The following is a 55884-nucleotide window of genomic DNA, read 5'->3' on the forward strand; positions in this document are numbered from 1 at the left end:
CCGGGTCAAGACCCACGCCCGCTGGACCTACCACCGCCTGCCCGACGACGGCTACCGATGGACGACTCCGTCCGGACGGGTCATCGACACCCCACCACCACGCCGCTGACACCCGGGCGTCCCCTCGACGGCCGAAGCGCGCAAGGAGGGCCGGCGCTGACCGTGTTACCAGGGACTGACGGTGACGCCGCCCCATTCCTCTGGCTCGGTATCGCGCACGGTCTGGGTCAGTTCCCAGCGATGACCGGCTAGGTCCTCAACACTGCATGAGCGCTCGCCGTACGCGTGGCTCGTCGGTTCCTCCATGACTCGCGCCCCTGTCGAGCGGGCTCGGTCGAATGCGGCGTCCACGTCTGGAACCCGAATCTTGATGACGTGCGTGGCGTCCCCCGGAGTCGGAGGGACGTTCTGGCCACGGCTCTCAGCGACGATGACGGCTCCGTCGTGGCCGACGCTCAGCTGAGACCGGTGCCCCTCGCCGATGCGCACTCGCTCCTCGAAGCCGAACGCTGCTTCCAGCCAGGCGACGGCCGCGCGAACATCGGGATAGATGAGCACTGGAGTGACGGTGGTCGGTGGGGCCGAACGGTTGATCCGCACATCCGCCAGGCTAGATGTCGCGGAATAGGCGTTCGCCGCGGGCTGGTTGGACGATGGTGCCGATGTCCAGCGCCCCCGCACCTGCCGCTCTCGATGAGGCGATCCGCCCGCATGCCCGGCACTTCGTGCTGGCATTGCTCGCCCTGGCGGCCGGTGGTTTCACGATCGGCACGACCGAGTTCGTGACGATGGGGCTGCTGCCCCAGATAGCCGAGGGGGTGGGCGTCTCGATCCCGACGGCCGGCCACGTCATCTCGGCCTATGCGGTGGGCGTGGTGATCGGGGCGCCGGTGCTGGCGTTCCTGGGTGCGAGGCTGCCACGCCGTGGGCTGCTCGTCGCCTTGATGTTCGCCTACGCCGTCGGAAACGCAGCCAGCGCGGTGGCGACGTCGTTCGGCCTGCTGACGGTGGCGCGGGTCGCGACCGGCTTCCCGCACGGCGCGTACTTCGGGGTGGCGTCGCTGGTGGCCGCGTCGCTGGCTCCCGAGGGACGCAAGGGCCGCGCGGTGGCGATGGTGATGCTCGGCCTGTCGGTCGCCAACGTCGTGGGCGTGCCGGCCGCGACCTGGCTGGGCCAGAACCTCGGTTGGCGCTCGACGTACTGGGCCGTGACCGGACTCGCGCTGCTGACGGCGGCGCTCGTGCTGACGTTCGTGCCGTCGTGCCCGGGCGACGCCGGTGCGACGGGTCGGCGGGAGCTACGGGCATTCAAGGAGCCGCAGGTCTGGCTGACGCTGATGGCCGGCGCGGTTGGCTTCGGCGGCATGTTCGCGGTCTACTCCTACATCGCGCCCACGGTCACCGAGGTCGGCGGCCTGCCCGACGGCGCCGTGCCCGTGTTCCTGCTCGCGTTCGGCCTCGGGATGGTGGTCGGCACCTGGCTCGCGGGCGAGCTGGCCGACTGGTCGGTGTTCCGCTCGCTGCTGGGCTCCTCGCTCGGCATGGCGGTGGCGCTGCTGGCGTTCTCGGCACTTGCCCCGGCCGGTTGGTGGTTGATCCCGATCGGCTTCCTGATCACCGTGTTGGGCTCGGTTCTCGTCGTCAACCTGCAGCTGCGGTTGATGGACGTCGCCGGAGACGCGCAGACGATCGGCGCCGCCCTCAACCACGCCTCTCTCAACATCGCCAACGCCGCTGGTGCCTGGCTGGGCGGCGTGGTGATCGCGGCCGGCTTCGGCTACCGCTCGACGGGCGTGGTCGGCGCAGCACTGGCGATCGCCGGGTTCGGGGTCCTCGTGGTCTCGGCCTTCCTCGCGCGACGCATGCCTCACATGCCCTCGCTGTCGGCGTGACCGCAGCCACCAACCCGCGAACAGGCCACGACGCCTTAGTCATTTCGGACTAGGCGGGCGGCCCCCTCGACCCTATTTGCCCCAAGATGGTTGAGAATCGAACCGTAACGGCCCGGGCGGAGGTAGTCCCCGGTTACGGTCGTCCTACTCGTTCGCCGCTTCCGAAAGCAGGCACGAGCCCCCCGACTACCCCCCGATGGAGTCTTCGCATGTCTGTACACCAGGTCTCTCGGCGCACCCTTGCCCGTGGGGCTGCATGGTCGGTCCCGATCGTGGCCGTCGGCGTCGCAGCCCCGGCGTTCGCCGTGTCGCCGGGCTCGACGCCGCACCTGGTTCCAGGGGGGAGCTGCAAGTGCCCGGGCTCGGGCGGCAACAACTTCAACTTCAAGGCGGTCATCGCCGTCGCGACCGCCGGCAACGCCGACTGGACGTTCACCATCACCGGGTTCACCTTCGACGGTGTCGCCAGCACGAACCCGGCCCCGATCACCCTGACCGGGGGCGACGGCAACCTGATCTTGGTGAAGAACCTCACCAACAGCGCCGCCAAGCACTTCGTGGCGTTCAACTGGTCGGCGAAGAACGGGACCACCGGCGAGGTCGTCACCGGCTCCTTCCCCTCGACCCAGCTGACCTTCGCGCCGAACTGCGTGTCGCCGATCCTCTGCCCGTGACCTCACTGGCCAGACGAATGGCCAGACGACTGGCTGCGTGACCACTCCCCACGCAGGACGTCGTACAGGACGCAGTCGGCCCGACCGTCGGCCAGCACCGTGCCGAGCCGCTCGAGGCCGTGCTCGGTCATGCCGCTGGCCTCGAGCACGTGGCGCGACGCCGCGTTGTCGACCGCGGCGTAGGCCTTGACGCGCTGCAGACCCAGGACGTCGAACGCGTGCTGCAGGACCAGGCCGACGGCTGTGGTCATCACGCCGCGACCGCGAGCCTCGGGATGGGTCCAGTAGCCGACCTCGCCGTGGGCCAGGTCGTCGGTCAGGTCGAACAGTCCGACCGAGCCGATCACCAGGTCGGTCGCGGGATCCACCACCGCCCAGCTCAGTCCGTCACCGTTGGCTCGCGCCGCGGTCCCCCCGCGGATGAAGGCGAGCGCCTCCTGAACCGTGTACGGCGACGGCAGGCTGCCGAGCCAGCCGCGGGTCCGTTCGTCGAGGCACGCCTCCAGCACCCGCTCGGCGTCTGTGTCGACGAACGCCCGTAGGCGTACGCCCGGCCCGTCCAGCACCACCTCGTCGAGCCAGCGGCGTTGCGGCTCGCGTGGGTCGCCGGAGAGCAGGGTGCCGGTCCAGGCGTCGCGCAGCTCGCCGCGGTGGGGCAGCCACTGGCGCAGCGTCCCCTCGAAGGTGAACCCGAGCTTCCACGCCAGTCGCCGCGAAGCCCAGTTGCCGACGTTGGCCAGCCAGATGACCGTGGCCAGGTCCTTCTCGCGAAAGCCCCAGTCGAGCAGCATGCGCAGCGCGTGCTCCATGTGGCCCGTTCCGCGGACCCACGGGTGCGATCCATAGGCGATCTCGGCGCGGCGGTCACCCTCGTTGCGCAGGCAGATGTGGCCGGCGTACCTGCCCTCGGCCTCGACGACGAACCCCCACTCCTTGTCGGACTCCCACGCCCCGGGTACGAAGCCGAGGATGAAGTCGCGCGCGTCGGCGTGGGAGTAGGGCACCGGCACCGTCGTCCACTGGATCGACAGCGGGTCCTGGCACTGCTCCCACGACCCTTGTACGTCGCTCTCCTGCGGGTGACGCAGGGTCACTGGGCCGTCGGTCAGGGTCGGCGCGGTCACGGGCGGCATAGACCCACTTTGGCAGGCGACTACTCCTCGTTGCCCGGCAATTGCGCCTCGTGCCACGTGCGGCCGTCGTCGTCGGACCAGGACAGGGGGGCGTTCATGAAGCCGTACTGCGTGACGTAGAGACGCTCGCCCGCCAGGAACGCCTGGCCCACCTTGCGGTCCGTCGGCCGGAAGGCGCCATCGGCGCCGAGGAGGTACCAGTCGCCGGTGCTGGCGTCGGTGATCACGGTGGTCCCGGCGGGTGTGATGAGGACCGAGGTCACGCCACCGAGCATCGTGGTCATCCGGGGTTGTACGACCTGGTCGCCGTGCGCGACGACGAGGCCGGTCATCGGGATGCCGCCGTCGGGGTCGTCACCCAGGCCGACCATCGTGACGTCGTCGCCGCGGCCGGCGAGGACGCAGGTCGCGCCGGGCACATTGGGTCCGATCTTGTCGCCGACCGTGAGCGTGACGCCGCCTTGGCCCCTGCCGCACGTGACCAGCTCGCCGTCGGGCGTGACGTAGCCGTCGGCGATGTCCCCGTAGAGGATCGGCATCGTCGACAGCGACCGGTCCGATGGCCGGTAGAGCATGTTGACGCCGTACTCGCCGTGCACGAACACGTCGCCCGGCCGCGCCGGGCGGCTCGGACCCGATCCGCGCACCTGGGCGATGGTCCCGTTGGTGCCGATCGTCGCGACGTATCCACCGTCGACGCCGATCCAGCCGCCGTCCGGTAGCGGGGTCAGGTCGAACGGCTCGTCGAGGCGTCGGCCGTGCACGGTGCCGTCGGCCTCGCGGATCACCAGGGCGAAGGTCGGCCCGGGTTGCTCCAGAGCCCGCCACACGACCGCGATCGCCCCGTCCGTCGACCCCTCGGTCTCGAACGGGTGGGAGTCGGTGCCGTCCACGACCTTGCGCCACAGTCCCTCGTCGGTGTCCGGCAGCGGCGTCTGGCCGGATGTCTGGCCGGATGTCTGGCCAGACGTCTGGCCAGCCGGCTGGCCAGGTGGGCCGGCCGTCGGCGACAGGCTCTGCCAGACGCCGACGCCGCCCACGACGAGCACGGCGGCCGCGATGCCGCCGGTCGCCGTGCGGAGCCGTCGGGCACGCACCCGCCGGGTCACCTCGTCGTACGGCGGGATCACGACGCGCTCGCGGACGTCGCTCGCCAAGTCGTGGAGGTCAGTCAGCTCGGGCATGGTCTTCCTCCTTGGAGGAGTCGGTGAGGACCTCGGCGAGCGCTGCCCGCCCGCGGGCCAGACGCGCCTTGACGGTGCCTTCGGGCACACCGAGGGTGAAGGCGACCTCGGCGACCGGGAGGTCCGCGAGGTGGTGCAGCGCGATGGCCTCGCGCTGGGTGGCCGGTAGCTGGCGGAGTGCGGCCAGCAGGGCCAGGCGCTCCTCGGGGAGATCGGCGTACGACGTGGGCGTCACGAGCTCGGGCAGCACGTGTGCCCAGCGCAGCATCCGTCGCCAGCGGCTGCGCGCGACGTTGACCGCGACCGTGCGCAGCCAGGCCTCGGGGTTGTCGGCATCGTGGAAGGAGCTGCGGCGCGGCACGGCCCGGGCGAACGCCTCCATCACGACGTCCTCGGCCTCCGCGGGGTTTCCGGTCACGCCGACGAGCTGGACGACCAGGCGGGGGTACGCCACGGCATACACCTCCCGCAAGCGGTCGTCGTGCATCACTCCTCCTCCTGGTGCCTCAACTATGCGACCTCTGGGCAGCGGGCGAGGTTGCATCGGACGCCTGACAGAATGCCGCCTGAAATGAGCGCTATCACCGAACCCGAGCTGGCCGTCCCGACCGAGGCCTCCGGAGGGGCCCGTCCCCGGGTGCTGTCAGGAATCCAGCCGACCGCCGACTCCTTCCACTTCGGCAACTACCTCGGCGCCCTGCGCCAGTGGGTCGACCTGCAGCGCGAGCACCAGCCGTTCTTCTTCATCGCCGACCTGCACGCGATCACCGTCGAGCAGGATCCCGCCGTACTCCGCGAGCGGACGCTGCGAGCCGCGGCCCAGCTGCTGGCCATGGGCATCGACCCGGCCCGCTCGGCGATCTTCGTGCAGAGCCAGATCCCGCAGCACGCGCAGCTCTCGTGGGTGCTGCAATGCCTGACGGGGTTCGGCGAGGCGCGACGGATGACGCAGTTCAAGGACAAGTCAGCCAAGGCAGGGGAGGGGGCCGCGAGCGTCGGGCTGTTCACCTACCCGATCCTCCAGGCAGCCGACATCCTGCTCTACCGGCCGCACTACGTGCCGGTGGGCGAGGACCAGCGTCAGCACCTCGAGCTGACCCGCGACCTGGCGCAGCGCTTCAACAGCCGCTACAAGAAGACCTTCCGGCTGCCGGAGCCCTACATCTTGAAGTCGACGGCCAAGATCACCGATCTCCAGGACCCGACGTCCAAGATGTCGAAGTCGGCCTCGTCGCCCAGCGGCATCGTCGAGCTGCTCGACGACCCCAAGGTGAGCGCCAAGAAGATCCGCTCGGCGGTCACCGACTCGGGCTCCGAGGTGCGCTTCGACCCCGAGGAGAAGCCTGGCATCAGCAACCTGCTGACGATCTACTCCTCGCTCACCGACCGCTCCATCGCGGGTCTGGAGGAGGAGTACGCCGGGCGGGGCTACGGCGACTTCAAGAAGGACCTCGCTGAGGTGGTCGTGGAGTTCGTGACGCCGTTCAGGGACCGCACGCTCGAGCTGCTCGAGGACCAGAAGCAGCTCAGCTCCGTGCTCGAGCAGGGCCGTCAGGTGGCCACCGAGGTGGCCGAGGCGACGCTGCGCGACGTATGGCAGCGCGTCGGGTTCGTCGCTCCTGCCCACCCCGGACTCACGGCCGGGTAAAGGCCAGTAAGGTCGTTCGGGTGCCGGTCATCGGAGTCGCCCTCTCGATCCCGGAGCCGTGGGCCAGCCAGCTCCAGGACTACCGCACCAGCATCGACTCGTCGGCGGCGACGATCCCGACGCACATCACGTTGATCCCGCCTACCGAGGTCGGCGACAAGGAGCTCGATGCCGTCGAGGAGCATCTCGCCAAGGTCGCCGACTCGGGCGGGACCTTCGAGGTGCACCTGCGCGGCACCGGCACGTTCCGGCCGGTCTCGCCCGTCGTGTTCGTCAGCCTGGCCAAGGGCATCGGGCAGACCGAGCAGCTGGCCTCGGCCCTACGCTCCGGGCCGCTCGCGGTCGACGTCGAGTTCCCGTTCCACCCGCACGTGACCGTCGCGCATCACCTCCCCGACGACGTCATGGACGAGGTGTTCGAGGAGCTCGCCGGCTTCGAGGCTTCCTTCGAGGTCACCGGCTTCCACCTCTACGTCCACGACGACGTCCACGGGTGGCAGCCGACGCGCGACTTCGCTCTCTCGCGGGTGTGACGGCACGTGTTCAGTGGCCCTTGCGGACCGCCGTACGCAGGTCGCGGTTGAGCTGGGAGATCACGTCGAGCGCACGCCAAGAGGGGAGGGGTGTGTTCGGGGTAGGTGTGAGGAAACCAGTCGCACGTCCCCCGAAATGTGGTGTCAGAACATGTCGGAATCCCCTGTGGAATAAGGGGTTCTGGAGCGATGGATGTCGGTGGTCGATGCTTGGCTTGTCTCATGTCCAGCACCTATGCCGAGCCGTTCGCGCGGATCGCCGAGGCCCTGGATGAGATCGCCGCGATCAACCCGGTGTTCCGCTCGACGACAGAGAAGCAGGATCTGCTGACGGGCCTGGCCGGGCTCATCGCGCGCGCCCAGGCCCAACAGCTACGCGTTCTCGCCGTGGCCGACGATGTCGCCGAGCAGACCGGAGCGAGGTCGACTGCCGCGTGGCTGGCCGACGAGACCCGCGACGCACACGGCCGGATCCGCGCCGATGCCAGGCTGGCTGACCTGCTCGACCAGAGGTGGACCCTGCTGGGCGACGCCTTCGCCAAGGGCCGGGTCAACCTCGCACAGGTGCGCGCCATCTCCGATGCGCTGTCCTCACTTCCCCAGGACCTGGGCGACGACCTACTGGCCAAGGCCGAGGACTTCCTGGTCGACCAGGCCGCACAGCTCGGGCCGCGCGAGCTGGCCAACCTGGGCCGCGGGGTGTTGCAGCACGTCGCGCCAGACATCGCCGACCAGGCCGAGTACCAAGCGCTGCTCGCCGCCGAGGACAGAGCCTCGGCCGCCACCAGGCTCACCATGCGGCGGCGCGGCGATGGCTCCACCGACGGCAGCTTCCGCATCCCTGACGCACTTGCCGGTCGTGTTCGCACCTACCTGCACGCCTACCTGTCCCCGCGCCGTCGCCGTCTCGACACCCCGTTCGGGCCCGTCGAGGACTCCACACCGGACGAGTTCGGCGACCTGCCGATCGCTCGTCGGCAGGGCATCGCCTTCGCAGCCCTGCTCGAGAACATCCCCACCGACACCCTGCCCCGGCACGGCGGCACCGCCACCTCCGTGGTCATAGCCGTCGACTACGACGACCTGGTCGCCGAGGTCCAGGCCGCTGGTGTCGTCGAGACCTCGAGCGGTGATGTCATCACCGGTGGCGAGCTGCGCCGCTTGGCCTGCAATGCCGGCATCCTGCCCGCCGTCATGGGCGGCAAGAGCGAGGTCCTCGACGCCGGTCGGGAGCAACGACTCGTCAAGGGCGCGATGCGCAAGCTCATGAACGTGCGTGACAAGACCTGTACGACGATGGGCTGCACCGTTCCTGCCGCCTTCTGCGATGCCCATCACCCCAAGCCGTGGTCCCAAGGCGGGCGCACCAGCCTGAAGGACTGCAAGCTTCTCTGCCTCTTCCACCACCGACGGGCGCACCACCCCGACTGGCTCACCCATCACCATCCCAACGGCAAGACCAGCTTCACGCGACGCCAATAGGCATTCGGCTGTTGGATCCCTACGTCAGCCGCCGGCGCGATGGCGCAGTCTCAGGTCGGCGAGCGCCTCCGCGAGGTCGGGGTGGCGGAAGTCGAACCCGGCGTCCAGCAGGCGCGCGGGGATGGCGCGCCGCCCCGTGAGCGCCAGCGCCGGGTCCGTGCGCAGGAGCACGGCTCCCAGTCGGACGAGTGCCCGGGGCGTGGGCGGGGCAGCTGGCCGGCCCGCGTCGGCTCGAAGGGCGGCCATCAGGTCCGCGTTGCGCACTGGATGGGGACCGGTCGCGTGGACGACCCCTGACATGGCCGGTCCGGTGGGGAGGAGCATCGCGCGGACGACGGCGAGCCAGTCCTCGATGTGGATCCAGCTGACCCACTGCCGACCCGAGCCGACCCGACCGCCGAGCCCCCAACGCGCCAGGGCGCGCAGCCGGTCGAGGGCGGGTGTGTCGTTGTCCAAGACGATGCCGGTCCGGAGCGTGACCATCCGCTCGGTGTTCGCCTCCCGAGCGGCCAGTTCCCATGCCTTCGCTACCCCCGCCATCTGGGGTGGGCCATCAGCTGGTGGTGCTGACTCGTCGAGCACCTGTTCGCCGGCGTCGCCGTAGATGGCCAGCGTGCTCGACTGCAGCCAGACCGGCACGAGGGATGACAAGGTGGCGCTCGTCTCGACGAGCGCCCGAGTGGGCTCGACCCGCGATCGGGTCAGCAGGTCGAGGTTCGCCGGCGTGGGTCGGCGGTCGACCAGCTCGCCGGCGAGGTTGACGACCGCGCTCCCTTCGAGCTCGGTGCGCCATGACCCGACGGTCCGGCCGTCCCACTCCACCTGCCGGAACGGCCCGGTACGTGAGCGGCGGGTGAGCACGACGACCTCGTGGCCGCGGTTCGCCAAGTCCTCGCAGAGCCGACTTCCGAGCGCCCCCGAACCTCCGGCGACGACGACCTTCACGCGGGGAACCTATCGGAAGGGGATCGTCCGCAATGGGGCGCTCAGTGGCCGATGAGCCGGTGCAGTCGCACGAAGCTGTCGCGGTAGCCCAACCCTCGCCAGGCGCGTGAGGAGAGCAGGTTGGTCTCGCGCCAGTCGGTGACGATGCTGGGGTAGAACTTCTCCCACGCCAGCTGGGAGACCGCCTCACCCAACGCGCGACCGACGCCCATTCCTCGGGCCTCCGGAAGGACGGCCGCGAAGCCCAGGAACGCTGCTCGCTCAGGTGCGGCCGGGCCGGAGTGGCTCGAGGTGACCTCGAGGTCGCAGCCGACCGCGCTGCCGACGAGGCGGCCGCCGTGCTCGACGGCGACGTTCCAGAACTGCGGGTTGTCGAAGTCCTCCTCCCAGTCGGCCACGCGCTCCTCGTAGACGTCGGGCGGCCCGCTGGAGAAGACGGGAGACAGGCCCTGGTGCTCGGGCAGCACCATGTCGAGACGTGCCAGCTGCGGGATCTCGTCGCGGGTCGGCTCGCGCACGACGAGCCCCTCGCGCACCGGACCTGCTTCGGCCGGGACCCGGATCGCGTGCGTGTGCTGCCAGCCGAACGCCAGCCGGAACCAGGCATGCAAGAGGTCGGCATCGTGGCTGGGCAGCAGCGCGAAGTGCGCCGCCCGTCCCTCGTCGACCCATCTGGTGGCGGCCTGGGCATAGAGGCTGCGGGCGAGCTCGGCCTCCTCGACCGCGTGCCCCGCGCTCTCGATCCAGACGTTCGCGCCCCACGCAGCGCCGGGCTTCGGAGCGCCGAGCAGGTAGCCCACCACCCGGCTGCCGTCGACGGCCACCGAACCCGAGGCGTGCTCGGCGGTGTACGCCGACCGGATGGGCTCGATGCACGCCGCCGGGTCGTCGTACGCGGGGGAGAGCAGTGGCTCGGCCTCGCGGTGGCGGCGATGCCTGGCCGCCAACAGCTCCGCTGCCGGCTCGACGTGCTCCTCGGTGAACTCTGCGACCTCTGCTCCTGGCACGGCTGCCATCTTGTCAGCGAGGAAGGCGGATGCGCGCGACAGTTTCGTCGCCCTCGCGAACCAGGTCGATGGTGCCGTTGTGGCGCTCGACGACCACACGGCGGGCGATGTCGAGTCCGAGCCCGGTGCCCTTGCCGACGTCCTTGGTGGTGAAGAAGGCATCGAACGCGCGCGAGGCCACCTCGGGGTCCAGGCCTGGACCCGAGTCGGCGATCTCGATGACGACCGCGTCGTCCTCGGCCCTGGTCGCGACACGCAAGGTGCCGGCCCCGTCCATGGCGTCGACCGCATTGTCGATGAGGTTGGTCCACACCTGGTTGAGCTCGCCGGCGTAGGCGTCGATGCGGGGGAGGTCAGGGGCATACTGCCGGACCACCTCCACGCCCTCCTTGAGCTTGTGCTGCAGCATCACCAGCGTGCTGTCGAGGCCCTCGACGACGTTGACCGGCTGCAGCGAGGCTCGGTCCATCTGGGTGTAGGACCGCACGGCGCCGACCAGCTCGGAGACCCGGCCGGTGGCTTCGCGCAGCTCGGACAGCTGGGCGCCGACCGACAGTGTGCCGGCCACCCACTCGAGCCCGGTGCTGAGCGCGCTCCCGGTCAGCACCTCGGCCGCCCGGTCACACCACTCGACCGAGACGCCCGCCCCGGCCAGCGTGGCTGCCAAGGTCCAGGGGTCCTCGACATCGTGGTCCTCGAGCCACTCGCCGAGCTCGTCCTCGGCGTCGGCGACCTGCATGGCGGTGCGCGCGCCCGTCGGTCCGCCGGCGTCTTGGCGCAACCGGTCGAGCGCCAGGAACTGCTCGGAGGTGATCGCGCCCTCGGCGAGACGCGTGAGCGAGGCGAGCACCTCGTTGAGCGAGTCGGCCAGCGAGGCCACCGTGCGTACGGCGGCCGAGGCGGGGTTGTTGAGCTCGTGCGCGAGCCCGGCCGACAAGGTGCCGAGGGTGATCAGCGCCTCGCGCTGCCGCACGGTCGCCTCGATGGTGCGGGCGGTGCCGAAGACGCCACGGACCAGGTGCACGGCAAGGGGCAGCCACTCGTTCATCAGGTCGCGCAGGTCAGCGGCGGGCACCTTCAGCAGCCGTCCGAACTCCACCCCGCGGCCGGTTGCCAGGTAGACCCCGTCGTCGTCCCAGGCGCGGAAGCCACCGGCCCACCGCCCCGGCACCATCTGGCCGACCCTGGCCTCCTCGCGCCCGACAGTGCGGAACAGGTCGATGGCGCCCTCGACCAGCACCCACCAGTGGTCGGCCGGATCACCCTCGGTGAACAGCTGGAGTCCCGGCTCGATCTCGATGGTGCGTCCGACGGCGAGCAGCTGTTCGAGGCGCTCGTCGCTGACCTTCTCGAAGATCGCCAGCTGCCGCAGCTCGTCGACGCGCATCGATGGCCCCCCGGCTCAGATCGTCGCCAGGTAGCGGTGCACCAGGTGCACGGCCATCGCGCCCTCGCCGACGGCCGACGCGACGCGCTTCATCGAGTCGAACCGCACATCGCCCGCGGCGAACACGCCGGGAACGCTGGTCTCCAGGGCGTATGGCGCCCGGGCCGGCAGTGGCCAGCCCGGCACCCCATCGGCACGGGCCAGGTCCGGTCCCGTGACGACGTAGCCGCGCTCGTCACGGGCCACGTCCTTGCCGAGCCAGTCGGTGCGAGGAGCCGCGCCGATGAAGATGAACAGCCACGTGGCCGCCACGTCGGTGCACGCGCCGGTGTCGCGGTCGAGGATGGTGAGGGCCTCGAGGTGGCCGTCACCGCGGGCGGAGCGGACCTCGCTCATCGTGCGCACCTCGATCGCCGGGTGTGCCTCGATGCGGTCGATGAGGTAGCGCGACATCGAGGCCTCGAGGTCGCCCGCGCGGACCAGCATCACCACGCTCTGTGCGTGCTTGGCCATGTTGAGCGCGGCCTGGCCGGCGGAGTTGGCCGCGCCGACGATGAAGACCTCGTCGCCGGCGACCTGGCGGGCATCGCTGGCGTCAGCGCCGTAGTAGACCCCGCGGCCGGTGAGGTCGTCGAGCCCCTCGGCCCCGAGCCTGCGGTAGGACACGCCGGTCGAGACGATCACGGCCCGGGCCTCGATGACCGATGGGTTGTCGGGATCGCCGTCGAGTACCACGGCCCGCACGGGACCGCGCTGCTCGAGCGAGACCACGTCGCGAGCCAGCACCATCTCGGCGCCGAAGCGCTGCACCTGGGCCATCGCCCGTTGGGTGAGGTCGGCGCCGCTGAGGCCCTTGGGGAAGCCCAGGTAGTTCTCGATGGCCGCACTCGTGCCTGCCTGGCCACCCGGCGCATGGCGCTCGACGACGATGGTCGAGAGCCCCTCGGAGGCGGCGTACACCGCGGAGGCGAGACCCGCAGGACCGCCGCCGACGATGCACACGTCGTAGAGCGGCTGCTCGGCCTGGGTGCGTAGCCCGAGGGCACCGGCGATCTCGACGTTGCTGGGTGCTCGCAGCGGCTCGCCCTCGGCCGGGAGCACGAGCGGGAGGTCGCCCGGCCCGGCGCCCGCCAGCTCGGCGAGCCGTCGACCCTCCTCGTCGGCCTCGACGTCGAACCACCGGTAGGGCACGTGGTTGCGGGCCAGGAACGTCTTGACGTCATGACCGCGGTCGGACCACCGGTGGTCGACGACCCGGACGTCGGAGGTCTGCTCGGGGTTCTCGTTGTGCCAGTCGCCGAGCAGGTCGTCGAGGACGGGGAACAACTGCTCCTCGGGCGGGTCCCACGGCTTCATCAGGTAGTGGTCGAGCCCGATCTCGTTGATGGCCTGGATCGCGACCTCGGTGTCGGCGTAGGCCGTCAGGAGAACCCGCTTGGCGCCGCCTGCGAGGCCGCGCGCATCGGCCTCGGCGAGCACCTCGATGCCGGTCATCCGCGGCATCCGCTGGTCCACGGCGACCAGGGCGACCGGGCGGTCGCGCAGGGCCAGCTCGGCCAGGGCCTCGAGGGCCTCCTCGCCGGAGGACGCGCGCACGATGCGGTAGTCGCGGCCGTAGCGGCGACGCAGGTCGCGGGCGAGTGCGGCCGAGACCTGCTGGTCGTCGTCGACCGTCACGATCGCCGGCCTGGCCACTGACCACCCCCAGAAGACATCGGTCCGAGCTGCCGCCCGGGCTCACGTGAGGATACAAGTGGCGCGGTGGGTAGGCGTGACATAGCCCACATGGGACCCTAGGAGGCGGGTCGTCGCTGGCGCTGCTCATGCGGGCGCGCATAGCCTCGGCAGGCTGGTGCACCCGTTTCGTCGTGTCAGGAGGACCACTGGATGTCCACAGGCGTGACCGGCCCGACCAGGGCCTCGATCCCGGAAAAGACCCTGCGGACCGACCGGTGGTGGCTCTACCCGCTGACCACCTTCGTGGTGTTCACCGCGTTCGTGATCTACGCGACGTGGCGCGCGTTCTCGGGCACTCACTACTTCGTCGAGCCCTACCTCTCGCCGTTCTACTCGCCGTGCCTGGGCGACTGCGTCGAGGGCTCGTCCGACTTCGGGCAGCCGTTCGGCTGGTTCCCGCTCTCTTCGGCCCTGATCATCTTGATCTTCCCGCTGGGCTTCCGGATGTCCTGCTACTACTACCGCAAGGCCTACTACCGGTCGTTCTGGCTGAGCCCGCCGGCATGCGGTGTCGCCGAGCCCCACGGCGGCTACTCCGGTGAGAGCCGGTTCCCCCTGATCCTCAACAACATCCACCGCTACTTCTGGTACGCCGCGGTGGTCGTCGCGCTGATCCTGACCTACGACACCGTCTTGGCCTTCGGGCCGATGCAGGGCGAGTCCGACGGCATCCACATGGGTCTCGGCACGCTGATCTTCCTGGTCAACATCGCCTTCATCTGGCTCTACACCCTGTCGTGCCACTCCTGCCGCCACGTCGTCGGCGGCCGGCTGCGCCACTTCTCCAAGCACCCCGTCCGCTACCGGCTGTGGACCTGGGTGTCCAGGATGAACGGCGACCACTCGAAGTACGCCTGGCTCTCGCTGTTCTCGGTGGCGATCGCCGATCTCTACGTCTACCTGCTCTCCACGGGCGCAATCGAGGATCTGAGGTTCTTCTAGACATGGCACGCCATGAGATGACGGGCAACGAGATGTCCTACTACGCCGAGGGCGGCATCGAGCGCCACCAGTACGACGTCGTGGTCGTCGGCGCCGGCGGTGCGGGCCTGCGCGCGGCGATCGCTGCCCACGAGGCCGGCGCCAACACCGCCATCGTCTGCAAGTCGCTGCTCGGCAAGGCCCACACGGTGATGGCCGAGGGCGGCATCGCCGCAGCCATGGGCAACCGCTGGCCCGAGGACAACTGGGAGGTGCACTTCCGCGACACCATGCGTGGCGGGAAGATGCTCAACAACTGGCGGATGGCCCAGCTGCACGCCCAGGAGGCGCCCGAGCGGGTCCTCGAGCTCGAGGACTGGGGCGCGCTGTTCGACCGCACCGACGACGGGCTGATCAGCCAGCGCGACTTCGGCGGCCACCGCTACGCACGGCTGGCCCACGTCGGCGACCGCACCGGCCTGGAGATGATCCGCACCCTGCAGCAGCGCGCGGTGCAGATCGGCATCGACGTGTTCATGGAGTGCACGGTCACCGACCTGCTGCAAGACAGGTCATCGGGCGAGGGCCGGATGGCCGGCGTCTTCGCCTACTGGCGCGAGACCGGCCGCTTCGTGGTCATCGACGCGCCGGCCGTGATCCTGGCCACCGGCGGCATCGGCAAGTCCTTCAAGGTGACCTCGAACTCCTGGGAGTACACCGGCGACGGCCACGCGCTGGCCCTGCGCGCCGGCGCGAAGCTGATCAACATGGAGTTCGTCCAGTTCCACCCGACCGGCATGGTGTGGCCGCCGTCGGTGAAGGGGCTGCTGGTCACGGAGTCGGTCCGCGGAGACGGCGGCATTCTGAAGAACTCCGAGGGCAAGCGCTTCATGTTCGACTACATCCCCGACTTCTTCAAGGCGGAGACGGCCGACACCGAGGAGGAGGCCGACCGCTGGTACGACGACAAGAAGAACAACCGCCGCCCACCCGAGCTGCTGCCCCGTGACGAGGTCGCCCGGGCCATCAACTCCGAGATCAAGGCGGGCCGCGGCAGCGAGCACGGCGGCATCTACCTCGACATCGCCTCTCGTCGTACTCCCGAGTTCATCCGCAAGCGACTGCCCTCGATGTATCACCAGTTCAAGGAGCTGGCCGATGTCGACATCACCGCGGAGCCGATGGAGATCGGCCCCACCTGCCACTACGTGATGGGCGGCGTCGAGGTCGATGCCGACTCCCAGGAGAGCGCCGTCACCGGCCTCTACGCCGCGGGCGAGGTCTCCGGCGGCATGCACGGCTCCAACCGGCTCGGCGGAAACAGCCTCTCCGACCTCCTGGTGTTCGGCCGCCGCGCGGGCGAGTCCGCAGCGGCGTACGTCGCGGGGCTGGGCGAGGCGCGCCCGGCCGTGTCCGACGAGGACCTGCGCGCCGGGCAGTGGAGTGCGGTAGCCCCGTTCAGCGTCGACGGCGGCGAGAACCCCTACTCGATCCAGCACGACCTCCAGCAGAAGATGAACGACCTGGTCGGCATCATCCGCACGGAGGCCGAGCTGGCACAGGCGCTCGAGGAGATCGAGCAGCTCAAGGTCCGGGCCAAGAGCATGAGCGTCGACGGCCACCGCCAGTACAACCCCGGCTGGCACCTGGCCCTCGACCTGCGCAACATGCTGCTGGTCTCCGAGGCGATCGCGAAGGCGGCGCTCGCGCGACAGGAGTCGCGCGGTGGCCACACGCGAGACGACTTCCCCGGACCCAACCCCGAGTGGGGTGCGAAGAACCTCGTGGTGTCGCTGGCCGATGACGGCGAGTCGGTGATGCTCAACCCACAGCCGTTGCCGCCCATGCCCGACGACCTGAAGAAGTTCTTCGACTAGTCGCTGGTCGAGCCTGTCGAGACCCAGTGAGAAGGAAGTACACGTGGCCTACAACCTCAAGATGCGGCTCTGGCGCGGCGACAAGTCCGGCGGCGAGCTCAAGGACTACGACGTCGAGGTCGAGCGCGGCGAGGTGGTGCTCGACGCGATCCACCGCGTCCAGGCCACCCAGGCCGGCGACCTGGCGGTCCGCTGGAACTGCAAGGCCGGCAAGTGCGGCTCGTGCTCCGCTGAGATCAACGGGCGCCCGCGTCTGATGTGCATGTGCCGGCTCTCGGACTTCGAGGAGTCCGAGACGATCACCGTCACGCCGATGCGCACGTTCCCAGTCATCCGTGACCTGGTCACCGACGTGTCCTTCAACTACAAGAAGGCCCGTCAGCTGCCCAGCGTCGAGCTCCCGGAGCGCAAGCCCGGCGAGAAGCGCACGATGATGCAAGAAGACGTCGAGCGCGGCCAGGAGTTCCGCAAGTGCATCGAGTGCTTCTTGTGCCAGAACGTCTGCCACGTCGTCCGTGACCACGAGGACAACAAGGAGGCGTTCTCGGGGCCGCGGTTCTTCCTCCGGTTCGCCGAGCTCGACATGCACCCGCTCGACACGGCCGACCGCCGCGAGCGCGCCCAGCAGGCCGCTGGCTTGGGGATGTGCAACATCACCAAGTGCTGCACCGAGGTATGTCCGGAGGGCATCCACATCACCGACAACGCGATCATCCCGATGAAGGAGCGCGTGGTCGACAAGAAGTACGACCCGCTGGTGTGGCTCGGCAACAAGATCGGCATCCGCAACAAGGACAACGACGGCCGCACGCCCGTCTGAGGGCCTCAGCCAGCGTCACCTGAGCGCTTGCAGCAGGCGCCGCGGCAGCTGGCTCAGGCGCCGATCTGTTCGCTGGTTGCGGGCCACCCACTCGAGGTCGAGCACGTAGCGGCCCCGCGACAACACGACGCGACCGCCCGCCACCGTGGACGACGACGACAGGTCGTCGAACACGTAGTGGAAGAGCCGTCGCAACACGGTGCCGCGCCACTCGGAGTAGGCGACGTCGTGCAGCTCGCCCTTCCCGCGATCGGCCGGGATGTAGCGCCGGGAGCCGGTCTTGCGGAGGAGGATGTCGTAGTCGCCGTCGTAGCGCCGCAGCTGCTTGGTCAGCCGATCGGCGTACGACGAGGCTCGGGCTGCGGACGGCCATGCCGTCACGATCGTCGTGACGAGCTCGCCCAGGCCGTTGCCTCCCGGCAGCGAGGCTCCGTGGAGCTGGGTGCCGACCAACCACCGGGATCTCTCGGTGCCCTCGCGGCGGCAGGGCGCCGGCCGACGCGTCGGACACACCAGCACCCGCTTGAACCCGGGCACCCGCAGAGAGCGAACGGCGCTGAGCGCATGGAGCCTGTCGATGCGGTAGGGGGCCGCTCGTGGCGAGGGCTCGGTGGCTGGACCACCGGACGGCGCCGCTGGGTCGGCCTGGGCCGAACAGCCAGCGGTGAGCACCACGACGACGAACAGTGCGAGCAAGCGAGACACGGAGATTCCTTTCCCGAGATGACCAGGACGATCCAAAGGCGTGGGCGGCCCTGCTCGCAACGCGCTCTGCGCGACCTGTGGAGAACCAGGCCCAGGGCTCAGTCGGCCACGGGCTCGCGCCCCGGCCGTGGGTGTCGGCGGCGTTCGGTAGAAACGGGGGATGCCGTTTCGCGACGACTTCGACGGGCCCGGTCTCGACACCGACGTCTGGCTGCCGCACTACCTGCCGGCCTGGAGCTCGCGTGCGCAGACCCGGGCCTCCTACCGCCTGGAGGACTCCTGCCTGGTGCTCGAGGTCCCCGGCCACCATCCGGTCTGGCCGCTCCACGAGCCGCCCCTGCGCGTCTCGGCCGTGCAGTCCGGAAGCTGGTCGGGGCCGGTGGGCAGTCCTCGTGGCCAGCAGCGCTTCGGTGAGGGGCTGTTGGTCAACGAGGAGCAGCCGCGCTTCGAGGGTTGGCTACCGGCTTCCGGGCACGTCGAGATCCGCTGCCGGATGACCCTGTCGCCCCGCTCGATGGGCGCGCTGTGGCTCGCCGGGTTCGAGGACGATCCCGAGCAGTTGCGGTGCGGAGAGCTGTGCGTGGTGGAGATCTTCGGCAGGTCGGTCGAGCGATCGGCCCAGGGTGCCTCGTGCGAGGTCGGAGTCGGCATCAAGGCGTTTCGCGACCCGTCGCTGACCCAGGACTTCGCCGCGGCGCGGCTGCCCATCGACGTCGCCGAGTTCCACACCTACGCCGTCGACTGGGATGCCACGGAGGCGTCCTTCTCGGTCGACGGCGGCGAGCTACGTCGCTGCCCGCGTCCGCCGACCTACCCGCTGCAGCTGATGGTCGCGGTCTACGACTTCCCCGAGTGGTCGGTCGGAGGAGACGACCACCTGGTGCCCGAGCTGGTGGTGGACCACATCGCGGGGTGATCCACTAGTGAGGCTGACCGGCCGGCAACGGGGGGTCAGCGCGACCGGTCAGCCCTGGGGGACCCCTGTTTCTGGCGCGGCGCGGGGCACTCCGCCTGGTCACGACGCGACGGGGGTCAGGCGCGCGACCAGCAGCTCTACGGGCCGCGGGCACGCCACGACCGAGTGGGTGACGTGTAGAGGGCCGAGCCTCCACCCTGAGATCACCAGCACTTCTGGGTCTTCGGGCTCACACTTCCGAAGACGTCGCCAAGGGTAAGCAGCCCACGGATCCAGCACCAAATCGGCGGCATACCACACTGTTCGCGTGGTGACGACGACGGGGTCAGTCGTCAGGCGTTCAGGCGACCTGCGACGCACTCGATCCGGGCAGGACCGAGTAGTGCTCGCTCACGAGCTCGTCGACGGCCACCGCCCAGGTGCGCCGGCTGATGCGCGCACGTGCGTGCTGACCCAGCAGGTGCCGATGGGGGTCGGCGACGACAGCCGCGACGGCGTCTGCGAGAGCCAGTGGCGTCTCGGGGTCGTAGAGCACGCCGGTACCGAGGTGCTCGACCACGTCGAGTGCGCCACCGGCTCGTGGTGCCACGACGGGCACTGCGCACGCCGCTGCCTCGCGGAGCGCGTGAGCACACGTCGTCCGCGTCCCGGGCTGCACCAGCACGTCGAGCGAGGCGATGGCCGCGGCGGCCTGCCGGGGCTTGAGCGCGCCGGTGAACCTCACGCTCGCGGGCAGGCGCTCGCGCAGCCACGCCTGCTGGGGGCCGTCGCCGACGACCACGAGCCGGGTGCCGGGCACCGAGGCGACCTCGGCGAGACGGCGGACGCCGTGCCTCTTGCGGAGACTGCCGACGTAGCCGACGGCGACCTGCGTGAGATCGCCGTCGGTCCAGATGGCGCGCAGCGCCGGGTTGCGACGGTCCGGGTGGAAGACGTCGGTGTCCACCCCGGGCGACCAGATCCCGGAGTCCAGTCCGGCGTCCGCGAGGCGGTCGCGCAACCAGGCCGCGGTGACCGTGAGCCGGTCGGTCGCATCGGCGACCTTGTGCTGCCACTGAGGTGGCGCGAACTCAGCGCGCGCCGATGTCTCGGTGACCAACGTCGGGATGCCGAGCCTCGCTGCCTGGCGCAGTGCCTTGGCGCCGACAGGGCCAGGCGTGAACACGTGCACCAGGTCCGGGGCGTAGGCCTCCAGTGCGCGGTGGATCTGGTGGCTGCGTCGCGGCGGACCGAACCTGAGCACCTCCGCCGCGTGGTAGGCCGCGGGTCCCGCGCCAGAGGTCAGCACGCGAACGTCGTACCCGGTCTCGGCCAGCCGGTTCGCGACCTGGCGTACGGTGCCCGCCGTGCCCGACAGGCGCGGGTCGAAGGACTCGGTCACCAGTGCGACTCGCGGGCCTCGAACACCGTCCACGTCGACGAGCGTCGCCGCCAGGCCTGACCTGCCAGTGATCCTGCGTTGAACCTCGGGTGAACGGCTTCCCAATTCTCCCCGGTGCGCAGTTCCTGCCCGCGAGTCTGGCGGGCCTCGTGCGCCAGCGCCAGAAAAGTCACACCGTGTGGCCGGTGGTCTGCATCGCTCCTAGAGTGCGATTCATGAGCCCGGGCAGTGGTCGGTCGGACCCCGTCGAAGGTGGTCTTCCCGAGCCCGCCGAGCTGGAGCCGGTGGCGGGCAGCCTGGCGCTCGACCTGGATGGTCCCGATGGTGCTGCCGCGACGCGGGCGGACTGGGAGAAGGCGGCTGCCGCCGTGCTGCGCAAGAGCAGGCGGATCGGCGAGGGCGATCCCGACGACGTCGTCTGGGCCCGGCTCAGCCGGACCACGCTGGACGGTGTGCAGATCGGGCCGCTCGGCATCCCCGGTGAGGTCGATGACCTGGCCGGCCCTGCACGCCCGACGTCCCCGGGCGGACACGACATCCGCATCGAGCTGCTGGGCGCCGACGAGCGGCGGCTCAACACCGAGGCGCTTGCCGACCTTGAGGGTGGGGCGACCTCGCTGTGGCTGCACGCCGACCGGGCGACCGGCCTGCACGCCGTACTCGATGGGGTGCTGCTGGACCTCGCACCCGTGGTCCTGGACCCCGTTGGTGAGCCCGTGGTGGTTGCCCAGCGGTTCCTCGACAGGCTCGGCGACACCACGCCGGCCGAGGGCACCAACCTCGGCGCGCCCGCCACGGCAGCAGACGAGGAGCTGGTGGCCGTTGCCCACCTGGCCCTCGACGCCGGCGTCCGCGCGGTCGTCGTCGATGGGTCGGCCATCCACGACGGGGGTGCGAGCGACGGCCAGGAGCTCGGTTGGTCGATGGCGGCGGCTGTGCGCGTCCTGCGAGTCCTGGAGTCCGCCGGGGTGGAGCCCGAGCGGGCGGCCGGTCTGATCGAGTTCCGCTACGCCGCCACCGACGAGCAGTTCCCGACCATCGCCAAGATGAGGGCGGCACGTGTGCTGTGGAGCAGGGTGCTGCAGGCCTGCGGGACCGCGCCGGTCGAGCAGCGGCAGCACGCGGTGACGAGCCGCCCGATGATGAGCAGGTACGACCCGTGGGTCAACATGCTGCGCTCCACGGTGGCCGCGTTCTCGGCGACCGTCGGCGGGGCAGATGCGGTGACGGTGCAGCCGTTCGACCGTCCGCTCGGCCGTCCCGACGCCTTCGGCCGCCGCATCGCCCGCAACCAGATGCACCTGCTGCTCTCGGAGTCCCACGTCGGCGCCGTCGCCGACCCCGCGGGTGGCGCATGGGCCGTCGAGCGGCTCACCCACGACCTGGCGGCGGCCGGTTGGCGGCAGCTGCAGGCCTTGGAGGGCGGTGCCTGCATCGATGACGCGATCGCGACCACCGTCTCCGCACGCGATCGCCAGGTGGCACTGCGCACGCGGCCGATCACGGGGCTCACCGAGTTCCCCAACCTCGCGGAGACCTTGCCCGAGCGGGAGGGCGGGCCCGACGCCGTACGACGCCATGGCGCGCCCTTCGAAGCGCTGCGCGACGACCCCGCGAAGGCGTCCGTCTTCCTGGCCACGCTGGGGCCGGTGGCGGCGCACACGGCACGAGCGACGTTCGCCACCAACCTGCTCGCGGCCGGTGGCATCGGCGTCGAGAGCGGGACCTACGACGGGCAGCGCGTCGTCTGCCTCGCCGGGGCGGAGGCGGCCTACGACGGGTCGGGGGAGCAGACCGCTGCCGCGCTCCGCGAGGCCGGAGCGCAGCGAGTCATCGTCGCGGGCAAGCCGCGCGACTGGGCCGACGACTCGTGCGCGATGGGCGTCGACGCGCTGGCGTTCCTGACCCGCACGAGGGAGGCGCTGGCATGAGCATCCCGGAGTCCTTCGCCGACGTGCCGCTCGTCTCACCGGGTTTCGAGACAGGCGCTAGCGCGCCTTCCTCAACCAACGGTGAGAGCTGGCTGAGCCCGGAGGGCATCGAGATCAGGCCGATCTACGACCAGCGCGACCTCGCGGGCCTCGACGCACTCGACACGTGGCCGGGGTTCAGCCCGTTCCTGCGTGGCCCCTACCCCACGATGTACACCACCCAGCCGTGGACGATCCGGCAGTACGCCGGGTTCTCGACCGCCGAGGAGAGCAACGCGTTCTACCGGCGCAACCTGGCGGCCGGACAGAAGGGGCTCAGCGTCGCCTTCGACCTGGCCACCCACCGCGGCTACGACTCCGACCACCCGCGGGTGAGGGGCGATGTCGGCATGGCCGGTGTCGCGATCGACTCGATCTACGACGCGCGCACGCTGTTCGACGGCATCCCGCTCGACCAGATGAGTGTGAGCATGACCATGAACGGCGCGGTGCTGCCGATCATGGCGCTCTACATCGCCGCGGCCGAGGAGCAGGGCGTCAAGCCGGAGCAGCTGAGCGGGACCATCCAAAACGACATCCTCAAGGAGTTCATGGTCCGCAACACCTACATCTACCCGCCGGCGCCGAGCATGCGGATCATCTCCGACATCTTCGCGTTCACCGCCGAGCACATGCCGCGGTTCAACTCCATCTCCATCTCCGGCTACCACATGCAGGAGGCCGGGGCGACGGCCGACCTCGAGCTCGCCTACACGCTGGCCGACGGCATCGAGTACCTCCGCGCCGGCATCGAGGCAGGGCTCGACGTCGACCGGTTCGCCCCGCGGCTGAGCTTCTTCTGGGCGATCGGCATGAACTTCTTCATGGAGGTCGCCAAGATGCGGGCGGCCCGTGCCCTCTGGGCGCGCCTGGTCAGCCAGTTCGACCCGCAGAACCCCAAGTCGCTGAGCCTGCGCACGCACTGCCAGACCAGCGGCTGGTCGCTGACCGCGCAAGACGTGTTCAACAACGTCGGGCGCACATGCATCGAGGCGATGGCCGCGACGCAGGGACACACCCAGTCGTTGCACACCAACGCCCTCGACGAGGCGATCGCCTTGCCGACGGACTTCTCCGCGCGCATCGCGCGCAACACCCAGCTGCTGCTGCAGCAGGAGTCTGGCACGACCGCGACCATCGACCCGTGGGGCGGCAGCTACTACGTCGAGCGCCTGACCCATGACCTCGCCGAGCGCGCGTGGGGCCACATCCAGGAGGCCGAGCGGGTCGGCGGCATGGCCGCCGCCATCGAGCAGGGCATCCCCAAGCTGCGCATCGAGGAGGCTGCCGCGCGCACCCAGGCGCGCATCGACTCCGGCACCCAGGCCGTCATCGGCGTCAACACCTACCGGCTCGAGCAGGAGGAGCCGCTCGACGTGCTCAAGGTCGACAACGACGACGTCTACCGCCAGCAGGTGGCCAAGCTCGAACGACTGCGTGCCGAGCGCGACGACGACGCCGTACGCCGGGCCCTCGATGCCCTGACCGCCTCCGCCGACGACGCCACGGGAGGTGCCGGGAACCTGCTCGCCCTCGCCGTCGACGCGGCCCGGGCCAAGGCGACGGTCGGGGAGATCTCCTCGGCGCTGGAGAAGGTGTGGGGGCGCCACCGCGCCGAGATCCGTACGATCTCGGGGGTGTTCAGGGACGAGGCCGGCAGAGCGGCCGACGGGGCGGGTGACGCACTCGTGCGGCAGGTGCTGGAGGCGACCGAGGAGTTCGAGCACGCCGCCGGCCGGCGTCCGCGCATCCTGGTCGCCAAGATGGGCCAAGACGGCCACGACCGCGGCCAGAAGGTGGTGGTCAGCGCCTTCGCCGACATGGGCTTCGACGTCGACGTCGGTCCGTTGTTCAGCACGCCGGAGGAGGTCGCCCAACAGGCCGTCGACGCCGACGTCCACCTGGTCGGCGTCAGCTCGCTGGCAGCCGGACACCTGACGCTGCTGCCGGCGCTCAAGCGGGCCCTGGCCGACCACGGCCGCCCCGACATCATGGTGGTGATCGGCGGGGTGATCCCGCCCGACGACGTGCCCGTCCTGCAGGAGATGGGCGCTGCGGCGGTGTTCTTGCCGGGCACGGTCATCGCGGAGTCCGCGCTCGACCTGCTCGACAAGCTGCGACAGCAACTACCGGCATGACCAGGCCCGATGTCAGCGCCCTCGTCGAGGGGGTGCGCGCGAGACACCGGGCGTCGGTCTCACAGGCCATCACGCTCGTGGAGTCAAGCAAGCCCGAGCACCGACGCGAGGCGCGCATCCTCCTCGCCGGGCTGGAGGCCGGCCCGGACCAGCCGGACGCCGTACGCGTCGGCATCTCGGGTGTCCCCGGCGTCGGCAAGTCGACCTTCATCGAGGCTCTCGGCAGCCAGCTGACCGCCGCCGGCCATCGCGTCGGCGTGCTCGCCGTCGACCCGAGCAGCACCCGCACGGGCGGGTCGGTGCTGGGTGACAAGACGCGCATGTCGCGCCTGGCGGCCGACCCGTCGGCCTACATCCGGCCCAGCCCGACCGCAGGGACGCTCGGGGGAGTCGCCCGCGCCACCAGCCAGGCCATGCTGGTGCTGGAGGCCGCGGCCTACGACGTCGTACTCGTCGAGACCGTCGGCGTCGGGCAGTCCGAGGTCACCGTCGCCGGCATGGTCGACACGTTCGTGTTCCTGGCGCTCGCGCGGACGGGGGACCAGCTCCAGGGGATCAAGAAGGGCATCCTCGAGATCGCCGACGTGATCGCGGTCAACAAGGCCGACGGGGACCGTCTGGCGGAGGCTCGGTCGGCAGCCCGTGAGCTGGCCGGCGCGCTACGGCTGGTGCACGGACGCGGACCGCTGTCGGGCGACGCGGTGTGGACCCCGCCCGTCGTCACCTGCTCGGGTCTGACCGGCGACGGCGTCGAGGGCGTCTGGCACCAGGTGCTCGCGCATCGTGCGGCGCTCGGTGCCGAGGGCCTGGCCGCCAAACGCGCCGACCAGCGACTGGAGTTCACGTGGGCCCTGGTGCGTGACGAGCTCGAGCAGCGGCTGCGCCGCTCACCCGGGGTCGCCGCCATCCGGGCCGAGGTGCGCGAGGCGGTGCGCTCCGGAGAGCTGGCCCCGACGGCTGCCGCCGATCGCATCCTGGAGGCCTTCGACCGGTAGCCTGGCCCGGATATGTCTGCCGCTGCCCACGACCTGGTCGACGCCGCGGTCGAGGGGCACCGGACCGAGCTCCTCGAGCTGCGCCGCGACCTCCACGCCACCCCGGAGCTCTCCTGGCAGGAGCAGCGCACGACCGAGCTCGTCGCCGAGCGCCTCCAGCGCGCAGGGCTGTCGGTCACCCGGCTGCCCCACACCGGACTGATCGCCGATGTGGGTGATGGCCCGCCGGTCGTCGCCCTGCGCGCCGATCTCGACGCCCTGCCCGTCGAGGACCTGACCACCGACGCCTGGGTCAGCACCCGTCCCGGCGTCGCCCACGCCTGCGGGCACGACGTGCACACCGCGGGGCTCGTCGGCGCGGGGCTCGCGCTGGCTCGGCTGCACGAGCGCGGCCAGCTGCCCGGACGCGTCCGCCTGCTCTTCCAGCCGGCAGAGGAGGTCATGCCGGGCGGTGCCACTGCCCTGATCGACCTCGGTGCGCTCGACCAGGTCGAGCAGATCTTCTGCCTCCACTGCGACCCGACGCTCGACCTCGGCCAGGTCGGCGTGCGCGAGGGGCCGATCACCGGCGCGGCCGACCAGCTCGAAGTACGCCTGACCGGCAGCGGCGGGCACACCTCGCGGCCCCACCTCACCGAGGACCTCACCTTCGCGCTGGCCAAGCTGATCACCGAGCTGCCCGCCGTACTGTCTCGTCGGCTCGACCCGCGCGCCGGCGTCAGCGTCGTCTGGGGGATGGTCCGAGCCGGCGTCGCCCCCAACGTCATCCCGGCGGCCGGCGTGGTCGGCGGCACCGTGCGGATGCTCGACGCGGTCGCCTGGTCGCAGGCCGAACGGATGGTCCGCGAGTTCATCGACGACATCGTGGCCCCCTACGGCGTGAAGGCCGAGGTCGACTACCGCCGCGGCGTGCCACCGGTGGTCAACGACCCGGCGGCCACCCACTTGCTGGCCGGAGCCGTCGAACGCGTCGTCGGTCTCGAGGGCCGGGTCAGCACCACCCAGAGCCTGGGTGGCGAGGACTTCGCCTGGTTCCTCGACGCGGTGCCGGGCGCCATGGGACGGCTCGGCACGCGCACTCGTGGTGGCCCCACCTACGACCTCCACCAGGGCAACCTGCGCGTCGACGAGGGTGCGGCGCTGCTCGCCGCGCGGGTGCTCGCGACCGTCGCGGTCGACGCGCTCTGCGCGCGCTGACCCGATTCGTCAGAGACCGGCTCGCTGCCGCAACCCGCAGGACCGCTGACGAATCGTCAATGGTTGTCGGTGCGGTAGGGGATGCCGTCGGCGGCGGGTGCGCGGGAGCGGCCCACGAGTCCGGCGACGGCGAAGATCGTCACGACGTAGGGCAGCATCAGCATGAACTGGCTGGGCACCGGTGAGCCGATGACCGACAGCACGCCTTGCAGGTTGGAGGCGAAGCCGAACAGCAGCGCGGCGAGGGTCGCGCGGATCGGGTCCCACTTGCCGAAGATGACCGCGGCCAGCGCGATGTAGCCCGCGCCGCCGGTCATCTCCCGGTTGAACTGCGGCACCGAGACCAGGGTGTAGAACGCGCCGCCCATGCCGGCGATCGCACCGCCCAGCAGGATCGTGCGGAACCGGGTGCGGTTGACCTTGATGCCGACGGTGTCGGCGGCCTTGGGGTGCTCGCCGACCGCGCGGACCCGCAGGCCCCACTTCGTGCGGTAGAGCGCCCAGGTGACCAGCGCGACGGCGATGTAGAGCAGGTAGACGATCGGGGTCTGGCGGAAGAAGATCGGGCCGACCAGCGGGATGTCACCCAGCACCGGGATCGCCCACCGCTCGAACCGTGGCGGGTGGTTGAGCGTGGCGGCGTTGGGGGCGAGCACCTGGCTGAACATGAAGCTGGTGATGCCGATGATCAGCACGTTGAGCACCACGCCGACGATCACCTGGTCGACCATGTAGCTGATCGCGAAGACCCCCAGCACGGCGGCGACCAGCAGGCCCGCCACCATCGCGGCGCCCAGGCCCGCCCACGTGGAGCCCGTCAGGGAGCCGATCATCGCGGCCGCGAACGCACCGAAGAGCAGCTGCCCGTCGATGGCGATGTTGACCACGCCCGAGCGCTCGCCGAGGACCCCGCCCATAGCGCCGAACACGAGGGGTACGGCGACGGCGAGCGAGCCGGCGAGGAGTCCGACGACCGGCAAGGTGGCGTCCGCGCCGGCCCATGCCAAGAAGCCGGTCATCCACGCCAGCGCGAAGAGCACGACCAGCCACAGGCGGGTGTTCTGCTTGCGGGTGAGCAGGAAGAACGAGTAGGCCGCGAGAGCGGCGCAGACCAGGACCAGGAGCCACGTGGTCGCCGTCGAGGGGACCGTCACCGTGGGCAGCTCGAAGAAGTCGGTGGGGACCGCCAGCCGGAACGAGGTGTCGCCCTCCTGGGACCCGAACCCGACGATCAGCGCGAGGCCGATGGTGAGGATCGCGAACATCGTGGGCGCCTTGCGGTCGACCACGGTGACGGCGCGCAGCTGGATCTCATGGGCGGGGGAGACGCCGGGTGCCGTCGTCGGGGTGCTCGTCTGCTCGCTCATCAGGCCTCCCTCGCAGGCAGTCGGAAGATGGCTCTGACGAGTGGTGGTGCAGCGATGAACAGCACGATCAGCGACTGGATGACCAGCACGATGTCGACGGGGATGTTCTGGGAGGCCTGCATCGCGAAGCCGCCGGCCTTGAAGGCGCCGAACAGCAGCCCGGCGAACAGGATCCCGACCGGCCGCGAGCGGCCGAGCAGGGCGACCGTGATCGCGTCGAAGCCGATGCCCGCATCGAGGTCGGTGGTGATGCCGCTGGTCACGGTGCCGAGCACCTGGTTGGCGCCTGCCAGACCCACCAGGGCCCCGGCGATCAGCATCACGATCGTGTAGGTGCGGCCCACGTCGATGCCGGCGGTGCGCGCGGCAGCGGGGTTCTCGCCGACGGCTCGGATGCGGAAGCCCAGGGACGAGCGGTTCAGGATCCACCAGACGACCGCGACCGCCACCAGCGCCAGCAGGAACCCCAGGTGCAGGTTGTAGCGGTCGCCGAGCAGCTTGGGCAGCGTGGCCGACTCCTTCATCGGCAGCGACTTGGGGTTGGCGGAGTTGGGCGCCTGCAGCAGGCTCTGCGTCGCGAGGGCGAAGAAGACCAGGTAGAAGCCGACGTAGTTGAGCATGATCGTCACGATCACCTCGTGGGCGCCGGTGCGCGCCTTGAGGAAGCCGGCCAGGCCACCCCAGAGCGCCCCCGCGACCATGCCGGCGATGATCGCGACGGCGAGGTGGATGGGCCACGGCCACTCGAACTGGTAGCCGACCCAGCCGGAGGCCGCTCCCGCCAGCAGCATCTGGCCGCGGCCACCGATGTTGAACATGGAGGCTCGGAAGGCCAGACCGACGCCGAGTCCGGCCGCGATCAGCGGGCCGGCGAACTTCAGCGTCTCGGTCAAGGGGCGGATGGCCGTGGCGAAGTCGTCGGCCTGGTTGTTGTAGACCGAACCGCGAAACAGCGCGCCGTAGGCGCCGGAGATGGCGTCCCACGAGGCGGTGAGGAAGTCCGAGGGCCGCGCGGTGATGTAGCCGAACGTGTCGCGCACCTGCTCGTCGGTGAACATGATCAGCAGGGACCCGACGATCACGGCGAGCAGCACCGAGAAGAACGCGACCGCCGCGTTGCCGGCGACGATGTCGCGCAGGATCCGGTTCCATCGGTCGCCGTCGCGCTCGCCCGGCTTGACCGGCGGCTTCTTGTCCACTGTCGGGGTGCTCATGCCACCGCACCTTCCGGCCGCTCGCCGGTCATCATCAAGCCGAGCACCTCGCGGGGCGTGTCGGGCGGGACGATCCCGACGATGTGACCGCGGTAGAGCACCATGATCCGGTCGGCCAACGCCACCACCTCGTCGAGCTCGGTCGAGACAACCAGCACGGGCACGCCGCTGTCGCGCGTGGCCACGATCTGGGTGTGGATGAACTCGATGGAGCCGACGTCGACTCCGCGAGTCGGCTGCGCCGCGACCAGCAGGCGCAGGTCGCGCGAGAGCTCGCGGGCCACCACGACCTTCTGCTGGTTGCCTCCGGAGAGCTGGCCCGCCGGCGTGGTGATGCCCGGCGCCCGCACGTCGTACTGCTTGAGCAGCTTGGTGGCGAACTTCTCCAGGGTGTCCAGCTGCAGGGTGCCACGTCGGACGAACGGCTCGGTGTGGCTGCGGTCGAGCATGAAGTTCTCGGCGATGGTCATCGGTCCGACCAGGCCGTCGGTCTGGCGGTCCTCGGGGATGAAGCCCACCCCCGCGTCGAGGATCTGCCGCACGCTGCGTCCGACGAGCTGGTGGCCGTCGAGCTCGATCGAGCCGGTCACGTGGTCCTGGAGACCCAGCAGGGCCTCGGTGAGTTCGGTCTGTCCGTTGCCCTGCACCCCGGCCACGGCCAGCACCTCGCCGCGCTTGATGGTGAAGCTGATGTCGTCGACGTGGACGTGTCCGAGGTGGTCGATGACCCGCAGGTCGGTGACGATCAGCGCCTCGTCGCCCAGCTTGGGCGGACCCTTGCGAACCGTCAGCTCCACCGGGCGGCCGACCATCATCGCCGCGAGCTCCTTGTTGCTGGCGGTGGGCTCGGCCTCGCCGACCACCTTGCCCAGCCGGATGACCGTGATCTTGTCGGCGACCTCGCGGACCTCGCGCAGCTTGTGGGTGATGAAGACGATGGCCTTCCCGGCCTCCTTGAGCTGGCGCATGATGCCCATCAGCTCGTCGGTCTCCTGCGGCGTCAGCACGGCGGTGGGCTCGTCGAAGACCAACACCTCGGCGTCGCGTGAGAGGGCCTTGATGATCTCGACCCGCTGCTGGACGCCGACGGGGAGCTCCTCGACCACCGAGTCGGGGTTGACGTGGAAGCCGAAGCGCTCGGAGATCTCGACGACGCGCTGGCGCGAGGCCTCGAGATCGAGGGAGCCCGCGAAGCCGGTCGCCTCGTTGCCGAGCATGACGTTCTCGGCGACGGTGAAGACGGGGATCAGCATGAAGTGCTGGTGCACCATGCCGATGCCGGCCGCCATGGCGTCACCGGGACCGGTGAAGTGCTGGACCTCGTCGTTGAGGACGATCTCGCCCTCGTCTGCCCGGTAGAGGCCGTAGAGCACGTTCATCAAGGTCGACTTGCCGGCGCCGTTCTCGCCCAGCAGGCAGTGGATCTCACCGGGCTCGACGGTCAAGGAGATCCGGTCGTTGGCGGTCAGCGTTCCGAAGCGCTTGGTGATGCCGCGCAGCTCCAGCTTCATGGCCTCGCATCCTAGTGATCGGGGATCTGGGCGAACCTACTGGAAGAAATGCGAACGGGGGAGGCCGGTGATGACCGACCTCCCCCGAACGGAGTCGCTTAGCTCGAGATCACGAACCCGACAGGTAGGAGCTCACCGGGATCGAGCCGTCGATGATGCCGGCCTTGATGGTCTCCAGCTCGCCCGGCAGGTCGGCGGAGACCTTGTCGGAGAAGTTGTGGAAGTCGGCGATGCCGACGCCGTCGTTCTCCAGCGTGCCGATGTAGGGCGAGAAGTCGAAGTCGCCGCCCTGCGAGGCCGACATGATGGCCTCGTAGGTCGAGACCTTCATGTTCTTCAGGATCGAGGTCAACACGACGTCTTGGGTGTTGGGGTCGGTCTCGAAGAAGTCGGCGTCCACACCGATCAGAGCAACGTCCTTGCCGGAGTCGGCGATCGCGGTCAGTGCGCCCTGGTAGATCGGGCCACCGACCGGAAGGATCACGTCGACGTCCTGGTCGAGGAGCTGGCGAGCCGTGTTGGTCGCGGTCTCGTTGGCCTCGAAGCCACCGGTGAACGAGCCGTCCTTGCCGTCCCAACCGACGACCTTGACGTCCTTGCCCTTCTCCTTGGCGTAGTACTCGACGCCCTGCTTGAAGCCGTCCATGAAGATCGTGACGGTCGGGAACGGCAGGCCGCCGTAGGTGCCGACGACACCGGTCTTGGTGTAGTCAGCAGCCGCGTAGCCGGCCAGGAACGCAGCCTGGGCGGTGTCGTAGAGCAGCGGCTTGATGTTGGGCTCGTCGGCCTTGCCGTCGAAGGTCTGGCCGTCGGCGCCGCCGTCGGCAGCGTCGTCGATCAGGACGTACTCGATGTCGGGGTTGGCCTTCGCCGACTCCTTGGTCGCCGAGGCGAGGGCGAAGCCCACGGTCACGATCGTGTTGCAGCCCTGGGAGACCAGAGCGTCGAGGTTGGGGGCGTAGTCGTTCTCGCTGTTGGACTCGACGCCCTTGAACTCCACGCCGAGCTCGTTGGCAGCCTGCTCGACGCCCTCGTAGGACAGCTGGTTGAACGAGTGGTCGTCGAACCCGCCGGCGTCGGAGACGATGCAGGGCAGGTAGTCGAGAGCCGCGGCCGTGGTCTCGCCACCGCTAGTGCTCTCCCCGCCACCCGGTTCTGCCGTGGAGGAGTCCGGAGCGTCTCCACAGGCGGCCAGGACCGCGGTCGCCAGCAGGGCGGTAAGGCCGCTCGCGACGGCCCTCCTCATTCTCATCATGTTCCTCCAGGTATCGGTGCCGCCCCGAGCCGCAAGCAGTCCGGCGGGACTTGTTGTCGTGGTGGGGCAATGTACGTGCGAATGGTGCCTGCTCGGAGGCTCCCCGGGAAGCCCGCCGCGCGAAGGGTTACCTAGTCGCGATCTTTGCTTGCTTGGCGGGGGAATAGGTTACGGCCTCATGGACTGGGAGTTACTCACAGCGGAGGCTGTCGCGGTCGCCGCGCGCGCCTACGCACCATACAGCGGCTTTCCCGTGGGCGCCGCAGCAAGAGTTGACGACGGCAGGCTCGTGGTTGGGTGCAATGTTGAGAACGCTGCCTACGGCGTCGTGCTGTGTGCTGAGTGCGGCGTGGTGAGCCAGCTGCACGCCACCGGAGGAGGTCGGCTGACCCACTTCGTGTGCGTCAACGGGCTGGGTGAGGTGATCATGCCCTGTGGCCGTTGTCGCCAGCTGCTCTACGAGCACGGCGGGAAGGAGCTGGTGCTGATGACTCCGGAAGGACCGATGACCATGGACCAGGTGCTGCCCCAGGCCTTCGGCCCCGACGACCTCAGGCACGTGACCGACAGCCGACAGGCCGGTCGATGAGTCCGGCAGCACCCCACGACGCGGTCGAGGTGATCATCGCCAAGCGCAACCACGGCGAGCTCACCGACAGCCAGATCGACTGGGTGGTCGACGCCTACACCCGCGGCGAGGTGGCAGACGAGCAGATGTCGGCGCTGGCCATGGCGATCCTGCTCAACGGGATGAACCGCCGCGAGATCGCTCGCTGGACCCACGCGATGATCTCCTCCGGGGAGCGGATGGACTTCTCCTCGCTCTCGCGTCCGACGGCCGACAAGCACTCGACGGGCGGGGTCGGCGACAAGATCACCTTGCCCCTGGCGCCCCTGGTGGCAGCCTGCGGCGTCGCCGTCCCCCAGCTCTCGGGCCGGGGTCTGGGCCACACGGGAGGGACCCTCGACAAGCTCGAGTCGATCCCGGGCTGGCGCGCGCTGCTGTCCAACGAGGAGATGTTCGACCAGCTCGAGGACGTCGGCGCGGTGATCTGCGCCGCCGGCGACGGCCTGGCTCCAGCGGACAAGAAGCTCTACGCGCTGCGCGACGTGACCGGCACGGTCGAGGCGATCCCGCTGATCGCGAGCTCGATCATGTCCAAGAAGATCGCCGAGGGGACCGGCGCGCTGGTGCTCGACGTGAAGGTCGGCACGGGCGCGTTCATGAAGTCTCTCGACACCGCCCGGGAGCTGGCCGAGACGATGGTCGCGCTCGGCACCGACGCGGGCGTGCACACCGTCGCGCTGCTCACCGACATGTCGACGCCGCTGGGGCTGACGGCCGGCAACGCCATCGAGGTGGCCGAGTCGGTCGAGGTCCTGGCCGGGGGAGGGCCTGCCGACGTCGTCGAGCTCACCGTGGCCCTGGCTCGCGAGATGCTGACCGGCGCGGGGGTGACCGACGTCGACCCGGCCGACAAGCTCGCCGACGGCTCGGCGATGGACGCGTGGAAGGCGATGATCCGGGCGCAGGGTGGCGATCCCGACGCCGCGCTCCCGGTGGCCCGGGAGTCCCACGTCGTCGCGGCGCCCGCCACGGGCACGCTGACCCGGCTCGACGCGATGGCGGTCGGCATGGCCGCGTGGCGCCTCGGTGCGGGCCGTGCCCGCAAGGAGGACCCCGTGCAGGCCGGGGCCGGCGTGGTGTGGCATGCGCGGCCGGGCGACGACGTCACCCAGGGCCAGCCGCTGTTCACCCTGCTCACCGACGAGCCGGCCCGCTTCGAGCGGGCCCTGGAGTCGCTCGAGGGCGGGTACGACGTCGGTGACGGCTCGTCGTACGAGCCGACGCCCGTGCTCCTGGACCGCGTGGGCTGAGGCTCAGCGCGGCCGGGTAGGTCAGCCGAGCAGAAGTACGACGGTCTCCGCGACGCACGCGGGCTTCGGGGCGTCCTCGATCTCGATCGTCCAGCCGAAGGTGACCTGCTTGCCGGTCGGCAGGTCGCTGACGTCGACGAGTCGGGCGTGCGCACGGATGCGGGAGCCGACCGGAACGGGAGCGGGGAAGCGCACCTTGTTCAGCCCGTAGTTGAGCTTGGCGCCCGGGGTCTCGAGCCGCAGCACCTCGGCGCCGAAGCGCGGAAGTAGCGAGAGCGTGAGGTAGCCGTGCGCGATCGTGCCCCCGAAGGGCCCGGTGGCCGACCTCTCGGTGTCGACGTGGATCCACTGGTGGTCGTCGGTGGCGTCGGCGAAGGCATCGATGCGGGCCTGGTCGATCAGCAGCCACTCGGTCGTGCCGAGCTCCTCGCCAGCTGCGGCTGCGATCTCCTCGAGGCTGGTGAAGGTGCGCACCGGGCGAACCTATCGGGTCTGCGAAGATCCTCAGCATGTCCGTGATCCTCGACGTCGACGCACCTCGCCCCTCGGCCGAGCAGGTCCTGAAGGCGCCGAAGGCGCTCCTCCACGACCACCTCGACGGAGGGCTGCGGCCGCAGACGATCCTGGAGATCGCGCAGGAGATCGGGCACGAGCTGCCCGCCGACGACGCCGAGTCACTGGGCCGCTGGTTCGCCGAGTCGGCCGACTCCGGCTCGCTGGTGAGGTACCTGGAGACCTTCGACCACACCGTCGCCGTCATGCAGCGCGCCGAGGACATCGCGCGGGTCGCCCGCGAGTGCGTGGAGGACCTGGCGGCGGACGGCGTCGTGTACGCCGAGGTGCGCTACGCCCCCGAACAGCACGTCACCGGCGGGCTGACGCTCGACGAGGTGGTCTCCGCGGTCCAGCTCGGCTTCGAGGAGGGCGTGGCCGCGGCCGACGGGAAGATCGTGGTCCGCCAGCTGCTGACCGCGATGCGGCACCAGGCGCGCTCACGGGAGATCGCCGAGCTGTCGGTCGCCTGGCGCGACCGCGGGGTCGCCGGGTTCGACATCGCCGGCGCCGAGGCGGGGTACCCGCCCACCAGGCACCTGGACGCCTTCGAGTACCTCCAGCGCGAGAACTCGCACTTCACCATCCACGCCGGCGAGGCGTTCGGGCTGCCGTCGATCTGGCAGGCCATCCAGTGGTGCGGCGCGGACCGTCTCGGCCACGGCGTCCGCATCATCGACGACATCACGGTGGGTGACGACGGAGCGGTCCAGCTCGGCCGCCTGGCGGCGTACGTGCGGGACATGCGTATCCCGTTGGAGATGTGCCCGCACTCCAACATCCAGACCGGTGCGGCGGCCTCCATCGCCGAGCACCCGATCGGGCTCCTCACGCGGCTGCGCTTCCGGGTCACGGTGAACACCGACAACCGACTGATGAGCCAGACCTCGATGAGCAAGGAGATGGGCGCGCTGGTCGAGGCGTTCGGCTACACGCTCGAGGACCTGCGGTGGTTCACGATCAACGCGATGAAGTCGGCGTTCCTGCCGTTCGACGAGCGGCTGGCGATCATCGACGACGTGATCAAGCCGGGGTACGCCGAGCTCGGCGCTCTGTGACAGCTGCGCCTGCGCTGCGCTTCGGCGCGTGTCCCCTCGTGATCGCGCTGCTCAGCTACGCCAGACCGGCGCGACGTTCTTGGAGTACTCGCGGCCGAAGATGGCGCCGATGATCGTGCGGACCGGCGCCGGGATGGTGGCGTTGATGCTCTCCAGCTCGGCCGGGCCGGCGCCGTCGGTGAGCCACTTGAAGAACACGCCGCCCTCCTTGGGGCCGACCTTGGCGAACTTCTTGCCCATCTCGACGACAGCCGGGTCGTCCTTCTTGGCCTGGTAGACGGGCTCGAGCTCGCGCTCCTCGTGGTCGAGGTGCTCGGTGGTCACGGTGCGCAGCTCGTCGAGCGCCGTGCGTGCGGTCTGGGCATTGGCGGCGCTGGGTGAGCTGCGCAGAGCGGTCATCGCGGCGCGGGCGGCCGAGAGGCGGTCGGCCATGACGTCGTGCTCGGCGTCCATCTGGTCGATGGTCTGCTGGGTGACGCCCACCCGCGCGAGCGCCGGCCAGGCGATCTCGTGCTCGCCCTGGTGATGCTTGGTGAGCTGGAAGTCGAAGTTGTCCCAGGCCCGGCCCAGCTGGTCGGCCCGCCCACGGTCCCCGTCGGCGAACCTGCCGAGCGCGGCGTTGAATCGGTCCAGGTCGCGCCGGAACGCCGCGTGGATCACCTTGTTCATGCTCATCGGGGCCATCGGGCGAGGGTAGGAGCCCGAGCACCTCTTGGGAAGGGTCGCTCGGGCCTCAGTCGGGCGTGACGACCAGCCAGCCGACGTCCCAGCCGGCGATGCCGATGTGGCTCCCGGTGAAGCTGACCTTGTCGAGGGAGTCGACCTGCCCTCGCGCCGGGTCGTAGACGGAGAGCGTGGCGCCCGTGGCACCGACGACGAGAACGACGTGTCGGGGGATCCAGGTGCTGCCGATGAAGATCGCGGCTACGCGGTCGGCCCGAGTGGCGTCCAGCAGCCGCTCGAAGCCCGCGGACGGGCTGGTGCGCGCGAGATGCCAGGAGTACGCCGTGGTGGTGCCGTCGGCACCTGGCGTGGCCGACAGCTGGCGCGCGACCGCCCACGGTGGCGTGCCGAACTTCCTCGGCCAGGGGATCTGCGCCCGTCCGCTGGTGTCGGCCAGCCCGGTGATGCGTTGGTGCATGGCGAGGGTCTCGGACCTGAACCGCTCGTGCAGTGCGCCGTCACCGGCCACGGTACGCGGGCTGGTCAGGCTGCCGCCCTCGAGCTGGCTGCGGTAGGCCGGGTCGCCCAGGAAGCGAGCCACCACCATGCTCGCGGCCCCGCAGGAGCGGGCGTCGGGCTGCACGAACAGTCCCCAGGGCGGATCAGGCATCGGCCGAGCTCCGGCTCACCAGGGCGTGCACCGCGGCGTAGGCCTTGTCCGGGGAGACCGGCTCGCAGCCCAGTGCGACGGCCCGCGCGACGATGCGGCGTTGGTCGCGCATCAGCGCCAGGCCGCGCACCACCGCCATCATGGGTGGCTTCCTCTGCTCGCGCAGGTCTCGGGTCAGTCGACGCCAGAAGGTGACCATCGGGTGCTGGCGCACGCAGTACGCCGCGGCGAGCTGTCCACGGTCGCGCACGGTCGGCACCACGTCCTGCGCGAAGATCCCCTCGGCGATGAAGAACCGGCTTGCGTCGAGCTCGACCGCATGGCTCCCGCACCGCTCGCTGCGCCCGATGTCGTAGACGGGCACGACCGCGCGACCTTCGGTGCACAGCCGCTCGATCGCGGCCAGCGCGTCGTCAGGGAGCCAGGAGTCGGGATGGTCCCAGTCGACCAGCCCACTGTTGGCTCCCGTCGCGATGAGCGGCAGCGTCGGGTCGCCCTCGGACTTGTAGAAGTCGTCGAGCCTCAGCACGGGGAGGCCGAGCCGTTCGGCGAGGCGGGACTTGCCGGCCCCCGATGGACCGGCCAGCACGATCATCCGCGCGCGCACCGGACCATCCTCGCACTCCGAGCTACACCCCGATGGGGTGCCAGACGGTCTTGGTCTCCAAGAAGGTGGTCATCCGGCCGATCCCGGGCTCGAGGGTCCAGTCGGGCTCGGTAGCGGGAGGACGCAGGACCCGCTTGAGGTTGTCGGCCGCCGACTCCTCGAGCGCGGCGGCTTGCGCGCTGTCGCCGGCGAGGCCGGTGAGGTCGATGGCGTTGACGTCCATGTGGGAGGCCAGCGTGGGTGCGGTGTTGGAGTGCTTGCCGGTGAGGATGTTGACGACACCGCCAGGGACGTCGGAGGTCGCGAGCACCTCGGAGAACGTGACGGCCGGCAACGGGCGGCCGGGCGAGGCCAGCACGACCGCGGTGTTGCCGGTCACGACGACCGGGGCCACGACCGAGACCAGGCCCAGCAGGCTGGACTGCTGGGGTGCGACGACTGCGACCACACCGGTCGGCTCGGGGGTCGAGAGGTTGAAGAACGGCCCGGCGACCGGGTTGGCATTGCCGGTGACCTGGGTGATCTTGTCGGCCCACCCGGCGTACCAGACGAGGCGGTCGATGCTGGCGTCGAGGGCCTTGCCCGCCTGCGTGGGTGTGAGGCCCTCGGACTGACGCACCGCCTCCACGAACTGGGGACGGCGGTCCTCCATGATCTCGGCGACGCGATAGAGGATCTGCGCACGGTTGTAGGCGGTCTTGCCGCTCCACCCGCCGAACGCCGCTCGGGCGGCCTGCACAGCGTCTCGGGCGTCCTTGCGGGAGGCGAGCGCGGCGTTGGCGACGAACCTCCCCTTGGCGTCGTCGACGACGTAGGAGTGGCCCGACTCCGAGCGCGGGAACTGCCCGCCGATGTAGAGCTTGTAGGTCTTGCGGACCTCGATCCGACTGTCTGGAGGCGTCACAGGTCCTCCCCCTTCAGGTAGGCCGCGAGTCCGTGGCGGCCGCCCTCGCGGCCGTAGCCCGACTCCTTGTAGCCGCCGAAGGGGCTGGTCGGGTCGAACTTGTTGAACGTGTTGGCCCAGACCACGCCGGCCTTGAGCTTGTTGGCCATGTGGAGGATGCGCGAGCCCTTGTCGGTCCAGACTCCTGCCGACAGGCCGTAAGGAGTGTTGTTGGCCTTCTCGACCGCCTCGGCGGGCGTGCGGAACGTGAGCACCGACAACACGGGCCCGAAGATCTCCTCGCGGGCGATGCGATGGGCCTGGGTGACGTTGGTGAACACAGTCGGCGGGAACCAGAAGCCGTGCTTGGGCAGCTCGCACGGAGGCGACCAGCGGCCGGCTCCCTCGGCCTCGCCGATGTCGGAGAGCTCGCGGATCTTGTCGAGCTGCTCGGCTGAGTTGATCGCGCCGATGTCGGTGTTCTTGTCGAGCGGGTCGCCGAGCCGGAGGGTGGCCATCCGGCGCTTGAGGCGGGCCAGCACCTCGTCGGCGACGGACTCCTGCACGAGCAGGCGCGAACCGGCGCAGCAGACGTGGCCCTGGTTGAAGAAGATGCCGTTGACGATGCCTTCGATGGCCTGGTCGATCGGCGCGTCGTCGAAGACGATGTTGGCTGCCTTGCCGCCGAGCTCGAGGGTCACCTTCTTGTGGGAGCCCGCCACCGACTTGGCGATCGCCCGCCCGACAGCGGTCGAGCCGGTGAAGGCGACCTTGTCGACGTCGGGGTGGGCGACGAGCGCCTGACCGGTGGAGCCGGCACCGGTGATGATGTTGACCACGCCCGCAGGCAGGTCGGCCTGCTGGCAGATCTCGGCGAACAGCAGTGCGGTCAGCGGCGTCGTCTCGGCCGGCTTGAGCACGACGGTGTTGCCACAGGCCAGGGCCGGAGCGATCTTCCAGGCCAGCATCAGCAGCGGGAAGTTCCACGGGATGACCTGACCGGCAACGCCGAGCGGGGTGGTGCCGTAGCCGGCGTAGGCGAGCTTGTCGGCCCAGCCGGCGTAGTAAAAGAAGTGCGCCGCGGCGATCGGCACGTCGACGTCGCGGGTCTCCTTGATCGGCTTGCCGTTGTCGATCGACTCGAGCACCGCGATCTCGCGGCCGCGCTCCTGGATGATGCGGGCGATGCGGTAGAGGTACTTCGCCCGCTCGCTGCCGGGCATCCGCCCCCAGGTCCTGAAGGCCCGCCGCGCGACCTTGACCGCGTTGTCGACGTCGGCCTCGTCGGCCTCGGCGATCTCGGCCAGCACCTCCTCGGTCGACGGGGAGATCGTCTTGAAGGACCTGCCGTGGCCGTCGACGAACTCGCCTCCGACGAACAGGCCGTAGGACGGCTTGATGTCGACGATCGCGCGCGACTCCGGCGCGGGCGCGTAGTCGAACCGGGCCTGTGTGGTCGAGCTTGTCGAGTGCTTGTTGGCTGCCATGTCGATCAGTCCAGGGTGAAGTAGTCGGGACCGGAGTAGACGCCGGTCGTGAGCTTGGTGCGCTGCATCAGCAGGTCGTTGAGCAGCGTGGAGGCGCCGAACCGGAACCAGTCGGGGTCCAGCCAGTCGTCGCCGGCGATCTCGTTGACCATCACGAGGTACTTGATGGCGTCCTTGCTGGTCCTGATGCCGCCGGCGGGCTTCACGCCGATCTGCACGCCGGTCTGCTCGCGGAAGTCGCGCACCGCCTCCAGCATCACCAGCGTGACCGGCAGGGTGGCGGCAGGCTGGACCTTGCCGGTCGAGGTCTTGATGAAGTGGCCGCCGGCCATCATCGCCAGCCAGCTGGCGCGTCGTACGTTGTCGTAGGTCTGCAGTTCGCCGGTCTCGAAGATGACCTTGAGATGCGCGCTGGATCCATCAGGTCTGGCGCACGCCTCACGGACGGCGACGATCTCGTCGTACACCTGCTTGTAGCGGCCCGAGAGGAACGCGCCGCGGTCGATGACCATGTCGACCTCGTCGGCGCCGGCCTGCACTGCGTCTTGGGTGTCGGCGAGCTTGATGTCGAGGGCCGCACGGCCGCTGGGGAACGCAGTGGCGACGGCGGCGACGTTGACCCCACTGTTGCCGAGGACCTCCTTGGCGACGCCGACCATGTCGGGATAGACGCAGACGGCAGCCGTGGCAGGACAGGTCGAGTCGGCGGGGTCGGGGTGCATCGCCTTGGCGGACAGCGCTCGGACCTTGCCGGGGGTGTCTTGCCCCTCGAGCGTGGTCAGGTCGACCATCCGGATCGCGAGGTCGATCGCCCAGGCCTTGGCCGTGGTCTTGATGGAGCGCGTCCCGAGGGAGGCTGCGCGAGCCTCGGCGCCGACCTGGTCGACGCCGGGGAGACCGTGCAGGAAGCGGCGCAGGGTGTCGTCGTTCCGCGTGATGTCTGCGAACTGTGCTGACGGTTGGGTCGACGCTGCTGATGCCATCTTGTTATCGATGGTGGCTGAGCTCGTCACCCGGTCAAGCATAGGGTTGAGCGGCGTACACGGGGGAAACGTCGATCTTCCACAGGAGCCGACATGAAGAAAGACGCGAGCACCGGCAACAGCAGCGGCAACAGTTCGGCCGACTCCGGCTACACCGAGAAGTTCCCGCCCACGAGTGGGCGGGTGCTGGGCGTGATCGCGGTGCTGTTCGCGGCGGCGGTGCTGGTCTACGCCGTCGTCGACGACGAGGGTGGCTTCGAGGCCCCCGTCGCGTGGGGCGCTGCTCTGGCCGGGATCTTGTCCTATGCCGCGCTGCTGCGGCCCGCCGTGCGCGTCGAGTCCGATGCCTTGGTGATGCGCAACATGCTCGACACCAACGTCATCCCGCTGGCCGCGATCGACGAGGTGGCCGTGCGCCAGGTGATGGCCGTGCGTGCCGGCGAGAAGCGTTACGTCTCACCGGCCATCGGCAACTCCTTCTTGCGCACCCTGCGGCCCAAGACCAGCCGTGACGGGATGCCCGAACTGACCTACCCCGAGTACGTCCGCGACCGTGTGCTCCACCTCGCCGACGGTGCTCGCCGACGCTCGGGCGATGCCGAGCCGCCCGCCGTGCGCAGGACCTGGGCGACCTACGAGCTGGCCGGGCTGCTGGTCACGGCCGTCGGGTTCGCCCTCTCGCTGCTCGCCTAGCTCCTCGGGCAGCGATCAGACCTCAGATCCCGAGCGCCCGCTTGAGGTCGGCCTTGATCGCGTCGAGACGGCCGGCGGCCGAGATCCGGGCGGCATCGACGCCGTCGTCGGGGTGGACGGGTACGACGACCTCGAGGTAGCACTTCAGCTTCGGCTCGGTGCCACTCGGGCGCACGATCACGCGGGCTCCCTCGGTGAGCCGGTAGCGCAGGCCGTCGGTCGGCGGCAGCTCGGCCGAGCCCAGCGAGAGGTCGTCGACCGACTCGACGTCGAGACCGCCCATCGAGGTCGGTGGCTGGTCGCGCAGGTTGGCCATCGCCGTGCGGATCAACGAGAGGTCCGAGACTCGGATCGAGAGCTGGTCGGTGGCGTGCAGGCCGTGGTGCTCGGCGATGTGGTCGAGCACGTCGACGAGAGTGCGACCGCGGGCCTTCTCCTTGGCCGCGATCTCGCACAGCAGCAGCAAGGCCGAGACGCCGTCCTTGTCCTTCACATGCTCGGGGTCGACGCAGTAGCCGAGGGCCTCCTCGTAGCCGAACGCGAGACCGGGCACGCGGCTGATCCACTTGAAGCCGGTCAGCGTCTCGACGTAGGGCTGACCGTGCTCGGCTGCCATCTTGCCGAGCAGTGAGGAGGACACGATCGAGCAGGCGTAGGTGCCCTGCTTGCCGTGGTGCAGCAGGTGGTGACCCAGGAGGGCGCCGACCTCGTCGCCGCGCAGCATCCGCCATCCGTGGGGTCCGGGCACCGCGGCCGCACACCGGTCGGCGTCGGGGTCGTTGGCCACGACGAGGTCTGCCCCGCGGGCCTCGGCCAGCGCCATGGCGAGGTCCATCGCACCTGGCTCCTCCGGGTTGGGGAACGCCACCGTCGGGAACTCGGGGTCGGGCTCCTCCTGCTGCGCGACCACCGAGGGGGCATCGAAGCCGGCGGTCTCGAGCACCTGCAGGACCGACGTGCCGCCGACTCCGTGCAGCGGGGTGTAGACGATGCGCAGGTCACGGGGACCGTCGGTTGCGAGATCGGCCACGGTGTCGAGGTAGCGGTCGACGATGTCCTCGTCGAGCACCTTGCCGCTGGTGCCGCGGGGTACGTCGGCCAGGGCGCCGACCGCCTCGATGCGTGCGGCGATCTCGGCGTCGGCCGGCGGCACGATCTGGCTGCCGTCGCCGAGGTAGACCTTGTACCCGTTGTCCTGCGGCGGGTTGTGGCTGGCGGTCACCATCACGCCGGCGACGCACCCGAGCTCGCGGATCGCGAACGCCAGCAGGGGGGTCGGCAGCGGCCGCGGCATCACGAGTGCCCGCAACCCTGCCCCGGTCATCACCTCGGCGGTGTCGCGGGCGAACACCTCGGAGTTGTGGCGGGCGTCGTAGCCGATGACGACGGGAGCGCCGGCAGGTGCGCCGTTGTCCTTGAGGTATGCCGCGAGGCCGGCCGCCGCGCGGGTCACCACGACCCGGTTCATCCGGTTGGGACCAGCGCCGAGGGCGCCTCGCAGACCAGCGGTCCCGAACTCCAGCGTGCGGGCGAACCGGTCGGCGAGCTCGGCGCTCTCACCCTCGGCGACGAGGGCCTCCAGCTCCGCACGTGTCGCGGGGTCGGGGTCGTCTGCGGCCCAGGCGCGAGCCCGTTCGATCAGGTCGGTCATGGGCGCAGGCTAGTGCCGTCCGGCCACGGCTGTCGGTCCCGACTGGCATGCTCGGCTCCGTGAGCGAGCTCCCGCTGCCGCGCGACCTGGGGGCGCCGGTGGGCGAGCTGGTCGTCGAGCTGGCGGGCCACCTCGGGATCCGGGCCACGGTCGACCTGTGCGTGGGGCTGCTGAGCGGCGCCGACCGCAACGCCTACCCCGATGCCATGCCCTACCTGACGGGCGTGGTCTTCGACGAGGAGTCGCCGATCTTCTACCCGGCCCAGTGGAAGGACTACTGGGTGCGCACGTGGGGCGCACGCGGTCTGCTCTACGTCTGGGACGACTCGGCCTCACCGGCCGTCGTGGCAGGGCTTGACGACGAGCACTGGCGTCCCGCCGAGATGTGTCTGAAGGTCTCGACCAAGCGCGAGATCGGCGAAGCCGGCCCGGGCGCAGCCAAGCTGGCCGTCGACGGCGAGCTGCCGCGCGTGCGCGTGCAGGCGCTGCGCACGATCGGTGCGGTGGGCGACACCGAGCACGTCGAGGTGGTCACGGGCCTGCTCGACGACCCGGAGCCCGCCGTCCGCCGCCAGGCGGCCAGGTCGCTGACCCGGCTCGCCCGGCGGCTCGGCCTCGACGTGTCGCTCGACTAGCGGTCGATCGTGGACATGTCGGCGTAGCGTGCGCCCTGGACCGCCCCCGCAGGCACCGCCTTGTCGAGGGCGTCGAGGTCGTCCTGGGTGAGCTCGACGGCGGCGGAGGCGACGTTCTCCTCGAGGTACTCGACCCGCTTGGTGCCCGGGATCGGGGCGACGTCGTCGCCTTGGGCGAGCACCCAGGCCAGGGCCAGCTGACCCGACGTCACGCCCTTGCTCTCGGCGAGCTCCTGCACCTTCGCGACCAACTCCAGGTTGGCGTCGTACGCCTCGCCCTGGAACCTCGGGAACCGCTGCCGACGTGCGTCCCCCACCTCGGTGCCGAGGTCGACGCGGCCGGTGAGGATGCCGCGTCCGAGCGGCGAGTACGGCACCAGACCGATGCCCAGCTCGCGCAGGACGGGGAGGATCTCGTCCTCGAGGTCGCGGGTGAACAGGCTGTACTCGGACTGCAGCGCGGTGACCGCGTGCACCGCGTGCGCGCGCCGGATCGTCTCGGCGCTCGCCTCCGAGAGTCCGAGGTGGCGGACCTTGCCCGCCTCCACGAGCTCGGCCATCGCGCCGACGGTCTCCTCGATCGGGACGGCCTTGTCCACGCGGTGCTGGTAGTACAGGTCGAGGTGGTCCACACCGAGCCGCTGCAGGGACGCCTCAGCCGCTGCGCGGACGTACTCCGGTCGGCCGTTGATGCCGACCCAGCTGCCGTCGGGGTTGCGCTCGTTGCCGAACTTGGTCGCCAGCACCACCTCGTCGCGGCGCCCGGCGATGGCCTTGCCGACGAGCCGCTCGTTGGTGAAGGGGCCGTACATGTCGGCCGTGTCGAGGAACGTGACGCCCAGATCGAGGGCGCGGTGGATGGTGGCGACGGCGTCGGCCTCGTCGGCCGTGCCGTAGAACTCCGACATCCCCATGCAGCCGAGTCCGAGCTCGGAGACGGTCAGGGGGCTGTCCTTGCCGAGAGTGCGTTGCTTCAAGGTCATGCCGTCGAGCCAAGACCGGAGAATGTCTCCGGACAACCGCCGTCTCACATACGGAGACAATCTCCGCTATCGGGCAAGCCTGTCCCCGTGTCAGCCCGAGGGTTGACCGGCGAACGCGGCCAGGCGCTCGACGCCCTGGCCGAGGTTGGCCTCGAGGCGGCCCAAGGCATCGTCCAGCTCCGGTGATCCGGGGTAGTCCGCCGGGATCCGCGAGGGGTTGAGCGCGACCCGGTCCGACCACTGCTTGATGTCCGGCTCTGAGCTGAAGGCGGCCGTTGCCCTGAGACCGAGGACGTTCATGGCAGCCCACTCGGCCAGCGTGTTGCCGTAGGACGACGGGGGACACAGCCGGTTCTTGACGTCGTCGTCGTGGCGGGTCGCCTCGACGTACCCGGTGAGCGCGGCTCCGAAGCACGGGAACCCGGCCCGGACCGGCTGCAGGGTGATCGCCTCCTGCTGCCAGATCGGCACCCGCGGTGGGTTCTTGAGCCCGTCGGCGGCGCAGTTGACGACAAGGGCGTCGTCGGCGACGGCGACCGATCCGTCCGCGAAGTCGAGCCGGCCGCGGCCCGCCTTGACGATGTGGCCGCGACGGACCACGTTCTCGACCGAACGCAGCAGCTCGAGCTCCCAGTGGCCGAGTGTGGGTGCCTTGGCCATGGTCGGCATGATCGACCGGTCGATGCGGAGCATGACGCCGGCGTCCTCGAGCCGGAGCATCAGGTCGTCGATGGACGCGGCCGCCGCGGCCGCTTGCAGCAGGTCGGCCACCATCTCGAGGTAGATGGCCGGGTCGGGCTGGATGACCGCGCGGTTCAGCATCCACGGCTCTCGCGGCCGTACCCAACAGATGTCGTCGGGATCCGTGCCCCGTTGCAGCAGCCACACGCAGGCGTCCGTCGCGGTCTTGCCGGAGCCGACCACGACGTACTGGCTCGGACCGTCGCCGTGGGCCGGGAGATCGTTGACCGGGATCACCCGCGCGCCGTCGTCGACTCCGAACTTCGGAGGCGTCTCAGCCGGGATCTCGGGGGAGAGGTAGCGGGCGTCGACGATCCGGCACCGCTCAGGTACCTCGATCCGTTGGCCGGACTCGAGAGAGGCGAGGGTGCGATCGCCGAGGTAGTCGTGGCCGGCCAGGAACTCGACCCGGCCGGAGCCGAGCAGCCGGCCGGACAGGATCTCGTCGTAGTACGCGCAGATCGTCTGCTGGTCGGCCCGTTCGTGCAGGCCGGCCTCCGGGCCGTCAGCCTGGATGCCTCCGCCCAGCACCGTCGAGGCGACACCGTAGAACGTCGAGGCCTGGTGCAGCCGGACGAAGGGGTAGGCCGCGAGCCAGTGCCCGCCCACCCCCTGTCGGCGGTCGGCGATGACCACCCGCACGTCCGGGTTGTCGATCACGGCGTCGGTGAACGCGAGTCCTGTCGCCCCGGCGCCGACCACCAGGTAGTCGGCCTCGATGGAGCGCGTCACCCGACGTCCATTTCAGATCCGGGGCACGATCTGCGAGAGCAATACGCCCATCCGGGAGGCCGCGGCCTTGCCGGCTTCGAGGACCTCATCGTGGTTGAGGGGCTCACCGGACATGCCCGCGGCGAGGTTGGTGACCAGGCTGATGCCGAGGATCTCCATGCCGGCCTCGCGGGCGGCGATCGCCTCGAGCGTGGTGCTCATGCCGGCCAGGTGGCCGCCGATGGCACGGACCATGCCGATCTCGGCCGGGGTCTCGTAGTGGGGACCGGGGAACTGGACGTAGACGCCCTCCTCCAGCGACGGCTCCACCTCGCGGCACATCGCGCGCAGGCGGCTGGAGTAGAGGTCGGTGAGGTCGACGAAGTGGGCTCCCTCGATCGGGGAGCGACCGGTCAGGTTGATGTGGTCGCTGATCAGCACGGGCGTGCCCGGCGTCCAGTGCTCCTTCAGGCCGCCGCACCCGTTGGTCAGCACGATGGCCCGGCAGCCCGCGCGCGCCGCCGTACGTACTCCGTGCACCACGGCCGCGACGCCCTTGCCCTCGTAGTAGTGCGTGCGGCTGAGGAACACCAGCAGCTGCTTGTCGCCGGAGCGGACGCTGCGGATCTTGCCGGAGTGCCCGGCGACGGCCGCCGCGGAGAAGCCGGGCAGGTCGGTCGTCGAGATCTCTGCGGTCGCCTCGCCGAGGGCGTCGACCGCCGGGAGCCAGCCCGAGCCCAGCACGAGGGCCACGTCGTGCCGCTCGATCCCCGTCCGCTCCCTCAAGACAGCGGCCGCCTCGTCGGCGAGCTCGTACGGCGAGGCGGTCGTCGCGGCGTGCGTCATGCGCCGCACCCTAGCCAGTGTCGTGTGGCGGCGCGTGCGCCAGAACGCTCCGTGATGCACACGACTCGTGTTTGATAAGCCTCGTGAACGCCGCCGAGGATGCCCGCAGCGCGCTGAAGGTCGCCCGGGTGGCACTGGCGACCGCCGAGGCCGCTGCGCGTGCGGTGGGGGTCTTCGACGAACCTCGTGTGGTCACTGCCGAGCGCATCAACCTCGTCGGCCCCGACGGCGGGCTGCGGATGGTGATCACGGCCAACACCCACGAGATCTACGCCCGCGGCGAGGTGATCGAGCACCCTGGTGGGCGCGGTGGTCCGGGCCTGATCTTCATCACCCCCGAGGGCACCGAGTGCGGCGGCATCACCTGGGACGTCGACGGCGGCAGCTTCACCATCGACAGCTACGAGCAGGACCAGGCCATCTCGATCATCCACCGTGACGACGACGGGGTGCGCTCGAGCGTCATCGAGTTCATCGACCGGCCGTCGTGGTCACTGCTCGACATGATCACCGGCGGCCACGCGGGCCAAGAGCCCCGGGACGGACCCGTGACGCGGATGCGGCTGGCGCGCGAGGAGGACGGCACCGTCGGCCTGGTCATCAACGATCGCGAGGGCAACAAGCGGCTCTGGCTCGGCGTCGACAAGTACGGCAAGCCCTCCGTCGACCTGTTCGGCCCCAACGGCGGTCCGTCGGGCTCCCTGGGCTGAGTGGTCTCGACAAGCTCGACCACCTCGGGTCGCTCGAAGATCTGGGCGGGCTACAACCCGGTGCTGCGGCAGGGTCGGCGGCGCAGGGCGGCGACGTAGTCGGCGGGCGCGTCGGCGGCCTCGGCCGCGTCGGCGATCACCCCGAGGTAGGACGCGCTGGGCAGGCCGCCCTCGTAGGCGTCGAGCACGTAGGTCCACACCAGCAGCTCGCCGGTCATGGTCGAGACCCGGACCTTGGCCTTGCGGTAGAGGCCGGTCTCGGTGGACTCCCAGCCGTCGAGGCGCTCCTCGTCGTCGCGCGTGACGTCGTAGACGGCCACGAAGACCTGCTCGATCGGGTCCTCGACGATGGTCGACAGCGCGCCGTCCCAGCCGAGGTCCTCACCGCCGAACGTCAGCCGCCAGCCGACCAGCCAGCCGGTCGTGCGCAGCGGGGAGTGCGGACACCGCTGGCCCATCCGGGCCGGGTCGAGGTTCGACGCGTAGGCGGCGTACAGCGTCACGGGGGTGAACTCTAAAGCCTGCGGGCAGCCGTGCCCCGCAACGGCGACAGGGTGGGCCAATAAGGTGTCCTGGTGACTCACTTCAACGTGTTGGTGCTCGGAGCCGGACCCGGCGGCTACGTCGCGGCGATCCGTGCCGCACAGCTCGGCAAGTCGGTGGCAGTCGTCGAGGACAAGTACTGGGGCGGGGTCTGCCTCAACGTCGGCTGCATCCCGTCGAAGGCGTTGCTCAAGAACGCCGAGCTCGCCCACGTCCTCAACCACGAGAAGGACAAGTACGGCATCACCGGCGACGCCTCGATGGCCTTCGGGCCCACCCACGCGCGGTCGCGCCAGGTCAGCGCCGGCATCGTCAAGGGCGTCCACTTCTTGATGAAGAAGAACAAGATCACCGAGATCGACGGCTGGGGCACGATCACCGGCCCCCAGGCGGTCGACGTCAAGGACGCCGAGGGCGGCACCACGTCCTACTCCTTCGACAACCTCATCATCGCCACGGGCGCGACCGTGCGGATGCTGCCGGGCATGCAGGTCAGCCCCAACGTCGTGACCTACGAGGAGCAGATCCTCGACGAGGACCTCCCCGGCTCGATCATCATCGGCGGGTCCGGTGCCATCGGCGTGGAGTTCGCCTACGTGATGAAGAACTTCGGGGTCGACGTGACGATCGTGGAGTTCCTCGACCGGATGGTGCCCACCGAGGACGAGGCGGTCTCCAAGGAGCTGCTCAAGCACTACAAGAAGCTGGGCGTCAACGTGCTCCTGTCGACCAAGGTCGAGAACGTCGAGGACACCGGCTCCGGCGTCCGCGTCACGGTCAGCCCGGCCGCGGGCGGCGACTCCCAGGTGCTGGAGGCCGACAAGATGCTGGCGGCCTTCGGGTTCGCGCCGCGGCTGCAGGGCTACGGCCTCGAGGCGATCGGCGTCGAGACGACCGAGCGCGGCGCGATCGCCATCGACGACTACATGCGCACCAACGTGCCGAACGTCTACGCCATCGGCGACGTGACCGGGAAGTTCATGCTCGCCCACGTGGCCGAGGCGATGGGCATCGTGGCCGCCGAGACGATCGCCGGCGCCGAGACGATGCCGATCAACTTCGACATGGTGCCGCGGGCGACCTACTGCCAGCCCCAGATCGGGTCGTTCGGCTACTCCGAGGCCCAGGCCAAGGAGAAGGGGTACGACGTCAAGACGGCCACCTTCCCGTTCAGCGCCAGCGGCAAGGCACAGGGCATGGGCGACGCAGTCGGGTTCGTCAAGGTCGTGGCCGACGCGAAGTACAACGAGATCCTCGGCGCCCACATGATCGGCCCGGAGGTCACCGAGCTGCTGCCGGTGCTGACGCTGGCCCAGCAGTGGGACCTCACGGCCGACGAGGTCTCGCGCAACGTGTTCGCCCACCCGACGCTCACCGAGGCGGTCAAGGAAGCCGTGCACGGCATCGCCGGCCACATGATCAACCTCTGACATCTCGTTGGTCGAGGAGGTTGCGCCAGCAACCGTCTCGAGACCCCGGAAGGACACTGATGGAGCGGTCCCCGCAGCGGGTGGTCGTCGTCGGCGGTGGGCCAGGAGGATACGAAGCGGCCCTCGTCGCCGCGCAGCTTGGCGCCACCGTCACGGTGGTCGACTCCGACGGCATCGGCGGCTCAGCGGTGCTGACCGACTGCGTGCCCAGCAAGACCCTGATCGCCACGTCGGACCTGATGACCGAGGTGGCGGGTGCGCAGGAGCTCGGCGTGCGGCTCACCGACCCCGACGGCGACGCGGCGACGACGGTCACCGTCGACCTGGGCAAGGTCAACCGCCGCGTCAAGAAGCTCGCGGCCGACCAGTCCGCCGACATCGCGACCCGGCTGGCCAAGGAAGGCGTCGACGTCGTCCAGGGCCTCGGTGAGCTGGCGGGCGCAGACCGTGTCCTCGTGGACACCAGTGGCAAGGAGACCGTGCTGCGGGCCGACGTCGTGCTGGTCGCGACCGGCGCCGCGCCGCGCACCCTGCCCACCGCGCAGCCCGACGGCGAGCGGATCCTCACCTGGGAACAGGTCTACGACCTCGACGAGGTGCCCTCGCACCTGGTCGTCGTCGGGTCCGGTGTGACGGGCGCCGAGCTCGCCTCGGCGTACCTCGCACTCGGCATCCCCGTCACCCTCGTGTCCTCGCGTGACCGCGTGCTGCCCGGCGAGGACGCCGACGCCGCGGCGGTGCTGGAGGACGTGCTGACCCGGCGCGGCATGAGCGTGCTCTCCAGGTCGCGGATGGCGTCGGTCGAGCGCCACGGAGACTCCGTCGTGGTCACGCTCACCGACGGCCGCACGGTCGAGGGCTCCCACTGCATCCTGGCTCTCGGCTCGGTGCCCAAGACATCCGGTATCGGCCTCGAGGAGGCCGGCGTCCACCTCGACGACGGCGGGTTCGTGCAGGTCGACCGCGTCTCCCGCACGACGACGAGGGGCGTCTACTCGGCGGGCGACTGCACCGGTGTGCTCATGCTCGCCTCGGTGGCCGCGATGCAGGGCCGGATCGCCATGTGGCACGCGCTCGGCGACGCCGTCGCTCCGCTCGACCTCGGGCAGGTGTCCTCGAACGTGTTCACCTCGCCGGAGATCGCGACCGTGGGGTGGTCACAGCGGGCCGTCGACGCGGGCGAGGTGCAGGCCGACCAGGTGACCCTCCCGCTCGCGGGCAACGCCCGCGCCAAGATGCAAGGCGTCCAGGACGGCTTCGTGAAGCTCTTCTGCCGGCCCGGCACCGGCGTGATCGAGGGGGGCGTGATCGTCGCTCCCCGCGCGAGCGAGCTGATCCATCCGGTGACCCTCGCGGTGGCCGAACGCCTCACCGCCGACCAGCTCGCCCACGCGTTCACGGTGTACCCGTCGATGAGCGGTTCGGTCGCCGAGGCGGCGAGGCGGATGCACCGGATGTGAGGCCCGAGAACCGGTGAGCAGGAGTCGGCCGGCCCAAACCAACGCTCACTCACCGCGAGTCGGGCTCGCCTCACGCTGGCGATGGCCTCACCATGAAGCGATGAAGCCGGTCAGCAGAGTTGTCACGTCCGCATCGGTGATCTCGCTCGTAGGCGCCCTCCTGGTGCTTCCCGGTGTCCTCGGCGTCGCCGACGCAGCGCCGACTCGTGCCGCGAAGGCGATGAAGTGCAAGGGACGGGTGGCGACCATCGTCGGCACCAACGGTCCCGACGTCATCAAGGGCACCCCGGCCATGGACGTGATCGCGGCCCTCGACGGCGACGACCGCATCCAAGGTGGCGACGGCAACGACATCATCTGCGGAGGCGGCGGCCGCGACTTCATCGACGGCGGCCGCGGCGACGACAAGCTCTTCGGCGGTCTCGACGGACGCTCCGAGACGCGCAACAGCGACGGCGAGCGGCTCGTCGTCGGCGACGTCATCGAGGGCGGCAAGGGCGACGACCTCATCGACCTGGGCTACGACCCGCGCCAGCTGGCCTTCGGGTCGGTCGAGCGCGACCGCCTGTCCTACAAGGGCGCGAAGTTCAAGATGACGATCACCCTCGGCACGCCGCGCCACCGCGGACGAGCCACTGGAGAGGGCAACGACATCCTCGAGAAGCACCCGTACCTCACCGTCCTCGGCTCCGAGCAGGGCGACCGGGTCATCGGCTCCCCGTGGGACGACCAGATCCTCGGCCGCGGTGGCCGCGACGAGATCGACGGCGGTCCGGGACGCGACGTCCTGGTCGACGGGCTGGTCTCCGACACGAGCGTCGACGACATCCTGCGCGGTGGCCTCGGCAACGACGAGTTGATGTCCTACGCCGGTCACGACATGCTCGACGGCGGCCGGGCCGGCGACCTGATCACCTTGGACCGTCCCTCAGCCGGACCGGTGACGCTGCTCGGCGGTCCCGGCGACGACGTGTTCACCCTGACCGACATCACCTCCGCGGCCTGCATCAACCTCGACGGCGGCGTCGGCGCCGACGAGGTCGTGCCGACGGTGAAGAGGTCGGTGCGCATCGGCAAGCTGGACGCCGACCTGCGCAGTGGCGCGTTCGGGTTGCGCAAGGTCAGCGGTGACAGCTGCGGCATCGTCAAGGCCGTCGAGACGCTGACCCTCGACAACGCCTATTCCGCGATCCTGCGGTGGTTCGTGATCGGCACCGCGGCCGCAGAGACCGTGATGATGAGCAACGGCGGCAGCATCGTGGCCACGATGTCCGGCGGCGACGACCGTGTCGTCGCCACGACGGGCGACGACACCCTCAAGGGCGGCCCGGGCGACGACCGGCTCTACGGCGGTCTCGGACAAGACACCGCCGAGGGCGGCCGGGGCACCGACACCTGCCGCCAGGTCGAGGTCGAGAAGAGCTGCGAGCTGCCCGACTGAGTCACGGGGCCCGGCTCCGGGCCGAACTTCGGGGCCCGCTGGCTACTCTCACTCGACATGCCTCGGACCTCACACCTCGTCATCCCACTCGCCCTCCTGAGCTGTACGGCGCTCGCGCTGGGCGCCGTACCCGGTGCAGTCGCTGCTGCGCCGGCCGCCCAAGCGGCCGAGGTCTGGACGATCGGCGCGGGATCGACGATCAAGGTCGACGGCTTCGGCTACGGGCACGGCCGCGGGATGTCGCAGTACGGCTCCGAGGGCGCCGCCCTGCAGGGCCTCACGAGCGCCCAGATCATGGACTTCTACTACCCCGGTACGACGGCGGGTCAGGCCAAGGGCCAGGTCAAGGTCTGGATCTCCGGCGACCGCGACAACGTGCTCACCGTGCTGCGTCGACCGGGCCTCGCGGTGCGCGACCTCGTCACCAAGAAGAAGATCGTGCTGCCGGACAGGAACACCCGTCGCTGGCGGCTCAAGGCCGGCTCGGGCACCAAGACCGTCGTGTCGTTCTACCGCGGCGGCTGGGTCAGGTGGCGCACCCTCGGCGGCGACGCCGAGTTCACCGCCGGGGGCGCTCCGGTGACGCTGGTGCTCGCGACGGGCAACGTTGCCTACCGCGGCGGGCTCGCCTCCCGCGCTCCGAGGCCGGGCAGGGCCAAGCGGATCACCGTCAACCGCGTGCCGTTGGAGAGCTACCTGCGGGGCGTGGTGCCGCGCGAGACCTTCCCGAGCTGGCACCAGGCGGCGCTGGAGGCGCAGGCGATCGCGGCGCGCACCTACGCAGCGTGGGACCGCAGTACGCCGTCCTCGAAGCTCTACCAGATCTGCGACACCACCTCCTGCCAGGTCTATGGCGGCTTCAGCGCCGAGTACGCCTCGACCGACACCGCCATCGCGGCCACGCGCTTCTCCGTGCGGCTCGACGGGGCAGGCAAGCCGGCGTTCACGCAGTTCTCCTCGAGCAACGGTGGCTGGACCGTGGCCGGCTCGCAGCCCTACCTGGTGGCCAAGGCCGACCCGTACGACGGGTGGTCGGGCAACAAGGTCGGCACCTGGCACGACGTGCCGCTGACCGCCGGCAACGTCGAGCGCAACTACCCGGCGATCGGCTCCCTGACCAAGATCTCGATCGACACGCGAGACGGGCACGGCGACCTCGGCGGACGGGTGCTGAAGATGACCCTGACCGGCACCGGCGGCAGCGTGCAGACGACCGGGGAGGACTTCCGTCTGCGGGTGGGGCTCCGGTCGAGCTGGTTCGTCCTCAAGGTGAGCTGAGCGGCTCAGGTCGCGACGGGCCGGCCCGTACCCGGCGTGCTGGTCACCGGACGGCGTTCGTCCGGATCACCCCCTAGCGTGGGAGGCATGACCGAAGGCTTCCAGGACCTGACGGGGTCGAGGTTCGAACGTGCGGACCTGCAGGGCTCGAGTTTCGACATGGTGCTGCTCAACGGCTCACGCATCGACAACGCCGACCTCCACCGGGTGACGATGCGGGGCGTCGAGATCTCCGACACCACGATCAGCGGCGAGATCAAGAACCTGGTGATCAACGGCGTCGACGTGGCACCGCTGGTCGACGCCGAGCTGGACCGGATGTATCCCGACAAGCCGAAGTTCCGCCCGGTCACCGCCGACGGGTTCCGCGACGCGTGGGACATCAACCAGCGCCTCTGGAACCTCACCGTCGACCGGGCCCGTCGGCTCGCGCCAGAGCAGGTGCACGAGTCCGTCGACGGCGAGTGGTCGTTCGTCCAGACGTTGCGGCACCTGGCGTTCGCGACCGAGTCGTGGGTCGGGCGCGGCATCCTCGGTGACCCGAGCCCGTGGCACGCACTCTCGCTGCCGTGGGACCAGATGCGGCCGACCGAGGGCGTGCCACACGACAGGGAGGCCCGTCCGTCGCTCGACCAGGCGCTGGCCCTGCGCCAGGACGCGATGGCACTCGTCCGCCGGGTGGTCGACGACCTGACCGACGAGCGGCTCGGCCAGACCTCCGACCCGCTGGTCGGGCCGGGCTGGCCTCCGGAAGGCGACCGGCTCGAGGTCCGTCAGTGCCTGCTCGTCGTGCTCAACGAGGAGTGGTGGCACCGGATGTACGCCGAGCGGGACCTCGCCGTGATCGAGCAGGGGATCTGAGCGTGCTCGAGCTGAGCTTCACCGGGACCGTCATCGAGTGGCGCGGCCCGGCGCCGTACTACTACCTCCCGCTGACCGAGGAGGCGGCCGAGGATGTGCACGAGGTGCGGCAGGTCGCGACGTACGGCTGGGGCGTGATCCCGGTGACCGCGCGGATCGGCGAGGTGGAGTTCGAGACCTCGCTGTTCCCCAAGGACGGCGGGTACCTGCTGCCGCTCAAGGACGCCGTGCGCCGGCCCGCCGCGATCACGGTCGGCGACGAGATCAGCGTCGAGGTGACGGTGCGGTTCTAGGAACGCAAGGACCGTCGCGACTCCCTGCAACCCGCGGGTGCGTTTCAAGAAGCTGGCGGTGAGGGGGGTTCGGGGAGGGTGGGGGCGTCGGTGGGGTAGAGGCCGGCGACGAAGCCGTAGACCTGGTCGCCGGACCTCGGGATCTGGGCGAACCTGCGGGCGACCTCCTGTACTTCGGCCCAGAAGGCCCGCACGTCCTCGATCGGGATCCGGGCATGCACGAGCGTGCAGCGGAGGTCGTCGGCGTCCTTGGCCCGGCGTGACTCGCCGTAGGCCGTGGCGAGGCCGTCGATGTTGGCGACCATCGCGATGTCCTCGTCGGAGGAGAGCGCGCCGATGTAGATGGTGCGGGCGACCCGGCCGTAGTAGCGCTCCTCGATCGCGCGCACCCGCTGGGTGCGCACCACCTTGAGCAGGCCGGCGTCGACCAGCTGGTTGACGTGGTAGGCGACGGTGCTCTTGGGTCGCTGGACCGCCTCCGCCAGCTCGGTCACCGTCGCCGCCCGCTCGAGCAGCAGCTCGAGCAGCGTGCCACGCAACGCGTCGGCCAGCGCGCGCAGCTGCACGGGCGCCGCGACCACGACCATCTCGTCGAGGTCGTAGTCCGGGATCTGAGGGGGCGGGTTGACCGACATTGTCAGAACATTCTAGATTGTTGGATCATTCGATGACAGTCGTACGACGAGGAGTGTAGGCGTGGCCGAGGTGCTGTTGTTCCACCACATCCAAGGTCTGACCGAGGGCGTCCGGGCGTTCGCCGACCAGCTGCGGGCAGGAGGGCACACCGTGCACACGCCCGACCTCTTCGACGGGCAGATCTTCGACTCGATCGAGTCGGGGTTCGCCTACACCAGGTCACTGGAGGAGGGGGCGATCGACGAGCGCGTCAACGCTGCCGTCGACGACCTGCCCGACGACCTCGTCTACGCCGGCATCTC

The 55884-nt window shown here is 70.1% G+C and carries 53 protein-coding genes (1 of these 53 only partly in view); 26 read left to right on the forward strand and 27 right to left on the reverse strand.

Annotated features, from left to right (window positions below; translation table 11 throughout):
* Positions 1–165: 165 nt before the first annotated feature.
* Positions 166–600, reverse strand: coding sequence for a VOC family protein (locus tag ISU10_RS09615; protein ID WP_194696181.1), 435 nt, complete (start codon positions 598–600; stop codon positions 166–168).
* A 62-nt stretch (positions 601–662) separates the two neighbouring features.
* Between ISU10_RS09615 and ISU10_RS09620 the strand changes: the two genes are divergently transcribed.
* Positions 663–1892, forward strand: coding sequence for an MFS transporter (locus tag ISU10_RS09620; RefSeq protein WP_228500355.1), 1230 nt, complete (start codon positions 663–665; stop codon positions 1890–1892).
* A gap of 209 nt (positions 1893–2101) precedes the next feature.
* Positions 2102–2566, forward strand: coding sequence for a hypothetical protein (locus ISU10_RS09625; RefSeq protein ID WP_194696183.1), 465 nt, complete (start codon positions 2102–2104; stop codon positions 2564–2566).
* 2 nt (positions 2567–2568) lie between these two features.
* On the opposite strand, the gene ISU10_RS09630 is transcribed toward ISU10_RS09625, so the two are convergent.
* Genes ISU10_RS09630 through ISU10_RS09640 form a run of 3 tightly spaced genes read right to left on the reverse strand, consistent with a single transcriptional unit; the run spans position 2569 to position 5370 of the window.
* The gene (locus ISU10_RS09630; RefSeq protein WP_194696184.1) at positions 2569–3699 is read right to left on the reverse strand and encodes a GNAT family N-acetyltransferase; all 1131 of its coding nucleotides are present in this window, start codon (positions 3697–3699) and stop codon (positions 2569–2571) included.
* A gap of 20 nt (positions 3700–3719) precedes the next feature.
* Positions 3720–4883, reverse strand: coding sequence for a hypothetical protein (locus tag ISU10_RS09635; protein ID WP_194696185.1), 1164 nt, complete (start codon positions 4881–4883; stop codon positions 3720–3722).
* Positions 4867–5370: a SigE family RNA polymerase sigma factor gene (locus ISU10_RS09640; RefSeq protein ID WP_194696186.1), complete on the reverse strand. Its 504-nt coding sequence runs from the start codon at positions 5368–5370 to the stop codon at positions 4867–4869. Before ISU10_RS09640 ends, ISU10_RS09635 begins: the two co-directional genes overlap by 17 nt.
* Positions 5371–5454: 84 nt before the next feature.
* On the opposite strand from ISU10_RS09640, the gene trpS reads away from it, so the two are divergent.
* The 3 genes from trpS to ISU10_RS09655 all read left to right on the forward strand — a co-directional run bounded on the left by trpS (position 5455) and on the right by ISU10_RS09655 (position 8546).
* Entirely contained in the window at positions 5455–6531 is a 1077-nt protein-coding gene (gene trpS / locus ISU10_RS09645) for a tryptophan--tRNA ligase (protein WP_194696187.1), read from the forward strand.
* Between the two features lie 20 nt (positions 6532–6551).
* Complete coding sequence (locus ISU10_RS09650; RefSeq protein WP_194696188.1) at positions 6552–7064, forward strand: 2'-5' RNA ligase family protein; 513 nt, start codon at positions 6552–6554, stop codon at positions 7062–7064.
* A 222-nt stretch (positions 7065–7286) separates the two neighbouring features.
* Positions 7287–8546 carry an HNH endonuclease signature motif containing protein gene (locus ISU10_RS09655; protein WP_194696189.1) on the forward strand — a complete coding sequence of 420 codons (1260 nt, stop codon included), beginning with the start codon at positions 7287–7289 and terminating at the stop codon, positions 8544–8546.
* Positions 8547–8570: 24 nt separating this feature from the next.
* On the opposite strand, the gene ISU10_RS09660 is transcribed toward ISU10_RS09655, so the two are convergent.
* The 4 genes from ISU10_RS09660 to ISU10_RS09675 are packed head-to-tail and all read right to left on the reverse strand — an operon-like array spanning position 8571 to position 13580.
* Complete coding sequence (locus tag ISU10_RS09660; protein ID WP_194696190.1) at positions 8571–9491, reverse strand: TIGR01777 family oxidoreductase; 921 nt, start codon at positions 9489–9491, stop codon at positions 8571–8573.
* Between the two features lie 41 nt (positions 9492–9532).
* Positions 9533–10498, reverse strand: coding sequence for a GNAT family N-acetyltransferase (locus tag ISU10_RS09665; protein ID WP_370865071.1), 966 nt, complete (start codon positions 10496–10498; stop codon positions 9533–9535).
* Between the two features lie 13 nt (positions 10499–10511).
* The gene (locus ISU10_RS23810; RefSeq protein ID WP_194696192.1) at positions 10512–11885 is read right to left on the reverse strand and encodes a sensor histidine kinase; all 1374 of its coding nucleotides are present in this window, start codon (positions 11883–11885) and stop codon (positions 10512–10514) included.
* A 15-nt stretch (positions 11886–11900) separates the two neighbouring features.
* Positions 11901–13580, reverse strand: coding sequence for an NAD(P)/FAD-dependent oxidoreductase (locus ISU10_RS09675; RefSeq protein WP_194696193.1), 1680 nt, complete (start codon positions 13578–13580; stop codon positions 11901–11903).
* A gap of 192 nt (positions 13581–13772) precedes the next feature.
* Between ISU10_RS09675 and sdhC the strand changes: the two genes are divergently transcribed.
* From sdhC to ISU10_RS09690, 3 genes are read left to right on the forward strand one after another with little or no spacing between them, the layout of a single operon-like run.
* Complete coding sequence (gene sdhC, locus ISU10_RS09680) at positions 13773–14564, forward strand: succinate dehydrogenase subunit SdhC (RefSeq protein ID WP_194696194.1); 792 nt, start codon at positions 13773–13775, stop codon at positions 14562–14564.
* A 2-nt stretch (positions 14565–14566) separates the two neighbouring features.
* Complete coding sequence (locus ISU10_RS09685) at positions 14567–16420, forward strand: fumarate reductase/succinate dehydrogenase flavoprotein subunit (RefSeq protein ID WP_228500359.1); 1854 nt, start codon at positions 14567–14569, stop codon at positions 16418–16420.
* A gap of 43 nt (positions 16421–16463) precedes the next feature.
* Positions 16464–17240, forward strand: a complete 777-nt coding sequence (locus ISU10_RS09690; protein WP_194696195.1) for a succinate dehydrogenase/fumarate reductase iron-sulfur subunit — start codon at positions 16464–16466, stop codon at positions 17238–17240.
* Between the two features lie 15 nt (positions 17241–17255).
* Here ISU10_RS09690 and ISU10_RS09695 read toward each other — a convergent pair whose 3' ends face one another.
* Positions 17256–17945 (reverse strand): hypothetical protein, encoded by a 690-nt coding sequence (locus tag ISU10_RS09695; RefSeq protein ID WP_194696196.1) that lies wholly within the window; start codon positions 17943–17945, stop codon positions 17256–17258.
* A 160-nt stretch (positions 17946–18105) separates the two neighbouring features.
* Here ISU10_RS09695 and ISU10_RS09700 point away from each other — a divergent pair, with 160 nt between their 5' ends.
* Positions 18106–18861, forward strand: coding sequence for a glycoside hydrolase family 16 protein (locus ISU10_RS09700; protein ID WP_194696197.1), 756 nt, complete (start codon positions 18106–18108; stop codon positions 18859–18861).
* 340 nt (positions 18862–19201) lie between these two features.
* Here the strand turns inward: ISU10_RS09700 and ISU10_RS09705 are convergent, their stop codons facing one another.
* Positions 19202–20275, reverse strand: a complete 1074-nt coding sequence (locus ISU10_RS09705) for a glycosyltransferase (RefSeq protein WP_194696198.1) — start codon at positions 20273–20275, stop codon at positions 19202–19204.
* Positions 20276–20457: 182 nt separating this feature from the next.
* On the opposite strand from ISU10_RS09705, the gene ISU10_RS09710 reads away from it, so the two are divergent.
* The 4 genes from ISU10_RS09710 to ISU10_RS09725 are packed head-to-tail and all read left to right on the forward strand — an operon-like array spanning position 20458 to position 26542.
* Positions 20458–22173, forward strand: a complete 1716-nt coding sequence (locus ISU10_RS09710; RefSeq protein ID WP_194696199.1) for a methylmalonyl-CoA mutase family protein — start codon at positions 20458–20460, stop codon at positions 22171–22173.
* On the forward strand, positions 22170–24350 hold the full coding sequence (scpA, locus tag ISU10_RS09715) for a methylmalonyl-CoA mutase (protein ID WP_194696200.1): 2181 nt from the start codon (positions 22170–22172) through the stop codon (positions 24348–24350). Before ISU10_RS09710 ends, scpA begins: the two co-directional genes overlap by 4 nt.
* Positions 24347–25345: a methylmalonyl Co-A mutase-associated GTPase MeaB gene (gene meaB / locus ISU10_RS09720; RefSeq protein WP_194696201.1), complete on the forward strand. Its 999-nt coding sequence runs from the start codon at positions 24347–24349 to the stop codon at positions 25343–25345. Before scpA ends, meaB begins: the two co-directional genes overlap by 4 nt.
* Positions 25346–25357: 12 nt before the next feature.
* Complete coding sequence (locus ISU10_RS09725) at positions 25358–26542, forward strand: amidohydrolase (RefSeq protein ID WP_194696202.1); 1185 nt, start codon at positions 25358–25360, stop codon at positions 26540–26542.
* 56 nt (positions 26543–26598) lie between these two features.
* On the opposite strand, the gene ISU10_RS09730 is transcribed toward ISU10_RS09725, so the two are convergent.
* The 4 genes from ISU10_RS09730 to ISU10_RS09745 form a co-directional block, all read right to left on the reverse strand.
* A complete protein-coding gene (locus tag ISU10_RS09730; protein WP_194696203.1) occupies positions 26599–27909 on the reverse strand; it encodes an ABC transporter permease in 1311 nt (436 codons plus the stop codon).
* Positions 27909–29123, reverse strand: a complete 1215-nt coding sequence (locus ISU10_RS09735; protein ID WP_194696204.1) for an ABC transporter permease — start codon at positions 29121–29123, stop codon at positions 27909–27911. The genes ISU10_RS09730 and ISU10_RS09735 overlap by 1 nt, the downstream gene beginning before the upstream one ends.
* Positions 29120–30634 (reverse strand): ABC transporter ATP-binding protein, encoded by a 1515-nt coding sequence (locus tag ISU10_RS09740; RefSeq protein WP_194696205.1) that lies wholly within the window; start codon positions 30632–30634, stop codon positions 29120–29122. Before ISU10_RS09740 ends, ISU10_RS09735 begins: the two co-directional genes overlap by 4 nt.
* A 109-nt stretch (positions 30635–30743) precedes the next feature.
* Positions 30744–31880: a BMP family lipoprotein gene (locus tag ISU10_RS09745; RefSeq protein WP_228500363.1), complete on the reverse strand. Its 1137-nt coding sequence runs from the start codon at positions 31878–31880 to the stop codon at positions 30744–30746.
* A gap of 187 nt (positions 31881–32067) precedes the next feature.
* Here ISU10_RS09745 and ISU10_RS09750 point away from each other — a divergent pair, with 187 nt between their 5' ends.
* Together ISU10_RS09750 and ISU10_RS09755 are read left to right on the forward strand one after the other, a co-directional pair.
* Positions 32068–32478, forward strand: a complete 411-nt coding sequence (locus ISU10_RS09750; protein ID WP_194696207.1) for a cytidine deaminase — start codon at positions 32068–32070, stop codon at positions 32476–32478.
* On the forward strand, positions 32475–33767 hold the full coding sequence (locus ISU10_RS09755) for a thymidine phosphorylase (protein ID WP_194696208.1): 1293 nt from the start codon (positions 32475–32477) through the stop codon (positions 33765–33767). The genes ISU10_RS09750 and ISU10_RS09755 overlap by 4 nt, the downstream gene beginning before the upstream one ends.
* A gap of 21 nt (positions 33768–33788) precedes the next feature.
* Here ISU10_RS09755 and ISU10_RS09760 read toward each other — a convergent pair whose 3' ends face one another.
* Positions 33789–34241 carry a MaoC family dehydratase gene (locus tag ISU10_RS09760; protein WP_194696209.1) on the reverse strand — a complete coding sequence of 151 codons (453 nt, stop codon included), beginning with the start codon at positions 34239–34241 and terminating at the stop codon, positions 33789–33791.
* 35 nt (positions 34242–34276) lie between these two features.
* Between ISU10_RS09760 and ISU10_RS09765 the strand changes: the two genes are divergently transcribed.
* Positions 34277–35377 carry an adenosine deaminase gene (locus ISU10_RS09765; RefSeq protein ID WP_194696210.1) on the forward strand — a complete coding sequence of 367 codons (1101 nt, stop codon included), beginning with the start codon at positions 34277–34279 and terminating at the stop codon, positions 35375–35377.
* A gap of 51 nt (positions 35378–35428) precedes the next feature.
* Here the strand turns inward: ISU10_RS09765 and ISU10_RS09770 are convergent, their stop codons facing one another.
* From ISU10_RS09770 to deoC, 6 genes are read right to left on the reverse strand one after another with little or no spacing between them, the layout of a single operon-like run.
* Positions 35429–36061, reverse strand: a complete 633-nt coding sequence (locus tag ISU10_RS09770) for a hemerythrin domain-containing protein (protein ID WP_194696211.1) — start codon at positions 36059–36061, stop codon at positions 35429–35431.
* 49 nt (positions 36062–36110) lie between these two features.
* The gene (locus tag ISU10_RS09775) at positions 36111–36710 is read right to left on the reverse strand and encodes a hypothetical protein (RefSeq protein WP_194696212.1); all 600 of its coding nucleotides are present in this window, start codon (positions 36708–36710) and stop codon (positions 36111–36113) included.
* Positions 36703–37317, reverse strand: coding sequence for an ATP-binding protein (locus ISU10_RS09780; RefSeq protein WP_194696213.1), 615 nt, complete (start codon positions 37315–37317; stop codon positions 36703–36705). The genes ISU10_RS09775 and ISU10_RS09780 overlap by 8 nt, the downstream gene beginning before the upstream one ends.
* Positions 37318–37339: 22 nt before the next feature.
* Positions 37340–38221 carry an aldehyde dehydrogenase family protein gene (locus ISU10_RS09785; protein WP_194696214.1) on the reverse strand — a complete coding sequence of 294 codons (882 nt, stop codon included), beginning with the start codon at positions 38219–38221 and terminating at the stop codon, positions 37340–37342.
* Positions 38218–39687 (reverse strand): aldehyde dehydrogenase family protein, encoded by a 1470-nt coding sequence (locus ISU10_RS09790; protein WP_194696215.1) that lies wholly within the window; start codon positions 39685–39687, stop codon positions 38218–38220. Before ISU10_RS09790 ends, ISU10_RS09785 begins: the two co-directional genes overlap by 4 nt.
* Before the next feature lie 5 nt (positions 39688–39692).
* A complete protein-coding gene (gene deoC, locus ISU10_RS09795; RefSeq protein WP_442417788.1) occupies positions 39693–40700 on the reverse strand; it encodes a deoxyribose-phosphate aldolase in 1008 nt (335 codons plus the stop codon).
* Positions 40701–40763: 63 nt separating this feature from the next.
* Here deoC and ISU10_RS09800 point away from each other — a divergent pair, with 63 nt between their 5' ends.
* Complete coding sequence (locus ISU10_RS09800) at positions 40764–41363, forward strand: hypothetical protein (RefSeq protein ID WP_194696216.1); 600 nt, start codon at positions 40764–40766, stop codon at positions 41361–41363.
* 22 nt (positions 41364–41385) lie between these two features.
* On the opposite strand, the gene ISU10_RS09805 is transcribed toward ISU10_RS09800, so the two are convergent.
* Positions 41386–43014, reverse strand: a complete 1629-nt coding sequence (locus ISU10_RS09805) for a phospho-sugar mutase (protein WP_194696217.1) — start codon at positions 43012–43014, stop codon at positions 41386–41388.
* Positions 43015–43073: 59 nt separating this feature from the next.
* Here ISU10_RS09805 and ISU10_RS24095 point away from each other — a divergent pair, with 59 nt between their 5' ends.
* Entirely contained in the window at positions 43074–43649 is a 576-nt protein-coding gene (locus ISU10_RS24095) for a HEAT repeat domain-containing protein (protein ID WP_194696218.1), read from the forward strand.
* Here the strand turns inward: ISU10_RS24095 and ISU10_RS09815 are convergent.
* The 3 genes from ISU10_RS09815 to ISU10_RS09825 all read right to left on the reverse strand — a co-directional run bounded on the left by ISU10_RS09815 (position 43646) and on the right by ISU10_RS09825 (position 46930).
* A complete protein-coding gene (locus ISU10_RS09815; protein ID WP_194696219.1) occupies positions 43646–44632 on the reverse strand; it encodes an aldo/keto reductase in 987 nt (328 codons plus the stop codon). The two genes, ISU10_RS24095 and ISU10_RS09815, sit on opposite strands and share 4 nt — an antisense overlap.
* Positions 44633–44722: 90 nt before the next feature.
* Positions 44723–46105: a pyridine nucleotide-disulfide oxidoreductase gene (locus ISU10_RS09820; RefSeq protein WP_194696220.1), complete on the reverse strand. Its 1383-nt coding sequence runs from the start codon at positions 46103–46105 to the stop codon at positions 44723–44725.
* A gap of 12 nt (positions 46106–46117) precedes the next feature.
* Entirely contained in the window at positions 46118–46930 is an 813-nt protein-coding gene (locus tag ISU10_RS09825; protein ID WP_194696221.1) for a purine-nucleoside phosphorylase, read from the reverse strand.
* 83 nt (positions 46931–47013) lie between these two features.
* Between ISU10_RS09825 and ISU10_RS09830 the strand changes: the two genes are divergently transcribed.
* Positions 47014–47640 carry a hypothetical protein gene (locus ISU10_RS09830; protein WP_194696222.1) on the forward strand — a complete coding sequence of 209 codons (627 nt, stop codon included), beginning with the start codon at positions 47014–47016 and terminating at the stop codon, positions 47638–47640.
* Between the two features lie 50 nt (positions 47641–47690).
* Here ISU10_RS09830 and ISU10_RS09835 read toward each other — a convergent pair whose 3' ends face one another.
* Positions 47691–48143: a gamma-glutamylcyclotransferase gene (locus ISU10_RS09835; protein WP_194696223.1), complete on the reverse strand. Its 453-nt coding sequence runs from the start codon at positions 48141–48143 to the stop codon at positions 47691–47693.
* 69 nt (positions 48144–48212) lie between these two features.
* On the opposite strand from ISU10_RS09835, the gene lpdA reads away from it, so the two are divergent.
* From lpdA to ISU10_RS09865, 6 genes are all read left to right on the forward strand, one after another.
* Positions 48213–49613: a dihydrolipoyl dehydrogenase gene (lpdA, locus tag ISU10_RS09840; protein ID WP_228500393.1), complete on the forward strand. Its 1401-nt coding sequence runs from the start codon at positions 48213–48215 to the stop codon at positions 49611–49613.
* Between the two features lie 59 nt (positions 49614–49672).
* Positions 49673–51073, forward strand: coding sequence for an NAD(P)H-quinone dehydrogenase (locus ISU10_RS09845; protein WP_194696225.1), 1401 nt, complete (start codon positions 49673–49675; stop codon positions 51071–51073).
* 100 nt (positions 51074–51173) lie between these two features.
* Entirely contained in the window at positions 51174–52514 is a 1341-nt protein-coding gene (locus ISU10_RS09850) for a calcium-binding protein (protein WP_194696226.1), read from the forward strand.
* A gap of 57 nt (positions 52515–52571) precedes the next feature.
* The gene (locus ISU10_RS09855; RefSeq protein WP_194696227.1) at positions 52572–53792 is read left to right on the forward strand and encodes a SpoIID/LytB domain-containing protein; all 1221 of its coding nucleotides are present in this window, start codon (positions 52572–52574) and stop codon (positions 53790–53792) included.
* Positions 53793–53879: 87 nt separating this feature from the next.
* The gene (locus ISU10_RS09860; protein ID WP_194696228.1) at positions 53880–54653 is read left to right on the forward strand and encodes a DinB family protein; all 774 of its coding nucleotides are present in this window, start codon (positions 53880–53882) and stop codon (positions 54651–54653) included.
* A 2-nt stretch (positions 54654–54655) separates the two neighbouring features.
* Complete coding sequence (locus ISU10_RS09865) at positions 54656–54946, forward strand: DUF1905 domain-containing protein (RefSeq protein ID WP_194696229.1); 291 nt, start codon at positions 54656–54658, stop codon at positions 54944–54946.
* A gap of 44 nt (positions 54947–54990) precedes the next feature.
* On the opposite strand, the gene ISU10_RS09870 is transcribed toward ISU10_RS09865, so the two are convergent.
* The gene (locus ISU10_RS09870; RefSeq protein WP_194696230.1) at positions 54991–55581 is read right to left on the reverse strand and encodes an ArsR/SmtB family transcription factor; all 591 of its coding nucleotides are present in this window, start codon (positions 55579–55581) and stop codon (positions 54991–54993) included.
* 61 nt (positions 55582–55642) lie between these two features.
* Here ISU10_RS09870 and ISU10_RS09875 point away from each other — a divergent pair, with 61 nt between their 5' ends.
* Positions 55643–55884, forward strand: partial view of a dienelactone hydrolase family protein gene (locus ISU10_RS09875; RefSeq protein ID WP_194696231.1) — the beginning only. The gene runs 340 nt beyond the window's last position; only the first 242 of its 582 coding nucleotides appear in the window; its start codon is at positions 55643–55645; its stop codon lies off the right edge, out of view.

The sequence above is a fragment of the Nocardioides agariphilus genome (genome assembly GCF_015352445.1).
Taxonomy (GTDB): Bacteria; Actinomycetota; Actinomycetes; order Propionibacteriales; family Nocardioidaceae; genus Nocardioides; species Nocardioides agariphilus.

What these genes read in the sequence shown, in the direction of transcription:
- ISU10_RS09770 (WP_194696211.1), bottom strand. Translation starts at nt 36,061, where the DNA reads ATGGCCCCGATGAGCATGAACAAGGTGATCCACGCGGCGTTCCGGCGC.
- meaB (WP_194696201.1), top strand. Translation starts at nt 24,347, where the DNA reads ATGACCAGGCCCGATGTCAGCGCCCTCGTCGAGGGGGTGCGCGCGAGA.
- ISU10_RS09735 (WP_194696204.1), bottom strand. Translation starts at nt 29,123, where the DNA reads ATGAGCACCCCGACAGTGGACAAGAAGCCGCCGGTCAAGCCGGGCGAG.
- trpS (WP_194696187.1), top strand. Translation starts at nt 5,455, where the DNA reads ATGAGCGCTATCACCGAACCCGAGCTGGCCGTCCCGACCGAGGCCTCC.
- ISU10_RS09730 (WP_194696203.1), bottom strand. Translation starts at nt 27,909, where the DNA reads ATGAGCGAGCAGACGAGCACCCCGACGACGGCACCCGGCGTCTCCCCC.
- ISU10_RS09860 (WP_194696228.1), top strand. Translation starts at nt 53,880, where the DNA reads ATGACCGAAGGCTTCCAGGACCTGACGGGGTCGAGGTTCGAACGTGCG.
- ISU10_RS09765 (WP_194696210.1), top strand. Translation starts at nt 34,277, where the DNA reads ATGTCCGTGATCCTCGACGTCGACGCACCTCGCCCCTCGGCCGAGCAG.
- ISU10_RS09700 (WP_194696197.1), top strand. Translation starts at nt 18,106, where the DNA reads ATGCCGTTTCGCGACGACTTCGACGGGCCCGGTCTCGACACCGACGTC.
- ISU10_RS23810 (WP_194696192.1), bottom strand. Translation starts at nt 11,885, where the DNA reads ATGCGCGTCGACGAGCTGCGGCAGCTGGCGATCTTCGAGAAGGTCAGC.
- ISU10_RS09745 (WP_228500363.1), bottom strand. Translation starts at nt 31,880, where the DNA reads ATGAGGAGGGCCGTCGCGAGCGGCCTTACCGCCCTGCTGGCGACCGCG.
- ISU10_RS09740 (WP_194696205.1), bottom strand. Translation starts at nt 30,634, where the DNA reads ATGAAGCTGGAGCTGCGCGGCATCACCAAGCGCTTCGGAACGCTGACC.
- ISU10_RS09850 (WP_194696226.1), top strand. Translation starts at nt 51,174, where the DNA reads ATGAAGCCGGTCAGCAGAGTTGTCACGTCCGCATCGGTGATCTCGCTC.
- ISU10_RS09775 (WP_194696212.1), bottom strand. Translation starts at nt 36,710, where the DNA reads ATGCCTGATCCGCCCTGGGGACTGTTCGTGCAGCCCGACGCCCGCTCC.
- ISU10_RS09790 (WP_194696215.1), bottom strand. Translation starts at nt 39,687, where the DNA reads ATGGCAGCCAACAAGCACTCGACAAGCTCGACCACACAGGCCCGGTTC.
- ISU10_RS09725 (WP_194696202.1), top strand. Translation starts at nt 25,358, where the DNA reads ATGTCTGCCGCTGCCCACGACCTGGTCGACGCCGCGGTCGAGGGGCAC.
- ISU10_RS09655 (WP_194696189.1), top strand. Translation starts at nt 7,287, where the DNA reads ATGTCCAGCACCTATGCCGAGCCGTTCGCGCGGATCGCCGAGGCCCTG.
- ISU10_RS09805 (WP_194696217.1), bottom strand. Translation starts at nt 43,014, where the DNA reads ATGACCGACCTGATCGAACGGGCTCGCGCCTGGGCCGCAGACGACCCC.
- scpA (WP_194696200.1), top strand. Translation starts at nt 22,170, where the DNA reads ATGAGCATCCCGGAGTCCTTCGCCGACGTGCCGCTCGTCTCACCGGGT.
- ISU10_RS09755 (WP_194696208.1), top strand. Translation starts at nt 32,475, where the DNA reads ATGAGTCCGGCAGCACCCCACGACGCGGTCGAGGTGATCATCGCCAAG.
- ISU10_RS09870 (WP_194696230.1), bottom strand. Translation starts at nt 55,581, where the DNA reads ATGTCGGTCAACCCGCCCCCTCAGATCCCGGACTACGACCTCGACGAG.
- ISU10_RS09845 (WP_194696225.1), top strand. Translation starts at nt 49,673, where the DNA reads ATGGAGCGGTCCCCGCAGCGGGTGGTCGTCGTCGGCGGTGGGCCAGGA.
- ISU10_RS09630 (WP_194696184.1), bottom strand. Translation starts at nt 3,699, where the DNA reads ATGCCGCCCGTGACCGCGCCGACCCTGACCGACGGCCCAGTGACCCTG.
- ISU10_RS09750 (WP_194696207.1), top strand. Translation starts at nt 32,068, where the DNA reads ATGGACTGGGAGTTACTCACAGCGGAGGCTGTCGCGGTCGCCGCGCGC.
- ISU10_RS09625 (WP_194696183.1), top strand. Translation starts at nt 2,102, where the DNA reads ATGTCTGTACACCAGGTCTCTCGGCGCACCCTTGCCCGTGGGGCTGCA.
- ISU10_RS09855 (WP_194696227.1), top strand. Translation starts at nt 52,572, where the DNA reads ATGCCTCGGACCTCACACCTCGTCATCCCACTCGCCCTCCTGAGCTGT.
- ISU10_RS09635 (WP_194696185.1), bottom strand. Translation starts at nt 4,883, where the DNA reads ATGCCCGAGCTGACTGACCTCCACGACTTGGCGAGCGACGTCCGCGAG.
- ISU10_RS09685 (WP_228500359.1), top strand. Translation starts at nt 14,567, where the DNA reads ATGGCACGCCATGAGATGACGGGCAACGAGATGTCCTACTACGCCGAG.
- ISU10_RS09710 (WP_194696199.1), top strand. Translation starts at nt 20,458, where the DNA reads ATGAGCCCGGGCAGTGGTCGGTCGGACCCCGTCGAAGGTGGTCTTCCC.
- ISU10_RS09620 (WP_228500355.1), top strand. Translation starts at nt 663, where the DNA reads ATGTCCAGCGCCCCCGCACCTGCCGCTCTCGATGAGGCGATCCGCCCG.
- ISU10_RS09640 (WP_194696186.1), bottom strand. Translation starts at nt 5,370, where the DNA reads ATGCACGACGACCGCTTGCGGGAGGTGTATGCCGTGGCGTACCCCCGC.
- ISU10_RS09800 (WP_194696216.1), top strand. Translation starts at nt 40,764, where the DNA reads ATGAAGAAAGACGCGAGCACCGGCAACAGCAGCGGCAACAGTTCGGCC.
- ISU10_RS09815 (WP_194696219.1), bottom strand. Translation starts at nt 44,632, where the DNA reads ATGACCTTGAAGCAACGCACTCTCGGCAAGGACAGCCCCCTGACCGTC.
- ISU10_RS09825 (WP_194696221.1), bottom strand. Translation starts at nt 46,930, where the DNA reads ATGACGCACGCCGCGACGACCGCCTCGCCGTACGAGCTCGCCGACGAG.
- sdhC (WP_194696194.1), top strand. Translation starts at nt 13,773, where the DNA reads ATGTCCACAGGCGTGACCGGCCCGACCAGGGCCTCGATCCCGGAAAAG.